The following is a 57,671-nucleotide window of genomic DNA, read 5'->3' as shown; positions in this document are numbered from 1 at the left end:
CCACCAAGCTATAGAACTTTTCTATAACAAAACAGCACTCCGGAAACCTTCTGTCAGTGCATCTGCAAAATCTGAGGTTACTGCACAGTCTTCTTTGGTCGCAATTATGCTAATCTGCATCGACACCCTAGCTATCTCTGGAACATGGATACGGAACAGTTTCTGATCTTTTACTTCACGGTTCACACAGACATCTGGCAAGAAGGCAATACCCGCTTCTTCCAATACCAGCTTTTTGGCCGTGACCACATTGTCTACCTGAAAAGCAATGTCTGGTGGCTGCTCCAGTGATTCAAAAGCGCGATGAATTCTCATCCAATCTAGTGATCCGCATTCAAAAAACACCAGTGTTTCACGTTGAATATCCTGTATGCTGGCCTTTCCTGTCTTCATAAACGGATGGCCGTCGTATACATACAGGGAAATCGGATCTTCATAAAAAGCAAGCGTACGGATAGCCGGATGCATCACTTTACGGACAAAACTAATGTCTACCTCACGGTTCAACAGTTTATGTACCAGTTGATCCGTCGTTGCCGTCACAATTTTGTAGTTAACCTCTGGATAACGGGCACGAAGCTGCTTTAATATCTCTGGAATAATGTAGTTCGACACCGATATCGTGCAGCCAATTCGAATTTGTTGAGGGGCTTTCTTACGCTGTTGGAGCTTTTGCTTCCCTTTTTGCAGCACCTGAAGCATCTGCTCCGCATAAGGAAGAAACTTTCGTCCATACTCCGTCAGAACCGTTTGCTTGCTTTGACGGTCGAACAGCTTACATTCTAGCTCGCGCTCTAGCGTCTGAATCCGGGCTGTAACAGAGGGCTGGGACAAGAACAAGGCTTCTGCCGCCTTATTAAAGCTCCCATAATGATTCACGTATACAAAGGCTTCCATATTCTCGATATTCATACGCAAGTCCCCCAGTAAGTTTTATATACATTTATCAAATAAGTTAACTTGGTTTTTTGTATCATAAAACTCACTGAACGACCTGTCAATGGAAATATTGAAAATATCTATAATTTTAATAGCTCATTTAGTTCTTTAACAGAACGTTCCAACCGTGCAACCAATTCTTCGGACAACCCGTATGCTCCATCTGGCAGACGCTCGACCCACTGATCCACTGCATACACCCCGCCAAGAATATGTCTTCCGCCCAGTGCATTAATAACCGGCTTCAACGCATAGTCAATGACCAGCAGGTGAGCCAGTGTACCTCCGATAAATAAAGGCAAGACAGGTTTCCCTCTTAGCCCCTCCTGCGGAACCAAATCCAGGAATATTTTCAATAGTCCTGAATAGGACGCCTTATAGACTGGAGAAGCCACAATAACGGCATCCGCTGCTGCAATCAGCGCAAGTGATGCTGTGATGTCGGGGCTGTTAAAGTTAGCTGTGACTAGATCCTCCGCTGGCAAGTCGACCACATTCAGTAATGTGACCTCCGCTCCAGCCTGCTGCAACTGCTCCGTTGTATAGTGAATCAAGCCGTATAAACGGGATTGTGTAGACGGACTGCCTGATAGGATGACAACCTTGGACATATTTTTTCCTCCTTCTGTTATGCGTCAACCTTCACTTTGGATCTGGCCGCTGTGTAGCGGTTCTCAGGTATAGGCACGCCCAAGTTTTCACGCAGTGTGCTAAATTCATAATCCTGACGGTACACACCGCGTTCCTGCAAAATAGGCACAACCAGATTTATGAAGTCATGCAGACCCGATGGTACATCAGAACCAATAATGAATCCGTCTGCTCCTTTTCTATCAAACCACTCCTGCACTCGATCCGCCACCTGCTCAGCGGTTCCGATAAAAGAGGTTCTCGGTGTAGCTGAACGCAACGCAACCTCGCGTAAGGTCAAGTTTTGTTCCTTGGCTACTCGTTTGATTTTATCTGTACCGCTGCGGAACGCATTGCTGCCAATACCATCAAGCTCAGGGAATGGCTCATCCAGCAGATATTGTGAGAAATCATGATGATCGAAGAAACGTCCCAAATATTTTAGCGCAGCCTCAATCGTCACCAGATTAGTGATCTCTTCATACTTACGTTCCGCTTCCTCCGTTGTATTGCCAATAATCGGCGATATGCCCGGCAAAATGACAATATCCTCTTCGGATCTACCATAGCGTACCGCACGTTCTTTCACATCACGATAAAACTGCTGCGCTTCCTCTAACGTTTCATGTCCTGTAAATACAGCATCCGCTTCCTTAGCGGCCAGGTTTTTGCCATCCTCGGAGGAACCTGCCTGGAAAATAACCGGCTGTCCCTGCTTGGATCGTCCAATGTTCAGCGGACCCTGCACAGAGAAAAACTCACCTTTATGGTTCAATGTATGCAGCTTTTCAGGATCAAAAAATACTCCAGCTTCCTTATCACGAACGAACGCATCCGCTTCCCACGAGTCCCACAGTCCTTTCGTAACCTGTAAATATTCCTCTGCAATTTTATAGCGCTGCGGATGCGACGGGTGCTCGCCTTTGCTAAAGTTAAGGGCAGAGCCTTCCAGCGGGGAAGTCACCACATTCCAGCCTGCACGACCTCCGCTAATATGATCAATGGAAGAAAACTGGCGTGCTACCGTGAACGGTTCGCTATAGGAAGTCGACAATGTGCCAACCAGTCCGATATGCTTCGTCACTCCAGCCAAAGCAGACAAAATCGTAATTGGCTCAAAACGGTTCAGAAAGTGAGGAATGGATTTTTCGTTAATGAACAGGCCATCTGCGATAAATACGAGGTCGAACTTTCCTTCCTCTGCCTTTTGCGCCTGCGTTTTATAAAATTCAAAGTTAACACTCGCGTCCGCAGGTACTTCAGGGTGACGCCAAGTCGTCATGCTTCCCCCAACGCCGTGAATAATCGCACCAAATTTAATTTGTTTATTCTTAGCCATAACTCTTCCACCTCTCTTGAACATGATTGTTATACCACTTGATTGTAACTTTCCAGCACTTTACCCAACTCTTCCAGATCCGGGTTGAGCAGGGCTTCATATTTGTTATCCCCGCCTACTTCGACGACAGGAACATAACGAACACCATATTTGGTTTCCAGCACGTCACGCAGCGCATCATTTCCGTCCACTTGGATATTTTCATACGGCTGATTTTGGGATTCCAGGTACGATTTGATCTCTCCACAAAAATGACAGCCGGTTTTGCTCCACAATACAACTTTAGGTTTGGACGACATATACATACCTCCGTGAGCTTAATGTTTATAATTCCGATGAATTAAATAAGGATTATATTTATAATGTATCCTGCCGACCCTTTTCCGTCAATCGCTTGTGTAATAGACATTGCTAATTCAACGATAGAAAATTTTAATCTTATATCGTATTTAATCGGTTTATTGGTAGCTCAGTTATTTAAATTTAGGGGAATTGGAGTTTAAATGTGCCTTGACGCGGATATCCTTGGAATAGTAGCGCCCTTGTGGCGAAATGAAATGGGGTTGAGTAAATGCAGGATTGGGCCGAGGTTGCTATACGCACATTAATGGCTGTCGCTATATTATTTTTAATCACCAAAATTCTTGGAAAACGTCAGGTATCCCAGCTTTCCTTGTTCGAATATATAACAGGAATCACGATAGGTAACCTGGCTGCTACCATTCCTATGGAGCGTGAATCCACCTGGTATCTAGGCCTCATAGCCTTGTCAGTATGGGTACTGACAACACTTGGCATTGAATATTTGCAAATTAAAAGCAAGAAAATCAGAGATATAACAGATGGAAGGACAACAATCCTGATCAAAGACGGCAAAATTTTAGAGGATAATCTGAGAAAGGAACGGCTCACCCTGGATGAACTCATGGAGCAGCTACGAAGCAAGAATGTATTCAAAGTATCTGATGTAGAATTTGCTCTCATGGAAACCAGTGGCGAAGTCAATGTGCTGTTAACCAAAGACAAGCAGCCTGTGACGCTTAAAGATTTGAATATGTTTCAGCTACCGGAGAAGGAACCCACAGCAGTCATTATGGATGGACAACTTATGGAGCAACAAATGGCATATATGGGGATTACTCAACAATGGCTGGATGCCAAGCTAAAGGAAAAGAGCCTGACGGTCAAAGATGTGTTTTTCGCGCAGGTGGACACGCAAGGGGAGCTATATATTGACCCATACAGTGATAATGTACAGATGTCCAAGGCACAGGATTCGAATCAAGCTGTGCTGACGCTGCTGCAGCAATGTACAACCGAGCTGCAAAAACTGGCTACGAATTCCAGCGAACAGCAAAGGAAACAGTTGTATGAGCTATGCTCACACAACTTGAAGGAAGCTATCCAGGAAATGCAGCCGGTAAATTCATCTAAGTCCTGAGCACATACGCATATGCCATAAGAGTATAAGCATGGGAGTTAAAAAGGAGCGTCCTTCAGCCGCTTATGGCTTTGAAGACGCTCCTTTTTATATTACTGTGCCGGTGTACATTTCACAGTTGTTGCTGCCTTTCATTCCTTGCCGGCGCAGCGGCAGCATAACCGTAAATACCGTTCCTTCTCCCACCTTGCTGGATACAGAGATAGAGCCGGTATGCATCTCTGTTATTTTATAAGCAATGGACAGTCCCAAGCCGCTGCCTCCTGCAGTTCGGGCCCGTGACTGGTCTGCTTTATAAAACCGTTCAAAAATGCGTTGCTGATCCTGTTCGTTGATGCCCTGTCCCGTGTCCGCAATGCGGATAACCGCCTGTTCACCGTTACTTGAAAGAGAAACAGATATGCTTCCACCCTGTGGTGTAAATTTAATGGCGTTGTGAAGGAGATTTACCCAAACCTGGCCCATCAGATCCTCGTCCGCGTTGATCTCAACGATATCCACCTCAACAGTCATCTCGATTTTTTTAGCCTCCCATTGCGGTTCGCAGGCGAGAATAAGCGAAATCAGCTGCTTGTCCAGCCGATAAAGGGACGGACGAAACGGATGCCGCTCCGAATCCAGAATCGCCAGCTTCATGAGATTATCGCTTAGCTTGGATAGACGAATACACTCCGTCTCGATGATCGTCAAATACCGGTCTCGCTGCTCACGATCCAGATTCTCGTCCTTGAGCGCCTTGGCGAATCCGATTATCGAGGTCAGCGGTGAGCCGATTTCATGGGATACGTTTGAAATAAACTCCTCCCGCAGCTTTTCCATAGCCTTCAGATTTGCAGCCATATCATTGATACTGTCCACCAACTGTACATAAGGATGCGGCCTCCGATGTTTTCCGTTCCTCCCGCCGAGATCCCAATCCAGATTAATGTGAAAGTCTCCTTGCGAAATACGTTTTAAAGCATCGATCATTTCGGTAAAAGCGTGCTGTTCTCTAGGCTGGAAGAAGCGCCTTACCGTCATACTGATAATACCGAAGAAGAAAAAGCCTAGCGTCGTATTCATAAGAAAGACGAACAAACCATGGGGAGCCCATGACATGTGCGAATAGATCGCCTCCATAATAAAGAACGCGGCAGTCCAGCTGAGATACAGCACCAATAACACCAGCATGAGTCTCGCAAGGATATGGAGGAATCCCGGTTCTCGTTTCATTGCCTTACCTCCAGCCGATAACCCAATCCTCGGATCGTACTGATCCGGAAGGAGTGGCTTGCCTCCAGAAACCGTTCCCGAAGGCGTTTGATATGGACATCAACCGTTCTTTCGTCTCCCTCATAATCATAACCCCAGATCTGTTCGATCAACTGGTCGCGGGTAAAGGTTTTGCCAGGATAGCTGGCCAGCTTGAAGAGCAGCTCAAATTCCTTGCGCGGCAGGGTAAACTCCTCTTGCCCAGCCCGGCATTCAAATGTATCACTGCGCAGGACAAGATCTCCGACAGTCACTGATTTGGAAGCCATGATACGATAGCGTTTTAATAAAGCCTTCACGCGTGCAACAAGCACCATGGGGTCGAATGGCTTGACAAGATAGTCGTCCGTTCCGAGCGCGAAACCTTTCACGATCTGTGACGTCTCGCCTTTAGCTGTAAGCATAAGCAGCGGCAGGTCGGTTTGCTCTCTCAGCTTACGACACAACTCCCAACCATCCATTCCCGGCATCATGATATCAAGAACAAGTAAATCGACCTTGATTTGATCAAAAATGCGCATCGCGTCCAATCCATCCACCGCCTCGACTACCTCCAGACCTTCCATCCTCAAAAAGTGTCCGACCAGTTCGCGAATATGCGGATCATCATCAACGACCAATACACGCGCCATTTCAATCCCCCCTAACTAGTTCTGCCTTAAATCTCTCATCCTCGTCAAGAAGACTGCCATCTTATGCTTTACGCATATATGCACGCACCGTAAGCGGCGCGAAGATCGCCACAATGACTGTAGCGCCAAGCAGGGAGATCGCCAGTTCCCCGCCAATCGTTCCCGTATTCGCAAGCTCCCTGACTGCGTTCACAAGATGTGAAATCGGGTTAACGTTCACAAACCACTGTAGCCAACCAGGCATTGTGTCCACAGGCACAAATGCGTTGGAAACAAAAGTGAGCGGAAACAGAACAATCATGGAGATGCCCTGTACACTGGAAGCAGTGCGGGCAATCACGCCAAAGAAGGCGAAAATCCAGCTGACTGCCCAGGAACACACGATGACCAAAAGCGCGGCGATAGCAACACTCAGCAGCCCTCCCTCTGGCCGATACCCCAAAATATACCCCATGGCGAAGGTAAGTACAGTCGCAATAGTATACCGGATACTGTCAGCCAGCAGAGCTCCAGCCAAAGGCGCAATACGTGCGATTGGGAGTGACTTGAACCTGTCGAACACTCCTTTGTCCATATCCTCACGTAGTTGGACGCCGGTAACGACGGAGGTCGAGATCACAGTCTGCACGAGGATGCCTGGAATAATAACCGGCAAATAATGCTGCACGTCTCCTGAGATGGCGCCACCAAAGATATAGGTAAACATAAGTGTGAAAATGATCGGCTGGAGCGTGACATCAAACAATTGCTCGGGAGTATGCCGGATCTTCAGAATGCCCCGGTAGGCCATCGTCATGGAATTGAAGAACGCCTGTCTGAAACTCACAGACTTCTTCAAAGTGCGATCAAAACCTGTCATAACCGTAGTGCTCTTCATGCTCTCGCCCCCTCCCCAGCATGCGCTCCTTGGGACGTCTGCTGCTCGTTTACTTGTGCCCCATGACCAGTGATGGACAAAAACACCTCGTCAAGCGTCGGCTTTTGCACACTCATTTCTGCTAGACGAATCTCTCCAGTACGGAGGGCAATCAGCAGGTCCGTTACCCGATCTGCATTGGCCATCGGAGAAACAATCTTTCCAACTTCCACTGACACGCTGGACTTGACTGAAAGCACCTGTTCAACGATCTGAACAGCTCTCTCAATGTCCTGTTGATTTTGCACTTTGAGTTGCAGAGTCGACGCCCCCACTGCCGCTTTCAGTTCATCCACCGTACCCTCAGCGACTACCCGGCCATGATCGATCACCGCGATTCGGTCAGCAAGTTGATCCGCCTCGTCGAGGTACTGGGTAGTGAGCAGTACGGTGGAACCGGTCTTGACCAGACGCCGGATCGTGTCCCACATCTGGACACGCGTGCGCGGGTCTAGTCCGGTAGTCGGCTCATCCAGGAAGATCAGCGGCGGCTTAGCGATGAGACTGGCGGCCAAGTCCAGTCGGCGGCGCATGCCTCCCGAAAAATTTTTTAACGATCGCTTGGCTGCTTCGGCCAAGCCAAATTCCTCCAACAGCTCCGCTGCCTTATGACGCGCCTCGGCACGTCCCAGTCCAAGCAGTCTAGAGAAGATGATCAAGTTCTCAGTAGCGCTAAGCGACTCATCGACCGATGCGTATTGGCCTGTTACCCCGATCAATTGACGCACAACCTGCGGCTCCTTTACTACATCGTGCCCGAAGATACGCGCTGATCCACCATCAGGTCGCAATAACGTTGACAGCATTCGGATGGTAGTCGTCTTACCTGCTCCATTAGGGCCGAGCACACCGTAGATCGTGCCAGCATGGACATTCAAATCGACACCGTCAACCGCATGCTTATCACCAAAAGTTTTAACGAGTCCCCTTGCTTCAATGGCCAAGGTCTCTTTTTTGTCTGTATAATCCACATTCATATCCTCCCTATACGGTTTCTATAGCGAGGATAACCCACGTTTATGAACTGAATATGAATAGAAAGATATTGAACCTATTTACACTGTAAAAAAATAATCTCGTTCTACCTTGCTCACTCTTAAACCAAATGTTTTATACCACTCGGATTTCCCTTTTTCCTGCGCTACCTTGTGCAGCTCGTTATGTTTCCAATTTTTTATAGCGTCTAGAGACTCCCAATAGGAAACTGTGATGCCTACTCCATTGTGATCACGAACACTTTCCACACCTAGAAAACCAGGCTGCTCGGCAGCCAGTTCCACCATTTTGTCTCCCATCACTCCGTATCCGCCATCTCCTTCCGTACGTTCAGAAGTAAAGATAGCCGCATAATAGGGTGGCCGAGGAGTTTTAGCAATTGAGTTCATATGTTCCTCCTAAAACAAAAATATATAACCTTTCTTTCATTTGATTATAATCATAAATATTAAATAAAAAAAATGAATATATCTGATATGATACATGAATATATTTCATTAAAAAAATAGGAGTGAACAGGAATTTGTTTAAATATAAGATTTTTCTTTGCGTAGTTGAAATGGGAAGTTTCACAAAGGCCGGGGAAGTTTTAAATCTTACACAATCGGCAATCAGCCATGCGATCTCTGGATTGGAACATGAATTAGGGTTGACTCTTCTGATCCGAGGTCGTTCAGGCATCAGATTGACCAATAACGGAGAAAGATTGATGAAGCAATTTAGAGAGATCGTACAAATGGACGAAAAGCTCTACCAAGAGGTAGCTCTAATTAAAGGATTGGAAATCGGAACCGTAAAGATCGGCACATTTTCAAGCGTCTCTATTCATTGGCTGCCCCGTATTCTAAAAAAATTCAATGAGCAGTTTCCTCTTATTGAAATAAAACTGCTCGATGGGAACTACCATGAAATTGAGAGCTGGATAATCAGTGGGGAGGCTGATTTCGGCTTTGTGAACCTCCCCACGCTAGACACATTAGAGGCGTTGCCCTTAAAAGAAGAAAGCATGCTTTGTCTACTTCCTTCCGATCATATTCTGGGAAAGCAAGCCTCCATTCGAGTAGAACAGCTCAGAGATGAGCCTTTTATTATGCCTGTTGCAGGCTGTGACACCGATGTAAGGAATATTTTTTCACAGCATAATATGTCACCTAAAATCAAATATGAATTAGAAGATAACCATGCGATTATGGCTATGGTGCAGAATGGACTAGGCGTGAGTATTCTTCCTGAAATGATCCTGTCTCACATTCCTTACGACATCTCTATTCGTCCATTGGATGAGAGGCATTCCCGTACTATCGGTATCGCTACCGCTTCCTTAAAAAATGTTTCTCCAGCAGCTAAAAAATGTATGGACTTTATTAATGAATGGATCAACTAGCTTCATCATGTCGGCCAAGGAAGCGGATTTTCAAAACTGGACCAGTCCATATCCATTTCATTATCGTTCAGCAGACATTCATCTAGCTCTTCTTCCAAGTCCGGTCGATTCATTCCGATACCGATCATGACGATTTCGTTCATGCGATCGCCCCATTGTTCATCCCATTGGTCCAGAGCCTCAGGGTCAGCTGCAACGATCTCCTGCCGTTCTTCTTCGGATAATGCAGCAAGCCAGCTTCCCGCAGGGCCAAATTGAATAGATGGTCCTGCCTGACTAATACTCGCTGCCCAATCCTGCGGGGTTGCAATCCAGGCCAAACCTTTGGCGCGAACGATCTCCTCCGGCCAATAGTTCATAAATTCAGCCAATCTTGCAGGATGAAATGGTCTTCTACGACGATATACAAAGGAATTTATCCCATATTCGTCCGTTTCCGGTGTATGGCTTTCAAGCTCCAGCTCCCGAATCCATCCAGCGGATTGACTAGCCTTGTCAAAATTGAACAGCCCTGTATTCAAAATGTCCGAAGGAGCGACCTTTCCCTTGGAAGTACGAATGATTCGGGCTTCAGGCTGTAATCTCCGCAGCACATCCTCCAGCTTATCCAGCTCAGCAGACTGAACCAGATCGCACTTATTCAGAATCAATACATCACAGGTTTCAATCTGGTCTATGAGCAAGTCCGAGATATCACGCGTGTCGTCTTCACCAGTAGCCTGCCTGCGATCCAGTAACGTTTCTCCTGATTCAAAATCATGCCAGAAACGGTTCGCATCGACTACGGTCACCATGCAATCCAGTTTTGCCAGCGATGCCAAATCAATGCCAGTTCCTTCATCGGCGTACGTAAAGGTTTGAGCGATTGGCACAGGTTCACTGATGCCTGTAGATTCGATTAAAATATAATCAAACTCGCCTTGTTCCGTCAGTTTCTTGACCTCCACCAATAAATCTTCACGCAATGTACAGCAAATACAACCATTAGACAACTGGACCAGTTTTTCTTCTGTTCTGGACAAGCCGCCCTCTTTTTTAACCAGCTCAGCATCTATATTCACTTCACTCATGTCATTGACGATGACTGCCACTTTCATTCCGTCCCGATTGTTTAATACATGATTCAAAATCGTTGTTTTTCCTGCACCCAAATATCCGCTCAACACTGTTACTGGTATTGCTTTCTTATTCATCGCTGGTACGCTCCCTTGAATATCGGCTTTTCATTTTCATTTTCATTTTTTAAATCGTAATAATTACTATTAACACCAACTTTCAGTAATATACAGCATCCCTTTTGCCTTGTCAACCGTAAAAAAACTCTTGAAATGAATGACCTAAGTTATTATTAATATGAGAAATAACGATATTTAAAGAGTTTTATTTTTTAAAGCTATAGATCAGGTTCGTGGAAATATGCAAAAACTGGCGACCGTAGAAGCAACACAATCTCTGGAAGTTCTTTTTGCATTAATGGGAGAATTAATCTTTTTGTTTTAGCGCATATATATTTTTTCCATGGTCGTTCAAATGTGGATCAGGCACCAGAAAAAAGCAGCAGATCAAAGAGAGGCTCCTGATCTGCTGCTTTTTGCCGATGATTTCTAACAAAGAATGATGCTTTATGACGAGTACAAAGTATTATTACCAAGCGTAGGCTTCTGGCGCAGGTTTTCCTGGACCTGGAAAAATCTCATTCAGCTTGGCAAGCACTTCCTCGCTCAATTTGACCTCAGGTACCCGTAGAGCATCCTCTAACTGTTCTAAGGTCCGTGGTCCGATAATTGGAGCCGTTACGGCCGGATGGGACAGTACCCAAGCCAGTGCAATCACGTCTTCCTTTTCACCCAGATCGCGGGACAATGCTGCAAATTGCTCCAGCTTCGCACGATTCTGCTCCACCTTTTCTTTGGCGCGTGCGCTGCGAGAACCCGTACCTGCTAACGCATTCCGTCCCAGCAGTCCGCCCGCCAGCGGGCTCCATGGAATCACACCCAGACCCAGCTCCTGAGCTGCCGGTAACACTTCAAGCTCAGCGGAACGTTCATTCAGATTGTACAAATGCTGCTCGGATACAAGCCCCAGAAAACGTCGTGCCTTCGCTTCGGCTTGCGCCACCGCAATATGCCAGCCTGCAAAATTACTAGAACCGATATAATCAACCTGTCCGCGATCCACCACGGACTCGAATACGCCCCATAGTTCATCCCATGACACATTACGGTCAATGTGATGCATTTGATATAGCTCTACATGGTCGGTTTGAAGACGTTTCAGCGACGCGTCCAAATGACGGCGAATTTTATAAGCAGACAAGCCTGATCCTGCATTGGGTCCGTCATGTTCATTTTTCATATCTCCGTATACCTTCGTTGCCAACACGACTTTCTCGCGTCTTCCGCCGCCCTGCTGGAACCAACGTCCGATAATTTCCTCTGTCCAACCTTTACGATCATGGCCATATACATTAGCTGTATCAAAAAAGTTAATGCCTGCATCCAGTGCGGCATCCATAATTTTAAACGCATCCTTTTCTTCGGTTTCCGGTCCGAAATTCATCGTGCCCAGACATAACCGACTAACCTTCAAGCCTGACTTTCCTAAGTATGAATACTCCATACTATCTCCCGCCTTTGCCTAAGGATTTTAAAATTCCGCAAAATGACATGCCAAAAAAGACCATACTCAGTTTATTCACCAGAACAAACCACATTGAAACAACCCCGAATGCAATTTAAAGGTTGGATAACGCATGCAAAAAAGCCCCACGCACCGCAAAAGCAGCAAGCGCGAGGCCATCTCCCCTTATACTACCCCCAAATATTAAAAGAAGTGACTTTACGGTGGTTACCAGCGGAGCGGAGAATTTGAATCTGGAGAAGCGAAGCGTTCGCCTTTGCCACGGGATTCTTACCTTTTCATGTCTATCTAATCCAAAGAATCCCGTGGCAACAGCGATCGTAAGATCAAATCCTTCGCGGAGCGGCTCACTTCAACCACCGTAACTCACTTTTTTTTACAATCAAGGAATCAATTTCGTTTCTTTTGCTCGCTCGGCCATTTTTTTCGTATGCTTGCTGAGCGGCTTCTTAAACACCAATCCAAACAGGAAGCAAACACCGATAAATACAAACAGCATCACCACATCCCGTGTCACCGTTGAAGGCAACATCCCTCCTACTGTCTCTCGTAACAGACTAACCGCATAGGTGAATGGTACAAACGGATTCAGCGCCTGAAAGAACGGTGTACTCGTCGCAATCGGGAATGTCCCTCCTGAACTGGAGAATTGAAGCACCAGTAGGATGACTGCCAGTCCCTTGCCGATATTACCGAACACTGAAACTAGTGTATAGGTCATCGCCGTAAACACCAGACTGATCAGCATAGAGGACAGTACAAAAGCTACTTTGGCATCCACATACGCCCCGAGCAGGAACAAGTCACCGAGAGATACGCTCAGCGCCTGAAAAATACCAATCGTGGAGAATGTCATAAGCCGTCCGAAATACACTTGGTAGCTTTTAAATTGTCCTTCCGGGTCATCCACATCTACCCTGAACATCGAGACCAGTAGCATCGCACCCACCCAAATCGACAATGTAGTGTAAAAAGGTGACATCGCCGAACCATAGTTGGGGATTGGGTATATCCGTTCCTGCTTCAACGATACCGGACTGCCGAGAAAATCACTTTCCTTTTTCACATCTCCCTTGAGCAATGCAATAGCGCGTCCGAGTGCATTTTCGCCCTTAAGCTTGCGAATTGTGTCTGCAGCCTGGCGTATGGAATCCTCGGCAGCTGGAAGATCGGTCCTTACAAAATTGGCTACTTGGTGTACCGCTTTTTCAGCTTCAGGAAATTTATTTTCAATTAAATCAGCCATTTTGACAAACTGTTGTTCCGCTTTGGGCAAATCATTACGCACAAAATCTGCTGCCTGATGAATTTTATTTTTAACCGCCGGCAAATCGTTATTTACGAAGTCTGCCGCTTTGTTCACAGCATTCGTAAACTCGCCCATACGTCCCTGAATCGTCGTCGCCGCTTCATGCAGTTTTTGACGGTATTGTGGCAGATCCTGCTGGAGACGTGTTAGCTCTTGCTGACCGAATTCTGCTGCAGCCTGTGCGTCATTTAATAGCTTTTCAATATTCGGTAGCTGCTCTTGAGCTGTAGTCAGCACATTGGCAGAATTGCGGGCAACGGATTTGATCTGATCCAGCGCCTTTTGAATGGCGGGTGCATACTCCGTATCATAATTGCCCAAAATGCTGTCAATTCCGCTACTGATTTCTCCTGCAAGGCGATCAGTGTCATCCAGCAGATTTTGCGCAGGCTTTTCACCGCGCTGGATGGCATCCCCGATACTAGTTACTGTGCTATTCAGACGACGGAAACGATCCTCCACCCCGCTCACACGGGAAATAAGTGAATCCAGAGGTTTACTTGGCAAGTATCCGTTCACACGGTTCAGCAATTGAGAAATATGATCCAGCACCCCCACGGCAGTTGTCAGCCTACCACTGACACGATTCACCGCAGCTTGTGCTGCTTTAGGATCAAAATCCACACCACGAATGATGTCTGTAATCTGAGAAACTTCATTCGCGATTTGTTGTACCAGCTGTAAGTCTTCTTTAACTACTGTACCAATCGAATCAAGCGCACCTTCGTTTTTGTCCAGAAATTCAAGTAAACCGGTTGTAAAGTCTTTACCTGTGTCCGCTATTTTCTGTACTTCTGGCAGTGCCTTCTGGGCCGCATTAATGACTTTAAGAGCCGTTTGTGTGTCCTCTAGGGCGGTGGCCAGTGCGCTTTCTACCTTGCTGAAATTTTGATCCAGTTCAACAATTCGATCACCGGCCTTTTGAATATCAGGTATTCTTTTTTGTATATCCAAAATAACAGTGGCTACCTTGTCCAGCTCAGGCATGTTTTTGTCAATTTTGAGCACCAGGTCACCGGCACGGTTAATTTCAGGAATTTTCTCCTTCAATGCAATGATCTTTTGTCCCTGTGCCTTTATCTTCGGCAAATTTTGCTCCAGTTCCAATGCCTGTTTGCCCAACCTTTCGATATCCGGCAATCGATTATTCAGCTCCAACACCCGGTTCTCAATGTTACGAATCGTCGGGAGCTCCTCCTCCAACTTGACTCCGGCTTCCTTCAACTTTGTCAATACGGCCTGGCTGGCAGTTTCAATAAAGTTTTGGCTAATCTGGTTCGTCAGAGAGGTTGCCCCCGAAGATGTAATTTTCGGAGCTACTGCATTAATTTTTTCATTTACGGCGTAATCAATTTCCGGCTTTTGCGGATTTTCCGTCAGCACACTCGTAATTTTCTCTGAAAAATCTTTCGGGATCAGAAGGCTGGCATAATAATCACCATTCAACACACCTTTTCGTGCTTCCGCTTCATTGACAAAAGTCCAACCCAGCTTCTTGTTATTTTGAAGGTTATGCAAAACCTCATCACCGATATTAATCTTTTTACCATTCACTTCTGCACCCTGATCTTGGCTGGTTACTGCAATTTTAATCCCAGATGTATTCGCATACGGATCCCACATCGCTTTCAAATTCACCCATGCATAGACGGAAGGCAAAAGAATGATGCCAATGACTAATAAAGTCCCGGTCGATACTTTGAATACATTTCTCCAGTCTGTTAAGTAGATTTGCCATATCTTCCGCAACTTCATCACTCCTCGTATGTACATTAACCTGTCGTCCATTGTTGTATGCACACGTATTGTAAACGATTCGAGCGAATGAAGCCAATCCTGTTACAAAATATGTAAAAAGCGCATGACTCTTATAGAGATCATACGCTTTTCAATAAAATCAATCTGCTTAATTTCGAACTCCATTCGCGGGCATAGCCTCTAGGGAATAAAATGCTCCTTTTTTATTGATTTTTCCCACCACAGTAACCGCGCCTTTTTGGGAGAACGTATACTCGTTATCCTTAATTTTTACGGTATATCCTTTTAGGTTAATTCCAAAAAGGGATTGCACTTTCGACTTCGCGGCTGAAAGCGCCTGAGTTTGGCTGAGCTTTGGTCTAGCGAATGCTTTGACAAAATCCTTATCCCCCGTCCAATCCATACCAAGTTCGTTTTTTACGGCCCACACTTTACCTGTTTTCACGCCAATCAGCACGTTATTTAACTCATTATCGTCCCGGAAATTCCAAACGGTATCATTGCCTTCCTGCTGACGAAGCACATATTCAAACGGCTTGATTGTAGTCATACCAAGTGTTTTAAGCGAACGGTTCGCTTTGTTGGTCAGGGCAGCTTTAACATCTTTGAGCGAATACATAAAGCTGGCTGTTATTTGATTTCCATGATCAAGATCAATATAAATGCTTTGATCATTCCCCCACAGCACCCAATAATTTTGGAGTCCTACTTCGTCTACCGGGGAATATACGCGCCAGATGGCCTCCGTTTTAAAAACTTTATCGGTATCGAACGATTTCAGGAAAGATGCAACCTTGCTGCGCAGGTTATGATCCATAACTTTGTTCATATCAGCGGAATCATAGATGATGCTGGTGGACTGCACGATTCCTTTTTTGGAATCATAATTTTGGATAAAATCAGCATTAGCTGTGCCGCGCAAAGTTCCGTTTATAGTCCATAAGCCAAAAGCATTGTCGACACTTGTAAACTCTATCGTTTGTTTCCCGGCTAATGTATTCAGTACATCCGTTAAACGTTTAGTGACAGTCTGATCCAGTTTAACAGAGGTTTGTACGTTTTGAACTGTGGCAGCAGCGGGCTGCTGTGCCAATGCCAATGGCGCCGATCCTAAAAGTATTGATATTGCCGCCGCAGTTACTGTGACAGAACTCCATTTTTTCATTCAGTCCATTCCTCCTGTTGTCTACAAAAAATTCTTTAATGATTAAAGCACACATATCCCTTAGACGTGTCACAAAAGTAAAAAGTTGCTACCTACTCTAATCGCTCTTCAAGCCTCATCCAGAAATCCCAAACCAAAAGAAGCCCCTCAAGCCTAATTTTAGGCTCAAGGAGCTTCTTATTCACTACATTATCCATTTTTCAGCAGTCTGGCCGCCGAAAATGCTGCACCATGACGCAACTTCCGCTTTTCCAACCGTTTGTGCAGCGAACGGTTATACAGAACCTGAATGACAAAATACGAGATAATGCCTAGCACTACACCGAAAATTGACATGCCGATCAGGATGTGCAAGCCTCCGTGCAGCAAGTCTCTGAATACAGACCAGTTGCCGTGAAACAGCTCCATAAAAGAATGCTCGTGAAGTCGACCGCCCCTGACATGTACTGGATAATGAGATGGATAAATCCAAGCCCCCAGTTGCTTGGCGAATGGCATCAGTACAATCGGCAAAAAGGTCAGCTTACCTACAACATTACCCACTATGGCCGCAGGCAGCGAACCGCCAGACAGACGAACAATCGGATAAAAGACAAGGTATACCAGAGAAGCTGTGGAAATCACAATCATCTCCAGCGCAAAGCCAATGGCGAAGCCCAAAGAGATCTTTTTAACTCCACCAGGGGCGCGCAACAGCTTGATGAAATTCAGCCGAATCGCACGCCATATATTTTGAAACATATTATATTTCTTCTTCGATTTATGAGGTTTGAGCCTTTTTGGATTAAGCTTTATCAATAGGAGGACTCCTTCAACAGTACAATTCAAGTTCAGGAATGAGTATATAAAGTTCCCATCCTTACTTATGTCTATACTGTCATTATAACCCTCAGCGTTCGAAAAGCAATGCTATTCCGCCTGTTTCGCCGTTTTAGGACAGAATTCGCTTGTTGACATCGTTTTGGAGAGGCACAATGTCCCAAATCTCAGCCGCGTATTGCTGAATCGTACAATCACTAGAAAATTTACCAGAGTGCGCCATATTGACCATAGCACGCCGAGTCCACTCCGAGGGATTCCGATACACCTGTTCAATATGAACCTGTGTATCCACATAGGATGCAAAGTCTTTGAGCACAAAGTATTCATCATTATGATCAATCAGGGATTGATAAATGGCCTCAAATTCCCGTTCATGCCGCGTAAAAGGAGCATCGTTCACGAGTTGATCCAACACTTCACGCAGTCTTTCGTCACTATTGGCTGTTTTGCGCGCCGAATACTGGCCGTCCCGGTAATATGCCTCGATCTGATCCACCTTCAATCCAAAAATGAACATGTTGGCATCGCCTACCATTTCATGCATTTCAACATTGGCTCCGTCCAATGTACCTATTGTGAGCGCACCGTTCATCATAAATTTCATATTCCCTGTGCCTGAGGCTTCCTTGCCTGCCGTGGAAATCTGCTCACTGACATCCGCCGCAGGAATAATCAGCTCCGCCAGTGAGACCGAATAATTTTCAAGGAAAACGACTTTCAGCTTGTCCTTGACTTCCACATCTCGATTGATCGTGTCCGCCACGTTATTAATGAGCTTGATCGTCTGTTTGGCGAGAAAATAACCGGGGGCGGCTTTGGCTCCAAAAATAAATGTGCGTGGCGTCACATCCAGGCCCGGATTACTTTTAAGCTGGCTGTATAGATGCATCACATGCAAAATATTGAGCAGCTGTCGCTTATAACCATGCAACCGTTTGACCTGTACATCAAAAATGGAGGACGTATCCAATCGCACGCCCTGTTTTGCAAAAACATGCTCAGCAAGCCTGACTTTATTATTTCGCTTAATCGCCTGTATCCGTTCTTTGAACGTCTCGTCCCCACTGTAACGAAGCAGGTCGATGAGCTCCCTTGGACGGGTCCTCCAGCGTGTGCCGATCGTCTCATCGTACAAGCTTGCCAGCTCCGGGTTGGCGTGCATCAGCCAGCGGCGATGGGCAATCCCGTTTGTTTTATTGTTAAAACGGTCAGGGTACAGCTCGTGAAACGACTTCATCTCTCGTTCCTTTAATATTTGCGTATGCAGCGCAGCCACCCCATTAACGCTGTAGCTGCCGACGATTGCCAAGTGGGCCATACGGATTTGTTCACCGTGAATAATCGCCATTTCACCAATTTTGATGTCCTGGCCTGGGTAACGCTCCAGTAGCATAGCGCAATAACGTTTGTTAATTTCTTCAATGATTAAAGAAATACGAGGAAGCAGCTCCCGTACCATATTAACAGGCCATTGTTCCAACGCCTCACTTAATATCGTATGATTCGTATATGAAACGGTTCGCGTCGTAATATCCCATGCTTCGTCCCAGCCCAAGCCCTTCACGTCCATCAGAATACGCATCAGTTCCGGAATAACTAGGGTCGGATGTGTATCGTTAATGTGCAGTGCTATTTTATCGGGCAAATGGCTATAAGGTAAACGAAGCTTCTCAAACGTACGCAAAATACTTTGTAATCCGGCCGAGCACAGGAAATACTGCTGCTTCAAGCGAAGCAGCTTTCCCTCATAATTGGAGTCGTCCGGATATAGAAATGCGGAGATAGATTCCACCGATCGATTGTAGTCGAGAAAGCGGTAATAACCGCCCTCGCCTCGAATCGGTCCTCGAACGGGATCAAGCGCTGATTCCGCACTCCAAATCCGCAGCGTATTCACCTGTGTATGACCATAGCCTACCAGCGGAATATCGTAAGGGACAGCCCAGACCGTTTCAGCATCCTTTGTCTCGAATACAAGACGTCCCTCCTGTTCGTGGGTTTCCACTCTTCCCCAAAAATGAACCTCGACCTTTTTATCAGGACGACGTTCCTCCCAGACATTCCCTTTCTGTAGCCAGTAATCCGGCAGTTCAACCTGATTGCCGTCCACAATACGCTGTTCAAACAGACCATATTTATACCGGATGCCGCAGCCATGTCCTGCATAGCCAAGGGATGCCAGCGAGTCCATGAAGCAAGCCGCCAGACGGCCGAGACCCCCATTGCCTAGCCCCGCGTCCGCCTCCTGTTCTTCAATTTCCTCCAGATCCCAGCCCAGTTCACCCAATGCCTGCCGAACCATATCCAGTACGCCCAAATTCAGCAGATTACTGCCCAGTAGACGACCTATCAAAAATTCCAGGGAAAAATAATAAATCTGCTTCTCTTGTCCTTCTTTATAGGCTTGGTTCGTTTCTGCCCAATTCTTGCCGACTTGTTCACGAATCATGCCACCCAAAACCTTATATACGTCTTCCGACTGAGCCTCCTGCATCGGTTTGCCCAGCCTTCCGACCAGTTGCTCTCGAAAAGCCTGCTTAAATGCTTCTTTATTGCTGAACAAAGTTGTACCTCCTGTTATTTCCGTTTTAATGGCTAAGTATATCCTTTAAATTACGCTATTCTTGGCAATGACATAGGGAACTCTAATGTCTCCAATCAGAGTTCGATCTGGTGAAAGCTGTACATCTTTATCTAAAACCACATTCTCCACAACTGCCCCTTTACGGATGACACATTTTTGCATAATAATCGAGTTGCTTACCCGCGCGCCCTCCTCCACCCGCACTCCACGGAAAAGAATACTATTCTCGACCTTGCCTCCAATGGTGCAGCCATTGGCAACAAGTGAATGATCCACCTCGGCGCTGTGCGTATAGCGGGTCGGGGCTTCATACTTGATTTTGGTGTGTACCGGCTGATTCTGAAACAGGGCTTGATACTGCTGCTGATCCAACAGCTTCATGCTATTTTTATAGTAGCTCTCAATAGAATTAATAACCGCATGATAACCTTCATAACGATACGCATAAATACGCAGTCCACTTGGGTTTTTCTGGATGGCATCACGAAAGAAATGATTATCCTGATGGGCAATGCAATGCTTCACCTGATCCAGATACAAGTCTTTGTCCATCACAAACATTTCCAAATAAATGTTATGATGATCCTGCTCCTGATGAATACCCGTCACTCGTCCGTTCTCATCAATCTCCAGTCGTGCACAAGGATCATGCTCAGATTCTAGCTGGTCTATGGGTTTATATACAAGGGTAACATCTGCATTTTTCTCCTGATGATAACGGTATACATCCTCGATATCCACCTTATTGACATGCTGAGTTCCTGCGTGAATAATGGTTTGCCCCGATGAGCGATGAAAAAAATCCAGATTGTTGTGCACATGCTGCAAATCTCCACGCGATGCATCCGTCGGATCATTCCAGTCAGGTGGCAAAATAAACAACCCGCCCCGTCTGCGGTCTAAATCCCAAGGCCGACCTTCGCCCAGATGATCCAGCAGCGAACGGTATTTGCGGCGGATAAACAGTGCAATATCATGCACCCCTGCATGCATCATATTGGATAAGGTAAAATCAATGAGCCGATATCGACTAGCAAAGGGGACTGCGGCCCCACACCGGAAATAGGTCAACTCCTTCAACTGATCCAGTTCGTGATCCAGGTTGATAACTCCAATGAGTCGACTCATAGCAGACACCGTCCTTATCCGGGTTAAATTCGTGCATGAAGCTGGCTTTCCTGATCGAACAAAATAATCTCATCAGAACTATCTTCAGGTCCAATAAACGCGTTGTCTTCAATAACGATGTTCTCATTCACGATAGCCCGGTGAATACGTACATTGCGCCCAATTTTTACGTTCGGCATGATGACAGAATCGGTAATGACGCTCCCTTCACCTACTTCGACCCCATAAAATAGTACAGAATGCCTTACTTCTCCATCCACCATGCAACCTTCATTTACAATGCTGTTTTTGAGGATCGCCCGTTGGGTTATATACTGGGCCGGTTGATTGGGGCTGCGAGTATAGATGCGCCAGAAAGGATCGTTCAGATCCAAAGGCGGATCCTGAACCAGAAGATCCATGTTGGACTCCCACAAGCTCTGAATGGTACCTACATCCTTCCAGTACCCAGCAAACGGGTACGCATACAGCGACCGGCCATGCTGAAGCAACAATGGAATGATATCCTTGCCAAAATCATGTGAGGATTCAGAATCGCTTGCGCTTTCCAGTAAATAGCGACGCAACACCTCCCATTTGAACAAATAAATACCCATGGAGGCCAATGTACTTTTCGGCTGTTCAGGCTTCTCCTCAAAGTCATATATTTTCAGATCATCGTCAGCGTTCAGGATTCCAAATCGTTTAGCTTCCTGAATCGTGACATTGATAACAGAAATGGTGCAGTCTGCTTCCTTCTCCTTGTGATAGTGGAGCATTCGACTGTAGTCCATTTTATAAATGTGATCCCCTGACAGAATGAGTACATGCTCCGGGTCATACTGATCCAAGAAATGCAGGTTTCGATAAATTGCATCCGCCGTGCCCCTGTACCAGTTGTTTCCATCTTCTTTCTCGTGCGGAGGTAAAACGAACACTCCTCCATCCAGACGATCCAAATCCCAGTCGCTGCCTACGCCGATATAGGAATGAAGCACCAACGGCTCGTATTGGGTCAATACGCCTACGGTGTCTATACCAGAATGAGTGCAATTGCTGAGAGGGAAATCAATAATGCGGTAAGTTCCCCCAAAAAATACTGCCGGTTTGGCTAGTGTACGAGTAAGTCCTTTGAGTCTTTTGCCTTGTCCGCCGGCGAGCAGCATGGCAACCACTTCCTTCTTTCTCATAACAAAGACCTCCCTGTCATGTGCGTCTGAAGCCATTGTGGCGGGATATTTGATAATATCCATTAAACATGAAAAGACAGTCGTAATCGTTTCATTGGCGAAGGAACGGGTAAGATGTGATGGAGAAGGGTAAATCATAGTTATGCGGAACGAGTGCAAGGAATCACTAAATCGTAAAATCCCGTTCATCTTTTCACATTTTGGATGCTTTTAAGCATTTGGGTATGACAACATGATCATAAGGAGGCGTACTTTATGAAGAATAAGAAATGGGTGGTAGCAGCATTGGGAATGGGTGTGACGTATCTGATGAAAAATAAAGGGGCACGCGATAAGGTATTGAATAAGGTACAGACTATTGTCAATCGTGCGAAAACCTCTGCAAAATCGTAAAATGTTAAAGCTAGAAAAAAGCGAGCCTCTCTGAATCATGGTTCAGGGAGGCTTTTCTCTGCGTCTACAAACAAATTATTGTTCGAGGCTGTATCCGTAGACGGTCAGGCATTCTCCTTATGTTCTTCTACTTCCATGATATGTTCAACGGTAAAGGTTCGATGCGTCCATTCGGAAGAACGGTAAGCCTCTAGGAGACCGAAGGTACGAATTTTCTCCTTGTCCACCTTTTTAAAGGTATGAGTAATCCCTACCTTGCCCTTGAAAGGAAAAAAGGAGAGACCTACAGTCTGATCCGATAGCCACTCGGCCCAAACTCGCCCGCTTTCATGACGAACAGCCGGGAAGCTCAAACCTTCAGCAAACCATTCATATTCTACTGTAGGCGTACCCGGCTCTCGACTGCACAAAAACAGACTCAATTCGTCGCAAAACAACATTCTCCGTACATCCGTCCGCACTTGATGGTCGAAGGTTACGCCACATGCCAGCTCCTGTTTGAGCCTCAGACGACGCTGTTCCTCCGCTTCCTGATAAGCATGCGTAATCTGCTTGTCCTGAGCATTTTGATGCTCGGTCCGCCCGACTAGCTCCTTGTACATCAAGCTACACAGCAACGCAGCATACGTGTTTCCTTGTTCGACTTCATCAATCCCAAGACGATAGAAAACAAAACGTGGACTGAGTGGAAAATCAATAAATGTATAAGGTGCTGACATATGATCATTCCAGAAAGGAGCAGCGTCTAACTGTATCCAACCCCGATCATGCTCCCTTGCTGCATATACAAAATCCTGCTTATGACGTCTATTCTTGAAGGCACTCTCTTCCCATTGTAAAGCCAACTCACCTGAAATATGGGCATGGTCATGCTGCGTCGTCATGATATAAGCTTGGTCCGTTTCATAAATAACCATATGCTCTCCCCTTCCGTTCGGCGATTCGTGTGATTGTGTACAAACTCTCTGATTGAAGGTCATGGTTATGCATACGTTTATTATATCAGGATAAGGGTAAAAAGGCAGTGGAGTTTTCCCCCTCTTTATATCTAATTACCCCTTTGATTCTGCACTCGAAACTGCTGCGGGCTCATCCCCTCCAGCTCACGAAACACTTTGTTAAAGTGCTTTGCATTGTCAAAGCCCACGTTAGCCGCAATTTCATAGATCCTGCCCCCTTGACACTCCAGCAGCTTTTTGGCTTCTGTAATGCGCAGCCTTTTTACATATTGAACAAAGCTGAGGCCTGTATAGGCTTTGAACGCCTGACTAAAATACGTATAATTCAAGGATACTGAGTTGGATACTACTGCCATATTCAAATCCTCGCTGTAATGAGCGTGGATATATTGGATAGCACGTGTCATACTACCACTTCTATCGACGTTGGCACTCGCGCCAGCTAGTCTATCTTTCTCTACGCCGACAACACTATCGTATGTGAGGGGGTTCCTCTGCTTCAATTCCTCATTCAAAACTGCCAGTGCACCGAACAGTTCCTCCCTTACAATCGGCTTGAGTAAATACTCCCGTGCCCCACAGCGAATCGCTTCGCGCGCATACTGGAACTCGTCATATCCACTGAGAATGATCACCGAAGGCCTGCGTTCCGGCTCCAGCTCACGAATATGCTGCATCAGCATAATGCCATCCATAATAGGCATACGGATATCCGTTATCACCAACTCGGGCAAAAACTGCTTCACATGCTGCCAGGCTTCCCTTCCGTCCTTGACCAGTACACATTCATAGAGACCGGAAAATTCCCGTTCGATCATAGCTTGAAGTCCCATTCGAATATTTTTCTCGTCATCCGCAATCAACAGCTTGGTCGTCATGGTCCGTCCCCCTCATCATGTAACGTCTAGGCAAAATCAGGGTCACTGTCGTCGATTGTCCGTGGATGCTGTCCAGTCTTATGCCATACTCTGCGCCATACTGCATACTTAAACGGCGATGCACATTATACAAACCGATTCCCCCATTCATCCCGGGCTCGTGGAAATCCATATTCGTTCGCGCTAGACCAGCCATGATGGCGTTTCTTCTTTCTTCAGATATCCCCACTCCGTTATCCTGTATACGCAATTCTATGATATCCTGCTTAGAGCAGGCCTCAATCGTGATGCTGAATGGGCTTTGCAATGTACTCCACCCGTGCTTGATAGCATTTTCGACTACAGGCTGCAGCGACATTTTCAGCATCTCCAGTTCCATAAACGCCGACGATAGATGAATTTCCAATCCAATTTGGTTATCGTGGCGAATGTTCATGATGGCCACGTAATGCTGGATATGTCGGATTTCATCCCGCAACGCAACACACGACCCGGACCATTGGAGATTATAACGCATCATCGAGCCAAGGGAGGTAAGGGCATCCGACAGCGGATACTGCCGTTCTATCTCCGCCATCATTTTTAAATTTTCCAATGTATTATAGAGAAAGTGGGAATCAATCTGATGCTTGAGCGCTAGCAGTTCAGCTTCTTGAGCAGTGGCCTGCTTGTGTACTGCCTCGGCAATGAGCCCGTTAATTCGACTCAGCAGACTGCGAAAATATAAAGCCAGCTCAGCAACTTCTCCCCGTCCATATACTGGAATCTTAAGCTGAAAGTCACCCTCCTGCTCTACTTTTTTCATGGATTCACGCAGGGTATGTAGCTGCTTGAGAATGAAGGCATGCAAGGTATAGGAAATGACGGACATAAACAAAATCAGCATACTAATAATGAGCAGCATGGCATTGCGTTTCTGACGGAGATCACCTAGCGGACCGTCCAGCGCCACCACATTTAGCAGGTAGGCGTCCAACCCTTCTATATAACGGTACAAACCAAGATAAGGCTTATTCCCATAGGTAAAGTCAAAAACACCACCCTGTCCCTGAACGCGGGACTGTAACAGATGGTGCACATGGGACAGAGGGATCGAAATTGAATCTGATAGAGAGGAAGCTGTAGCTATTTCGGTAGAATACATTGGTTTGTCAGCGTTCCTTGAGCTGTAATCGTCGCCGTCCAGAATGAACATTTGCCATGCGCGATTACGTTGCGGGATTCCAAATACCCTAGGTGAAAATAGCTCCAGCCTCATATTTGTTTCTACCAACCCCGCGTGTCTTCCTCCAGTAGACTGAATTTCACGTAGCAGTGCCATATACTGCACTGTCTCACTTTCCTGGCGGGATTGTCCCCCAAGTAAGCTTTTCGGCCCCTTGTACATATCCCACCATATTTTCCCTTGTCGGAGTTGAGCCGCTTTCAGCCAGGAAGCCTTAGGCAATCGTGATTCTTTGAAAATCATCGGCCATATTTCATGCGTCTGGGGATTATTGGTATACAGTCGAATGTTCTCTACATTGGGATTACTGTACAGCAAGTGCTGTAAATTTGGAAACACATTCAAGTTGAATTGGACTAGCTCATCGCTGCTTATTTCACGTTCCTCGGTTAGATAATGAAGCACGTTGCGATCTGAGATCGCAAGCTGTGCGGTTCGCTCCATAATTTCCATATTGCTATGAATATGGGCCAGCTCTGTATCCAACACATACTGATTTTGTACGGTAATGTCTTTCATTGTATTCTCGTACAGTTGGTGAAAGGTATATAGCGAGAACAATACCACCGGGATTAAAATGACGCCGATATACGCGACAATGAGCTTAACTTGAAGGGAACAACCGCCAAGCCGATCGGTCGTTCCCGTCATCCACTGCCATATCGTGCGGCGCAGCAGGCTCTTCATCTGTGAACGTGCACGGCCTGGCATGTAATCACATCCTTAGGGGTTCAATAGATTAAGTTATTGAATTAAATCATTTGGTGAACTGTTCAATTTTCTTAAGGTTTTCCTCATAGGCTTTTTGCTGATAAGCCAATACCTTGTCATAGCCTGCTTTTCTGCGGTCTTCCAAAAAGCGGGCAAACAGCCGATCGAACTCCTCATCCGAGGAAGCCAGCAACAGTTTCGGTAATGCCTTGCCCCAAATTTTATCTATCTGGCCTGACGCAATGCCTTCTGCCGAGGTTCCGGTCGGTTTGATATTCTCATATTGAGAGAAGCTGTGGGTCTTGCCTTTCGTCCAATCTTCAGGCTGCTTATACGGCTCGACACTGGGCGGCGCCCACTGCAAATTCATATTTGTATCCATCAGCATCCAGAAAGTGAAGGAGGCGCCATACTTTTTGTCAAATGCAGACCGATCCTTGTTCAGCAGCTCCAGTACCTCCGGCTTGAAGGCTGGCTTACCGTTAACTGTGTCCCACAGCTTTCCCTGCTCCCCTAGATACAGATCACGATTCCCTTCCTCGCTAATCAGATAAGTCAGAAATTCAATAGCCCGCTCCTTGTCTTTGACATCCTTCGAAATAAGCGTCACCGTCCACCCGGAAATGCCCGGCCCGGCCAGCGTCGGCGGGTCCAGCTTACTGTTGGAAGGTCCATCCACCGCAATGTAGACGGAGTTGGGATCTTTCGCATGCAACGTCACCTGTTGTGTAGCAAAATCAGAGCGCTGATATAGCATGGCAAAATACCGTCCCTGTGCCACCTTCTCCTCCATTTGCGGACGTTTGTCGATAAATACGTCCTTGGCGATCAGACCCTGCTCATTGGCTTGACGGAATGTTTTGAGCCAGCGAATGTACTCTTCGTCCGATCGACGGTCGTACAGCTTTCCGTCCTTCTCATGTGGAACGGCTAAAAAATTAAGTAAATAGTCTTCAAAAGAATAATTTCCGTTATCCGTAAATTCGTGGAACCCTATCGGGATCAGCGGTTGACCGTTTATCTCCGGGAATTTCTCCTTTGCTTTTTGAAGCGCTTTCAGGAATCCCTCTGGTGTTCTCATATCCGGCTTGCCAATCGCCTCGTACATATCCTTCCGAACCATAAACGTTTGATTGGAGACAAAATTTTGGCCGTATTTTTGGTAATCCTGTGGTGAAGAGGACGCGTTAGGATACCCATATACATTCCCGTCCGTTTGACGATACCATGACATTTTAGCTGGGTCTGCCACTTTAATCAGATATGGATCATATTTCTCAGCCAACTTGTTAAGTGGGAGCACCATCTTGCCCTCGATCATTTTTTTGATCGCATCTTCCCCCCAACTGAGCGTGACAAAATCAGGCAGTTTGCCCGAGGCGAGCATGGTATTCAGTTTTTCATTTTCATTCCCTGCGGGTACGATAAAATTAACGCTGACCCCAGTCTTTTGCGTCACATACTTCGAGGTCATATCCGTTCCCCACTTGTTCGGGAACCAGGAAAAATTCAAATACCAGTCAAACGTAATCGGCTCTGTATCCGCCTTCCAGCCTGGCGTATCTGCCGAAGCCTTAGTTTTCTCGTCCTTCAATTCCGTGACAGCGCCACTTCCACCGGACGTACACCCCGCGAGCGGTCCTATCAGCAGCACGACGGCCAACAGCCCTTTCTGCCATTTGCGAATGTTCATCATAAATCTCCCCCTTGGATGATGTGCTAACCCTTGATCGATCCGATCATCAGACCCTTGACAAAATACTTCTGCAGAAAAGGATATACCAGTACAATGGGCAGTGTCGTCACGACCATCGTCGCCAGCTTGATCGATTGCGAAGTGACGGACTGGGCAACGCCCCCCGGTGCAGCAGCCATCATTTGATTAGAGCTGGATTGGGCAACAACCCGGTACAAATACGTCTGAATCGGCTGAAGATCCGTATTATTAATATAGATCATTCCAGTAAAATAATCGTTCCACTGGTATACCCCATGAAACAACGCAATCGTCGCTACTACCGGCATGGATACAGGGAGCACGATTCGGCAGAAGATACCGAAATCATTCGCACCGTCTATTTTCGCCGCCTCTTCCAGTGCATCCGGCAGTTCTCGGAAAAAAGCCATAAAAATAATAAGATCAAAAAAGCTGAACATCGCAGGAATGATGTACACCCAAAAGCTGTCCAGCAGTCCGAGATCACGAATCAGCAAATACGTTGGAATCAATCCCCCACCGAAAAACAGGGTAATGGTACCAATCAGCATATACAGTTTGCGCCCGATCAGCTCCTTACGGGAATATGCATATGCAATCATAGCGGTAAAAAACACATGAACAATCGTGCCGATAAGCGTCTTGGCAATAGTCACTCCCATCGCAGTCATAATACCGTTGTTAGCAAATACGGCCTGATAGCTGCCCAGACTGAAGACTCTCGGCCACCAGTAAATGCCACCCCGCATAGCGTCTGCTCCTTCGTTAAAGGAGTTCACCAGCACATACCACACGGGATACAATGTCACAAAACAAATAATCAGCATGAAGACGTTGTTCATGAAATCGAATATCGCTTCGCCTGCTGTTCTACGTTGCAATAGCTGCATGCACCCGTCCTCCTTCAAAATAGGGATGTATTATTCACCCGTTTGGTCACCGAATTGGCAATTAGCAGCAAAATGAGAGCAAGAACCGATTTCAGCAAACCCACCGCGGTAGAATACGAGAAACGGCCCTGCTGAATGCCCACCTGATATACATAAATATCAACTACATTACTTGCACTTTCATTCAGCGAGTTACGCAGGACGAGAATTTGATCGAAGTTGGAGTTCAATATGCCGCTGACCGCCAAAATAAACAAAATGGATATGGTCCCCTTGATAGCGGGAAGTGTGACGTACCACATTTTCTGAAACCGTCCGGCCCCGTCAATGGTGGCCGCTTCGTACATGTCCGTAGATACCCCCGCCATGGCTGCCAAATAGATAATAGCTGACCATCCAAGCTCTTTCCAGATATCCGAGCTAACGACGATAGCCCAAAAATAGCTCGGCTCTGCCAAATAACTGATCGGCTGGTCAATCCACCCCCAGGCTAGCAACAGTTGATTGATCATCCCGGTATCTGCCAGCCACGTCGTTAAGATCCCGCCAAGAATGACCCAAGATAAAAAGTGCGGAAGGTACGAAATGGTCTGTATAGATTTTTTGAACCGTGTAGACCGAATCTCATTCAGAAACAGAGCAAATACAATAGGTAACGGAAACCCGATCGCCAGCTTGAGCAGGCTAATACCCAGTGTGTTTTTGACAATGTACCAAAAGTTATCATCCTCCAAAAAGGCCCGAAAATGCTCTAATCCCGCCCAAGGTGCGCTTGATATGGTTCCAATGATGTCAAAATGTTTGAACGCAATTAAAATACCGTACATCGGAATGTAATGGAAAATAATCATCCATACCACCCCAAGCAGCGCCATAGTCTGCAAATGTCTTTGTTGAACCCATTTGCGCGCTAGTGATGCTCCTCTTCCCGATCGAACCGGCGGCTGTGGCTGCGGATTCTTCCCTCCTGTACTCATACGAAGACCTCCTTTCTTTGTAATGTAAGCACTTACATTTATTATTTTAAAGGCTTCTGCTTCGTATGAGTAGTACTGGATTTTTTGATTTTGGTATCTAAAGTTCAGGTGGGGATCTGACTATAGGCGAGAATTTTCTTCCATACTTTGGATTTTCATATCTATTAATTTACGAAAAAGACTATCAGATGGTACGATAAGACTATATGTGATTCCAATCATTACCTATATACCTAGATCAGGAGGATTAAGAATGGAAGAATTGGTTCGTTCGATTCAGAAACAGGTTCGAATTAAAAAGTTTGCTTGCTGGGCGGGGCTCATCATGTTTGGTCTGTGTACTTTAGTTGGCATTGCAGCTCAGGAATGGCTTATGACGCTCCTGTCACTCGGAATGACAGTCTTATCAATCTATGGGTTAACCATGATGCGTGGTATGACGAAGTTTACTAAAGAGTATCAACCGGGAAAGGGCTACGGTTATTATCGCCGTACGGTACAACAAAAGCTGCGCTATCTAACTTGGGGACAGTGGTTAGTAGGCGGCCTTATTGTCCTGATGTTCTTTATATTTAACGTCCGACTTAGTGCTTTTCTCATTGCTATCTTGGGTATCCTGACTATTCAGTTCAGTATCAAAAAACGAATTAAAAATCATCAGGAACCCGATGTCACTGAGCTGGAGGAGTTTGTACGGATGGGGATTGTTTCTCCGCATGAGCAGACTATTGGTGTATATAAAGATTTTCTACACCTGAGTCATACATTTCGGGGTAACCAAATTGTTATCGTTACAGACAAACGCCTGATTTCTGTATTTGTGGAGGAACAGGGGCGTGCGGTGAAGACGGAAATGTTACTCTCGGGTATAAACAAAATACGCGCCATCGGTACGGGTTTTCAAGGTCAAGGTATATTGCTGTCCGTAAGCAACCGTGACCATAACGAGCTTCACATTCATATGGTCGGAAAAAGCATTTTCTTTTCTCCAGAGCAATTTATAGGTTCCTTGCTACGGGCACTGGATGCAGCGTTAAAAAGCAGATCATACAGTACGGAAGAACCATTCCCGGTTTACCAACAGACAAGGATTTCATTGCATCCATCAGAACAGGGTTTACTACATAAACCTACGACAGCTTAAATATTGTTGGGACATGTACCGCGTTATATATACGGTATGATCGGTCTTCATCATACGCCAAATAGCAAGTAAGCCCTGACCTTAATGAGCTTACTTGCTATTGGGTGTACTTCCACATCATATTTTCCAATCAACTACCTACCTGTTAAAACAACTAATTTTCTACTGTACTTCTGCCTTCTTAATGATTGGCTCCATGATAAAACACCGTGATGAGATCATGACTTGTAACAAACACTAGCAAACTAAACAGACTGAGCGACAGAGGGCGTGAAATCAATTTTTTCATCCTTTAACACTCCTTTTAAAATAGTTATATATTGGTCTTGCTGTGTTGCTGTAGCTTGGGATCTGAAAATTTCAAATACAGCGGTACATTTCCTAAACTCATGTTCATGTTCCATACCCAGGGTATCGGACAGCATGAGAGATTGCAGGATATAGCCCAACGCAACCGTAAACTGTTGTTGCTTGATATAGTAAAGAGCCAGTTGATAGCAGAAGCGAAAATAATAAGATACATTCACAGGCTCTTCAAAATATTTAAAACCTTCAATTTGTTCGGCAAATGATTCCAGCACAGCCTCTAAAGAATAGTCGTATCTCGACGCTCCCTCAACGATGGAAAGAAGCCCCGGTAACAGCTCTTCCGGATTGTTACGAAGAAATTGGATATATTCCTGCAACACTTCGGCATGGCCTGACAAAATATCAAGGGCATACAAATTAGCTCTGGCAGCATAGCGGTAATATTCCACCTCTGCTTCCCCATATTGATCAAGACCATTAAACCAGCCCAATTCTGCATATTTTTCGATGCAATCGCGAGCGGCCTCATACTTGCCCTGTTTTTGGAAAGCCATGCCTTTCATGAGATGACTGTAGCCGTAGTAGTAGACTAGCGGCCGTTTGGTATGTATGGGTTGTATAGGTTTCTTGCGCGCTTTGTAGAGCTGCAATTCCTGATACTTTTGGTTGACATGGCTATACAGCCGGTCGCATAAAGCAATCATATTGGCACCGTCCGCAAATGAAAAAGACAGCTTAATCATGTTGACAAGTGTGTCTAGATCTGTGATGTCGGAGTGAACAAGATCATCCACTATTCCCGCCTCCTTGTCTGACTTTTTATATTCACCAAACAAAAGCAAGCTCTAAACCTTAACTAAAAATAACTTAATTACGTATTTATTACGTAATTAAGTTATACCATGAATTCAAACATATGACAAGTGCATTATGATAATATATTCCATTTTTAAAATACCAACGAAAGTAGATCGTTCACTTGTTCAATTCCATGTGAAGCAAAGGAAATGCCCTACCTGATCCATCCAGTGCAGAACGCGCCGTTTGTACAAAGCCGTAATGTCTGTAGAAAGCATACGCTTTCTCGTTCTGCTCATTCACGTCCACTTTTAGGTGTTTCCCTTTTATTTTTTCAGCATGCTGGATGAGTCGGCTGCCTATGCCCTGCCCATGGTGTTCAGGGTCCACAAACAGCATCTCTATTTTTAATCCGTCCAGCCCGATAAAACCTGTTGGTTCTTGACTTGTATTCCATTCCATCCAAACTTCAAGTTCTCTTAAAACACCATTGCGTACGATATGATGATAAAATTGAATGTCCTCTTCCGCCAAAAATGTGTGCGTCCGGCGTACAGCCCGCTGCCAAATATCAACGAGTTGATCATGATTTTCTTCCCGATAAGCAACAATTTCATTTTGCACGGTACTTCCCCCTTATTTAAATATCGATATTGCATGTTTTGCAGTAAGTCTAACATGCCTATTTAGAAGCATACAAACACAAAAAAGGAAGCGGAGTAATTCCGCCTCCCTTAGACTACAGCCTTTTACAACGTAACACCGTTTTTAAAAATAGCGAGCTCCCTGAAATTGTTTTTCTCATTGTTCACCCATGTTCCGCTGGCTACATCGACGATGTAATCGACAAAGTTGCGGAGCGCATCTTCCATACTGACATCCTCCACCAATGAACCGGCGTTATAGTCGATCCAATGAGGTTTAGCCTTATATAACGGCGAGTTGGTTGATACCTTCATCGTCGGAACAAAGGAGCCAAACGGCGTACCGCGTCCAGTTGTGAAAATGACGAGTTGGCAGCCCGCTGCGGCGAGAGCTGAAGATGCCACTAGATCATTGCCCGGCGCGCTGAGCAGGTTGAGTCCCTTGGTCTTGAGACGTTCCCCGTACTGAATGACATCAGTGACCGTGGAAGACCCGGATTTTTGCGTACAGCCCAGTGATTTATCCTCCAGCGTCGTAATGCCCCCTGCTTTATTGCCCGGTGACGGATTTTCGTATACTGGCTGCTTGTAATCCAGAAAATATTGTTTGAAATCGTTAATCAGATGTACGATCTTACCAAATACTTGCTCATCGGCAGCGCGCTCCATTAAAATCGTTTCCGCGCCGAACATTTCAGGTACTTCTGTCAATACCGTTGTTCCACCTTGCGCTGCCATATAATCCGACAATCGTCCGAGTAGTGGGTTGGCAGTAATACCCGATAAGCCATCAGATCCACCGCATTTCAAGCCGATGTTCAGCTCAGACAATGGTACAGGTTCCCGCCGATCTTCTTGCACGGCCGCAAAAATTTCATGAAGCAACCTTACCCCTTCCTCTACTTCATCCGACACATCTTGGGAAAGCAAAAACTTTACCCGCTCCGAATCATATTCCCCGATGGCTTCCTTAAATTCTTTCATTTCATTGTTTTCACAGCCCAAACCCAGTACAAGTACGCCACCTGCGTTCGCATGTTTCACGGCATCGATCAAAATCGTGCGCGTATGTGCATGATCGTCACCCAACTGAGAACAACCATAGTTATGCTTGAGCACAAGTGCATTTTCAAAAGGTGAAATATCTCCCACTTCCTGCTTGAAACGGTTTAAAATAAGTTCAGCGATTCCGTTCACACAGCCGACCGTCGGCACAATCCACAACTCATTGCGAATCCCCACACGACCGTCCTTTCGCCGAAAACCTTGAAACGTACGACTCTCCTGTTCATATAAATGAGGAGCTGGCTTAGGCTTATAAGTGTACTCTTCTACGCCTGTCAGGTTCGTCTTCGTATTATGCGTATGCACATGCTGACCTGCCTGAATGGGCTGAATGGCATGACCGATGGGATATCCGTATTTCAGAACATGCCCACCTACAGGTATATCCTGCAAGGCGATTTTATGCCCACGTGCTACATCCTCGGCTAGCTCCACCCGTTGTTCTTCTTGTGCTCCCCATGCCAGTGTTTCTCCCTGCTTGTAATCACGCAAGGCGACAGCCACGTTATCTTGATTATGAATTTGAATGAATTCCAGCATTCCGGTTTCCTCCTTGCTTATGCTCTGGGCACGCTGTTCCCGGTTAGAGAATCGAGCGTCTCCTTCATTCCTCTGCTTGTAATTTCATACACGTGCTGTGCCGTTTGTTCAGCCAGCCCTTCGATCTGGTTCAAATCTTGACCCCACCATGTTTGCTTGCCGAGTACCCGCTCAGTCAATTGCTTCGCCCCGGCGAGAGTACCGTCATATTTACTCCACAGTTCACCAAACGTGCTCAACACTTCAGCTTCGTCTGCCAACGCAATCGACTCGCCATTTCTATCACCCCGGTAAAATACGAGTAAGGACGCCAGTGAAAACACGATTTTGGCAGGCAGCTCCTTACGTTGTTCTACATACTGGAGCAAGGATGGCAAGTTCCGTGTCTTGAACTTTGACACCGAATTCAACGCAATACTCATAACATAATGACTTACATATGGATTACGGAACCGCTCAATAACATCGTCGGCATATACATTCAATTCCGCTTCTGGTGAGTCCAGCGTCGGAATAATTTCTTCTCGAATCAGCGACTGGATAAAACTGCCCATAATATCATGCTCAACCGCCTGCCCCACTGTGTCCAGGTCATATAAATAAGCTACAGCTGTAAGCGCCGTATGTGCTCCATTCAAAATACGCACTTTCCGTGTACGATATGGCGCCATATCGTCGACAATCAGGACATTCAATCCGGCCAAATGAGCAGGTAATTCCTCTTTAAGCCACTGTGGCCCTTCAATAACCCATAAATGATACTGTTCGCCCACAACAACCAAATCGTCCTTGTAACCCAATTCCGCTTGGATTTCATGAATTCGGTCTTTGGGATAACCAGGTACAATTCGATCCACCAAACTGTTGCAGAACGTATTTGCTTCCTCTATCCATGCAATAAACTCAGCTCCAAGCTTCCATTGGTCCGCATATTTCAGTACGATTTCCTTGAGAGCGTCTCCATTACGGTCGATGAGCTCGCATGGAATGATGACCAATCCCTTGCTCTGATCGCCCCCAAAAAATTGAAAGCGCTTATACAGAAAGGCAGCCAGTTTGCCCGGGAAGCTCTTTTGCGGACGATCTTCTAGCTGATCGTCTGGGGCATAAGCGATCCCCGCTTCCGTCGTATTCGACACAACAAAACGCAGCTCCGGCTTTTGGGATAGTGCTTCATACTCCAAAAAGTCCGAGCCGTACGGATTAATCCCACGAGAGACGCACTCCACAACGGTATGCTCCTTCATGGCCTTCCCATCCTTAATCCCTTCAAGAATAACCGTATACAGGTCATCCTGCTCGTTAAGCTTCTCCACGAGGCCTCCTGGCTGCGGTTGTACAATCACAACTCCCGTATTCCATTCTGCCAGCTTATTCATTTTGTCAAATTGCCAGTCTACAAAAGCACGCAGAAAGTTCCCTTCCCCGAATTGCATCACCCTCACAGGATGCGGGTCTGTAACGATAAAGCTTTTTCTGTTTAATTGATCTAATGCATCTACTTTTTTCATCCGGAGTATCCTCCCACTATTACCATAATGATTTCAACGTTATTTTAGCATAATGCACACGTTAACAAAATAGTTTTCTCAACATTTTTACTTTATAAAAATAATAATGACAATAATATGAACACGTTAACATAAGAGTTTTGCATAACAACCGGCAAGTATATGGACCTCTTTCTGTTGTTTCGCTGCTGAGCCAAGACGGTTAAGGCTAACTATCACCCTATCCGAGACCTTGTCCTTATATACTTTTCAGGAGAATAGACGCAAGAAAGCACGGGCAGGATAACACTACTTACTAGGCAGGAGGAACATCTATGAAGACAATTGCAGATACTATTGTACAAGTTTTGGTCAATGCAGGGGTCAAGCGGATTTATGGCATTGTTGGAGATTCTCTAAATAATATGGTGGATTCCATTCGCAGCAATGGTCAAATCGAATGGATTCATGTAAGGCACGAAGAAGTGGCTGCCTTTGCAGCCGGAGCGGATGCTGACCTTAGTGGCAGCATTGCTGTATGTGCCGGAAGCAGCGGTCCCGGAAATTTGCATCTGATTAATGGTTTATATGATTGTCACCGCAATCGTGTGCCTGTACTGGCTATTGCCGCTCACATTCCAAGCGACGAAATCGGAAGTGAATATTTTCAAGCGACGCATCCTGAACATCTTTTCGGAGAATGCAGTCACTTCTGTGAAGTTATTACGACACCGCGTCAAATTCCCAGAACGGTGACCATGGCCATTCAACAGGCAGTTTCACGTTCAGGTGTCTCCGTCATTGTTCTTCCCGGTGATGTAGCAGCATTGGGGGCGGAAAAGGTACCCGTCCCTGAACATGTCTACCATCCCACTACACCTGTAGTGCATCCGTCAGCTTCCGAAATTTCCCGACTGGCCGAATATTTGAATCAAGGCAAACGAATTACGCTACTATGCGGCGCCGGCTGTTCACAATCTCATGAATTGCTCATGCAGCTATGTGACAAGTTAAAATCCCCCATGGTATCCGCTCTGCGAGGCAAGGAATATCTGGAGTATGACAACCCTTATTATGCTGGATTAACGGGACTGATCGGGTATTCTTCCGGGTACCATGCGATGATGGATTGTGACGTCCTACTTATGCTCGGAACAGACTTCCCTTACAGACAATTTTACCCTGAAGATGCGATTGTCCTACAGGTAGATATAGAGCCAGCCCATCTTGGCAGACGTACTCCGTTAACGTATGGTTTATGTGGGGATGTAAAAGCCACGTTGGAAATGCTGCTACCGCATTTAACATCAGAGCATGATTCCAAGCATCTAGAGAAAACCGTCTCCCACTATACCAAGGTACGCCAGGAGTTGGATGACCTTGCTGTCGGTAAACCAGGTCATACGCCGATCCATCCGCAATATCTCGCCAAGGTCATCAGTGACGCCGCGCAGGAAAATGCTATTTTCACCTGTGATGTCGGTACTCCCACTGTATGGGCGGCGCGTTATTTGCAGATGAACGGTCAGCGCCGGCTTCTCGGATCGTTCAACCATGGTACGATGGCAAATGCGTTACCACAAGCGATTGGAGCACAGGCCACTGAGCCTGACCGACAAGTGATTGCCCTCTCAGGCGATGGCGGACTCACGATGCTGATGGGCGACCTGCTCACCCTGAAGCAGCATCATCTGCCTATCAAAGTCATTGTTTTCAATAATGGCGCTCTCGGTTTTGTCGAGCTGGAAATGAAAGCGGCCGGATTTCTGGAAAACGGTACTGAACTGGTGAATCCTGATTTTGGTGCTGTAGCGCAAGCCATGGGACTCAAGGGCATCCGGGTTGAAGATCCGACCATGCTGGAAGATGCCATTCAGCAAGCATTGGCTCATGATGGCCCTGTTGTGGTAGACGTGATGGTGAACCGTCAGGAGCTATCCATGCCACCCAAAATTAATCTTAAACAAGCCGAAGGATTTACACTATGGATGATGAAAGCGATGCTGAACGGACGTGGTGACGAGATTATAGAACTGGCTAAAACCAATCTCTTTCGTTAAATATAAACGAGGCAGAACGCATTTCAGCCTAAAAGGGGCAGAAACCATATATCTAGCATGGTTTCTGCCCCTTTGGCCTGCCTGTTAATCAAACGAAACTTAGTGTGGTTTGCCTGCCGTTGATTTCCGCTTCATGAGCGCGGTCTCCATAAATATAAGCTCGCCCTCATTGGACGGTGACTGAATTCGTTCCAGAATGCAGGCGGCTCCGCGCTCGCTAATCTGCTCAATCGGTCTTTTGACTGTTGTTAACGGTGGAGTCGTATACATTGAGAACCCGATATCGTCAAAACCAATGACAGAGATATCCTCTGGTACCTTCAAGCCGTTTTCGAATACCGCATTCATTGCCCCAATAGCCATATCATCGTTAGAGCAAAATACCGCTGTCGGCGGCTCCTGCAAGGAAAGCAATTGCTTCATTGCCTGGCTACCACTTTCAGTATCATAATGACCTTGCACGATATATTCATGTCGAATGGGCTTACCACTATCAATCAACGCATTCATAAAACCCTCGCGGCGTTGCTGGGTAGACTTGAAGCCTTCTACCCCTTCGATGATCGCAATGCGTTCATGCCCACTTTCAACGAGAAAGGAGACCGCTTCATAGGACCCTTCTTTATCATTAGAAATCACGTTTACAATCCCCGCCCCGGACACCTGCCGATTCAGAACAACAAGCGGAATGCCTTGACCGAGCACATGATAAATAAAAGGGTTGTCCGCCTCGCTCTGGCTCATCAGAATGATACCATCAAAACGCTTGCGGTGTATGGCCGAAAAATCAGCGTAATCGTCAATTCCTCGCACAAACAGATTGTAATCTACCCCAATGACATGATTAACACCCCGGATGGTATCGGCAAAAAAACTGGAGCTTGTGCCTTCTGAAATACTGGTGAAAAACAGGCCAATCGTATGCGAGCGCTGGAGAACTAGGCTTTTGGCATTAAAATTTGGAATGTAATTGAGTTGCTCTGCCAACTCCATAATTTTGCGTTTCGTATCTTCTTTAATAAGCGGGCTGTTATTGAGCGCCCGGGAGACGGTTGTATGGGAAACATTAGCCAATTTGGCAATGTCTTTAATGGTAGCTGCCATATACGTATCCTTTCCTTAGTGAGGCTCTAAAAAAATTATATACCCACCATACCACAGGAGCCGCCCGGAAAAGAAGACTTTCACAAATTATACGCGGTTGTCCGCATGTCGACGCTGTAATTCTTGAACCATTTCTGCATGTCTGCTGTCCGTCAGCTTGTACATTTTACCGATGACCAGCATGGCCAAAGCCAGGGCAACAGCCGGATAGAGACAAAGTAATGCTTTGATCCCAAGCAGGGTTCCAGAGGACTGAACCACATTCGGAACATACCCGATGAGCGCTAGTCCAATACCCGATAGAAAGCCAGACAAGGATTGAGCCAACTTACGTGAAAAGTTAAATAACGAGTAAGTAATCCCTTCCTTACGCTCCCCGGATGACCATTCGCCATAATCAATAATATCGGACACGAATGCCCAGGTCACCCCGTTAGGAATACTAATACCAATGAACGAAATACTGGCCAGGATTGTGAAAATGTATACATTTGAAGGCATAAAAAAGTTAATGGAGTCGGCAATGACACTAACCAGCATCCCCAGTATGGCTGTTTTTCGTTTACCGAAACGCCGTACCAGCTTGGGCAGGAACAATACACCCAGTAGCGACGAACCGATAATAATAAAATTCATATAAGCCATTAACTCTACATGCCCCAAGTTATATTCGGCAAAATAGATCAGCAGAGCGGACTTAATATTGTACGCGGATATAGTGAAAATCGTCATCAAAACGAGCACCAGCAAAGGCTTGTTATTCGTAAAAGTATGCACAATAACGCCTATAGATAGCTTCTCTTTTGGCCCGGACTGGCTAATAATACGTTCTTTCGTTCCTCGGTAACATATGATGAAAGCGATCACACCAATGAGTGACATAATCCCCATCACAACCGGATAGCCAACATGGTGGTTAGGAAATAGTAAAATAAGCGGCATGACAACGACACTGGTGACGAATAATGCGCCCAGCGATCCCGCCTGACGGAAAGATGACAATGAAGCACGCTGATGAGTATCCTGTGTAATAGCGGCACCTAGCGAGCCGTATGGAATGTTTACAATAGAGTAGCCGATCCCCCAGATCATATAGGACGCATAGGCGTAAATGAGTTTTCCTGTGGGTGAAATATTCGGCGATATAAAGGTTAGAACCGTAAGAATTGCAAGGATAACGCTTCCAACAATAAGAAAAGGTCTAAATTTTCCACGTGTACCGATATGTTTGCGATAATCAACAAAGGACCCGACAATGGGATCACAGACGGCGGCAAATAGCTTGCTGACCAAGAAAATGCCTGCGGCGGCTCCTGCAGAAACCCCTGCTACATCTGTAAAAAATTTCAGCAAATACAACTGCCCCAAATCAAACATGAATCCGTTTCCAAAGTCACCCATACCATACGAAATCTTTTCTTTCAGGCTAATATGCTCGCCTGTCTTGTTGTCAGTTTGGACGTTCTCCTGCACGATAGGCACTCCCATACCTACACACTCCCCTATGTTTGTAATTAATTTCACAAAATTAGTTCTGGATTTTGCAAAATCCCCAGTTGATAACTATTTTATTTTTAATTGCTCTTGCCGGGAGTTTTGAAACAAGCTCCCGGCAAGAGCCCTTTCTTATGAAGTTAGTGAGTCCTCGCCTTAGGGCGTAGTTTCACTTACTATGAACAACCGTTGGGAAATTAAAATATTGCTCGGCGTTGTTGTAGCAAATGTTTTGTACCATGGCTCCGAGCAGCTCCAGATCCTCAGGCGCCTTACCCTCCTGAACCCACGTTCCAATTAAGTCACAGAGTATACGGCGGAAATATTCATGGCGTGTGTAGGAGAGGAAGCTGCGGGAATCCGTCAGCATACCAATAAAGCGGGACAGCACCCCGTAGTTAGCCAGCAACTTCATCTGCTCCTGCATACCTTCGATATGGTCGTTATACCACCATGCCGTGCCAAACTGGATTTTCCCCACATTTCCACCGGATTGGAAACAACCCGCGAGACTTGCCAGTACTGGATAATCAACCGAATTAAGCGAATACAAAATGGTTCTCGGTAATCCTCCTGCCAGCTCCTGTGCGTCCAGCAATGCCGCCAATGGACGAGCGATAGAGCCATCATTTACGGCATCGTAGCCTGTATCCGGTCCCAATTGACGGAACATAGTAGTGTTGTTATTACGCAGTGCGTGGATATGGTATTGCATAGCCCAGCCATGTTCTGCATACTGTTTGCCAAGGAAAACCAGAACGTACGATTTATATTTCGCCTCCTCTAAAGGAGTCACATGGCCTTCCTCCAGCGCCTTATTGAATATGGCTGCAGCTTCCTCCCGTGTCGTTTCTTCATAGACTACAGTATCCAGCGCATGATCAGATACTCGGCCTCCGGCAGCATGGAAATGGCGCACCCGGCTCGCCAGCGCATTCAAAAATCCTTCCAGGCCAGAAACATCCAGTCCGCTGACTTCACCCAACCGAGCCACCCAAGGCCGGAAAGTTTCGCGATTTATCTCCAAAGCCTTGTCGGGACGAAAGCTTGGCAACACTGCGACTGGGAAATCGGTCAGCTTGCTGATTTGTTTGTGGTATTCGAGATGGTCTGTCGGATCATCCGTGGTGCACACCACAGTTACCTTCGAGTTCACAATCAGATCACGTGCGCCAAAGCCTTTTCCCTGCAGCTTTTGGTTTACCTTTTCCCAGATCACTGGTGCGTTCTGTTCATTCAGCAGCTCAAAGACACCAAAAAAGCGTTGAAGCTCCAAATGCGTCCAATGGTACAGCGGATTGCCGATTAGTGTAGGTACGGTTTTGGCCCAAGCCATAAACTTGTCATAATCTTCGCCATCCCCCGTAATCAGGCGTTCCTCAACCCCATTGGCCCGCATAAGTCTCCACTTGTAATGGTCTCCGTACAACCAAGCTTCCGTAATATTCTTGAACGCTTTATTTTCATAAATTTCTTGTGGACTTAAATGACAATGATAGTCAATAATCGGCATATCCTTGGCGTACTGATGATACAAGATTTCAGCCGTTGGATTGCTCAACAAAAAGTTTTCGTCTAAAAACGCTTTAGTCATTACTTTCTCATCCCTTCTATAATCGTGTTTCTCAACAAATTGTTAACGTTAACAAAAATGCTTGTACTGTACTCGTTTTCAATAATAGCATTCTCCACCACATAGCAGATCTCGTGATTAGGCAAGATGATATAGCTGTAATACGATACCTGCACATCATTTCAAGCCAGATTACTTCACTTTAAATTTAATGTTTACGTTAACAACAATTACATTGTAACCGCTATCCTTTGTAGACGAAAGTGATTTTTATCATGTGAGCGAATAAAAAAAATGGCCTACTGCCATTTGGAGCAGATCTGTTCTATATTTTCCCGATAGCTGATACCAAAAGAAAATTCTACAATTTTTAATTTTCCCCGATAAATCAAACTTTGAAAACGTTTTATGTGTTTTTCTCTTTTTTTCAGAAAATTTCTTTCTTGAAAATACCAGTTATTGCATTATAATTGTAATATACATCCATTGTTTTACATTGAAAGTATTTCATTGGTTTATTTCAAAGATGAAAAGAAGAGGTGGTAGCATTGAGTACCAAAGTTCAAGCTGTTCAAACTAAAACTAAAACCAAATCCGATACAAAAGGAGCCGACCTTGTTGTCGATTGTTTGATCAAGCAAGGGGTTACGCATATTTTTGGCATTCCAGGTGCCAAGATCGATTCTGTTTTTGATGTTCTTCAAGATCGGGGTCCAGAATTGATCATATGCCGTCATGAACAAAATGCCGCCTTTATGGCAGCAGCGGTCGGTCGTTTAACAGGTAAACCGGGCGTATGCATTGTTACTTCCGGTCCAGGCGCGTCTAACTTGGCGACAGGACTTGTCACCGCTAATGCAGAGAGTGATCCTGTCGTCGCCATTGCTGGTGCAGTCCCAAGATCAGAACGCCTGAAACGCACGCATCAATCTATGGATAACGCCGGACTTTTCGAACCCATCACCAAGTACAGTGTAGAAGTAGAACATCCTGATAGTGTACCGGAAGCAATTACTAATGCATTTCGGATTGCGACCTCAGCCCAGCCTGGAGCCACATTTGTCAGTCTGCCGCAGGACGTGTTGACTTCGTCATCCGAAGTAACCGCCATTGAGAAGGTTTCCCTTCCCCAGCTTGGAACCGCACCCGCCGAGCTCATCAAACAAGTTGCAGGCCAAATCAAAAAAGCCAAGCTGCCCGTACTCCTTCTCGGTATGAAAGCCAGCACACCCGAAGCTACAGCAGCCATCCGTGCACTGATTCGAAACACGGATTTGCCTGTGGTTGAAACCTTTCAGGCCGCTGGAGCCATTTCCCGGGAGCTGGAAAGCCACTATTTTGGGAGAGTCGGTCTGTTCCATAATCAGCCGGGTGACATGCTTCTTGGAGCGGCAGATCTGGTACTGACGATTGGCTATGATCCTATTGAATATGATCCAAAAAACTGGAATATTCCTGCGAACCGAACCCTTATTCATCTGGATGATCATCAAGCAGATATTGATCATGATTATCAACCTGATCACGAGCTTATCGGGAATATAGCCCTGATTGTGAGTGGCCTTGCAGAAGAATTGCCTACCTTAAAGCTACCTAAAGCCTCCTGCGACCAATTAAATCGTCTTCGTCATGATCTAAACGAGCAAGAAGCTGTTCCTGTACACAGTCACGATTATCTGATTCATCCATTACAATTTATTCGTACACTGCGCAGCCTGATCGACGATAATGTCACTGTCACCTGTGATGTTGGTTCACACTACATTTGGATGGCACGATATTTCCGTTCGTATGAACCGCGGCGCCTTCTATTCAGCAACGGAATGCAGACGTTGGGCGTAGCACTGCCTTGGGGGATTGCTGCCACACTCGTCAACCCCGGTCAAAAAGTCGTTTCTATTTCTGGAGACGGAGGATTTCTGTTTTCATCCATGGAGCTCGAAACCGCTGTACGTCTTAACTCTCCGCTAGTGCATATCGTATGGAGAGATGGTACCTATGACATGGTCGCATTTCAACAACAGATTAAATATGGCAGAACTTCCGGTGTAAAATTTGGAGATGTTGATGTAGTGAAATATGCTGAAAGCTTCGGGGCCACCGGATTACGCGTGCACTCTCCTGAAGAACTGGAAAGTGTATTGCAGCAGGCACTTCATACGGATGGTCCTGTGGTTGTTGATATCCCGATTAATTATCAAGATAATATCCAGTTGGGACGTAAACTGCTGCCAAATCAATTAAACTAACCTTTACCAAGACTTACTCGTGACGTTTTCGTGACAATTATGGAGCAAAACGTTATTTTTTATGATTTTTTTGAGTTATTCTCGTTATTTACTGAAAATTTACGTTTATTATTGAAAAAGAAAGAAAATAAATGCATACAATTACAAAAGGAAGTGTATTACCATGACCGTTGCAGGACTGGAAACCAAGCAAGAAACTGACCATGATATTTACCAAACGTCCACTATGCTCGCTCTATTAGATGGTCTTTATGACGGAGTTGTTGCCTTTGAGGAGTTGCAAAAGCACGGGGATTTTGGGATTGGTACCTTTGATCAACTGAATGGCGAGATGATCGCGTTCGATGGTGAATTCTATCACTTGCTTCCAGACGGTACGGCCCATCGCGTAAAACCGGAAGAAACCACACCTTTTTCCACCGTCACCTTTTTCCATGAAGATTTCACATATACTATTGACCGCCCCATGCATCGTGAAGAGCTGGAAGCTCTGCTGTTAAAGTTGTTTCCAAGCCGTAATCTGTTCTATGCCTTCCGTATGGATGGCACTTTTCGTGAAGTAAAGACACGTACCGTCCCTCACCAGGTGAAGCCTTACAAACCTTTTATCGAAGCGACCAAATCTCAGCCTACGTTCTCTTTTAACGACGCTTCTGGGGTGATTACAGGTTTTTGGACACCTGCCTATGCTCAAGGTATTGGGGTAGCCGGATTTCATCTGCATTTTATTAACGATGAACGCACTGGGGGTGGGCATGTCTTTGATTTTATCGTCGAAAAGTGCACCATCCGCATTTGTCAAAAATCCAATCTGCACCTGGTCCTGCCCGATACCCCGGATTACTTGAAGGCCAACCTGTCCAGAGAAAACCTGGAGAAGGAAATCGCCGTTACTGAAGGTGCGCAGTAATCGCAGCTATTTAACTCATCAATTTACAGACCCTATAGCCAAACAATAAACAGCAAAAGATCACAGTCAGGAAAGAGAATTACTGCTCTCTGACTGTGATCTTTTTATGTACGAGCGTATATATACGTTACTGCTTATGCTCTCACTCCGGTCCACCTATGTCTCGATCTGATCCAGTTTATCTGCATAATATTGAATGGCACGTGAGTACTCTTGTGTAGATAAATCCGAGGTCGTCTCAGCCACCTCCATTAGCAGCTCCTGCATGGCTTTCCCGAATTCCCCCAGATTATATAATACCATCACGTAAAATACCCGAAACGGTCTGTAATCCGGAAATTCGTCCATTCCTGTGTCCAAGCGGTCTGATACCACAATTCTGCATCATTTTGCTGCTGTTCTAATGCCTTCAAAAGAAGCTTTCGTGCTTCCTCTGCTTGCCCTGTTCGTCTAAGCTCGCCAGCTTGCGCCATGATATCGTTCATATTAATCCTCCACTTCTGACTCATGCCTATCTTTGAGATATATGTTACCCGACATTTGAATGCAATGTAAATGGAGTTTTTCCTAAGATTTAAAATCCAAAAAAACGACTCTCCTTACAGGAGAGCCGCTATATATCCGAAGTTACGGTTTATTTAACCTTCAATGATCCTGCAGTTAGTATTCCTGCTACACGCTGTGCGTCGAAAATACGCGAGAGCTCCTCTACTGCCGTCAAGTACAATAGACCGTTGCCTTCCAGCTTAGGAGAATTGCCAAGTGGAATCGTGCGTTTGATGAGTTGTGCATATAATTCCGGTTCGGTGAGATCACGCTCAAAGCTCGCACTTACCAGCTGCTTAATCAACGCCAATGCACCTGCTACGTGCGGAGTAGCCATCGAAGTTCCGCTAAAAGTCGCATATTTGCCGCCCGGAACGGTGGACAAAATATCTTCTCCGGGTGCAACCAAATCCACCTCATTATTAGAATTACTGAATTCTGAGGCGTGCCTGTCAAAATTGATAGCGCCTACGCTAATCACTTCATTATAGCAGCCGGGGTAGCCGAGCTCGTCCGTTCTGTCGTCACCGTCTCCCTCATTTCCAGCTGCACAGATGACCAAGATTTGGCTAGCTACAGCCTTTTTTACTGCTTCATGCAGCTCTGGCACATCTTCAGGACCGCCAAGTGACATCGATATGATATCTGCCTTTTGCTCAATCGCATAATAGATGCCTTGAATAATCCAGTCATATTGACCGGAGCCCTGCTTGTTTAGCACTTTGATGATGAGCAGGTCTGCCTCTGGAGCAACACCCACGACACCATCCGCATTTTCTGCTGCCGCAATGGTTCCTGCCACATGCGTGCCATGACCGTTATAATCCTTGAAAATTTCCGGATCACCTTGATCATCATCCGTGAAATTCCGTCCGCCAATAATGCGCGCCTTCAAATCAGGATGGTCCGAATCACAGCCCGTGTCCAGCACCGCCACCTTCACGCCTTGGCCTCGAGTCTGGTTCCATACCGCAGGAGCCTGAATCAGCTCTACACCTCGCGGTATTTCATTCACTTGTTGCTCCTGCTTGATCACTTGGTAAGGAATGATATGCACTTTACGTTCCATCCTATTCCCTCCTTCATGGATTCAATCGGAAACCACCCGTCTTTGAAACTATGAAACTTTGAAAACCTCTACTACATTCGAGGTTACTATATTCTAGCAATTTTTGAAAACTTTGAACATCCCCATTTTGCTTATTTTTGTAAAAAAACAGACATCCCCCAATTCACTTGGAGAATGTCTGTTGTAGGTTCTCTATCAGCCTTAGACGGATTCCGCCTGAAGTTCAGCCTTGGATAACAGCGATTTGTGCTGCCATTTCCGGCCCTTCCAGCGTAAATAGTGGAAAATGCCTCGTACCCACTCATCGCAGGCATGTGCAATCCACACACCCAGCACTCCATATCCCATATGAATGCCCAGCACATATGCTAACGGGATTTTAATCCCCCACATTGAAATTATGGCCATCATTAACGGGAACTGAACATCTCCCGCTGCTCGCAAGGAGTTAATGACAACATGATTAAACACTCGGCCCGGCTCCAGCAATATACAGAAAAGCAAAATCGCTGCCCCTAATTGAATGATCGCCGGCTCATCTGTAAAGATCGCCATCACTTCATATCGGAAAAAGGATACTACCACGATTACAGCAATCGTAATGATCAAAGACCATTTCAGGCTCCGTAAAAGTTGATGATAGGCCTTTTCCTTGTCTCCTGCTCCAATCAGGCGGGCAACAATAATTTCCGTCCCCTCCCCTACAGCCATTCCAAATACCATAAAAAAGTACACAATTGTATTCGAATAAAAATGGGTTGCGATTGCCGTTGTACCCATAAAGCTGACAAACCGGGTCACCATCATTTGGCTAAGCTGATAAGACAACCATTCCAGCCCGGCAGGAATACCAATCTTCAGAATGGCTACCAGCTTACTCCATTGTAGCTGTACATAATACCGGATGCGAATCGGCGCACTTACACGCTTGTACAGCAGTAGAAAAATCCAGACACATGCTACAACACGGCTAATAACCGTTGAAATCGCTGCTCCCGCCACTCCCATCTGCGGCAGACCAAACCAGCCATAAATGAGCAATGCATTTCCTGCAATATGTAAAATATTCATACCAATGCCCACGATCATCGTATCTTTAGTAAAACCATGCGATCGAATAACCGGACCTGCGGTTAGCATGAGCGCTTCCAGAAACAGCGAACCCCCTGCCAGCATCATATAAATCTCTGCATTTTCCTTAATCGTCGGAGTAATATGGTAAAAGGATAGCAAAAAATCCCGACTGACAATAAACATCAAGCTCAATGCCAGACCAAACACCAGATTAAAGGTTAGTGCCGAAGCCGTAACACGGCTTGCATCCACATGCTTTTGCGCCCCCAATAGCTGAGCAATGATCACACCTACACCAAGACCAAGCAGATTGAAAAGTATAATCGTAAATTCAATCAACTGTCTGGACACACCCACAGCCGATACAACCTCATCAGAAACATGGCTTAGCATGAACGTATCCACGCTACCCATCAAAATGTGAAACAACATCTCTATAAAGATCGGCCAAGTGATTGCAAAAACCGTCATCGTTTTAATGACTTGCGCTTGCTTGGAAGCGTTTTCCTGAGACAGTGACATCCTTTCGTATTCCTCCTAAATGCGAACCCAATCATTACTTACTTATTACTTATATCATTTATATCGATAACAATTACTCATTCAAAAAAAGTCATATGCTTTTTCATTTTATAATATTCCAGGCGGTCCCGCAATTGTCCTGTGTGGAATTCATACTTATGTCCGTCTGGATCTGTAAAATAGACTGGCCTTTTGTCCTGTTCATTCCGTTCTCGTCCGGACAAAATGATGACATTAAAAGTTCTCAGCTTGATAAGCGTGGTATTCAACATGATTCGATTGTCCATTGCAGAACGTCCTTCTTGTGGTTTTCGTTCAGGTAGACCTCGTTAAAATAATAATTTCTTATCAAAAAAAGACTATAACATCATCAAGATTGATGTTATAGTCCTTTTTTTAAAACTGGTCAAGAAAAAAACATCTTGGTTTTCATAGTTAAATTCTAGACTACCGCTCTTTAATTCAGCTAACGTTTCCTAAGCCTAAAGTATGGGCTTCTCAGACAATGAGCTTCATAAACTTAGTTGACCTACCTTGTAGTTCTGATAAATATGAGATTCAAAGAATAGAAACTGAAAAGGAAGCAAAGAATTCAGGAAAAATTTTAGTGGATAATGGTTTGAATACGGCTTCTTTCCACCATTTCTTCTCCATTTGCTTTCCTCTCCTTATTTAGCGTTTTTTAAGAATTCAAGCTCTTTGACAATACCGGGAAATAATTTATCTAGGTTGTAAAATGCCAGCAATACAATTTGCAGGGCAGCCAAGATAATTGGAACGTAGATAAACATGAAATGAATAGACGCTAGCGCTGTGGCACTGATTGTAGCTTGTCCACCAGCATATCCTCCCAATGCCAGTCCCCAACCGATGAGTGCCGCTCCGAAACCGCCTCCCGCTTTTGTGCCGAAACTACCCGCACTGTACACCAGTCCTTCGGTGCGCATCCCTGTCTTCCATTCGCCATACTCAATGGTATCTGACAACATGGCAAAGAAGGTTCCGAGAATAGCGGCATGTCCAAGCGCTTTAATAACGAGTCCCAGGCAGACCGCCATAAGACTTGCGGGACTGACGGCAATAACAAGCGATCCCACAATCAGGAGGATACTTCCGATAATGGATGAATTTCGTTTCCCGATCCGCTTGACGACGGGTGGCAATAACAGATAACCAAGCAGGGAAGGAAGGAGTAAGGATATGCCGAGCACCCCAATCAGATTGGCGTCTTTTAACACATAACGTGCGTAGTAAATATTCATACCTGTGCCCAGTGAGTTATTTATGAAATAGACCACAGCAAACCCAAGAATCAATTTCCAATACTTATTACGCATCAGCGCTCCAAAAGCACGTCCAAACGGAATTGGCTTCTGTACAACAGATGGAGTAACCCTTTCTTTGGTACTGAAGAAGGTAACGAGAAATAAGAAGGTTCCGAGCAAACCAAACAGAATAAAGGTGAAAATCCACCCCTTTTGACCGCCGCCGAACGACTTCACTAACGGAAGGGTGAAATAATTAATTAACAAGGCACCAATATTCGCCAGAGACATACGAAAAATATTAAGAAGAGAGCGCTGGTAAGAATCCTGCGTTATCATGGAATTAAGCACACCATAAGGGACATTAATGCTGGAATAGATAATGTTCATCAGCAGATAGGTAACGTAAATGTATAGAATAGTGATCGTCATATTTCCACTTGGAACCGTGAACAAGAGAATTCCAGACAACGCAAATGGCCCGGACATCCACAGTAACCAAGGACGGGCTTTCCCGTGTCTGCTCTTCGTTTTATCGATCAAAGCCCCAATCGCGACATCAATAAACGCATCCAGTACACGCGCAACTAGCATTAAAGTACCAATGACCCCGGCGCTGATCCCGATTACATCTGTGTAAAAGTAGGACAGAAAAGTCATTGCGGCGGCAAACAGCAACTGGCTGGCAAAATCACCGAATCCATAACCCATCTTTTCTTTCAGCGTAATATTTGAATCGGTTTGCTTTGAAGCCTCATTTCCCATTACAACAATATCGCTCGAACTTCTCATGCTCATGCTCCTTTTCCCTTGTTATTCTCTACAATCCCAAGCCATAAGGAAAACGTTTTCTTGATAATCAAAAAAACAAGCCGAAATACCTTGAATTCAGCTAGTTATTTGGTAAAAACAATCATTTATCTCCAGAAAATACTAGAAAACGTTTTCCGGGGTTGATTATACTCCCCCTATAAACCAAGGTCAAGCGCTTTCTTTGCTCTGGAATCTTTGTTAAACTCAATAAACTGATATAATAAATTCAATTGACTTTGAGAACCTTTTTCTAAATAAATACTTGCTTGAAAGTCGGTGTGTACAATGAAAATGACTATAAAAGATGTGGCTCGAATGGCCAACGTCTCCATTTCAACGGTTTCCAGAGTGATCAATAACAGCCAGACGGTGAACAGTGAAATACGCAAACGAGTTCTAGATGTCCTTGAAGCCACTCAATTCCGTCCAAATGCCATAGCGCGGACACTGGTAAAGAATAATACATCTCTGATTGGAGTACTTCTGCCCGAGATTAAAAACAATGTCTTTGATAACATGGTTGAAGGCATCAATCAAGTAGCGCATCTATACGGCTTCGATGTCATAATCGCCTTGTCAGGGGGGGACGCGGACTCTGAAATACACTATTACAATATGTTCCGTGAAATGCAGGCGAGCGGAATTATCATATCGGTAGACGGAATCCGGGATGCGCTATACGCGCTCATTGAAGCGGCGGGAATTCCCTGCATCCTTGTCGGACGGGATTTTCGAGACAAATCCATTCCTTCCGTACATGTTGACAACATAACGGCTGCTTTTGAAGCGGTAACTTATCTAATTCAGCAGGGACATCAGGATATCGCGATGCTGCGGGGAGCTGCGGGAGATATTTCAGTGGGCAGTCAGCGTTTTTTGGGCTATGAACAGGCATTGAAGGCCGCTCACCTGCCAGTACGTCCTGAACGTGTGTTGGAAAGCGGCTTTTCAGTTGAAGACGGCGTAACCTCTATGAGAAAACTTTATCATTCAGGCCCATTGCCCAGTGCGGTGTTCTGCGCGACGGACCGAATTGCCATAGGCGCTATGAACTTTCTGACCGAGAATGGGGTGAAAATACCTGAACAGGTCTCTTTCTTGGGATTTGACGACATTGATATGGCTACAATAATCCGGCCTAAATTGTCAACTGTCCGATATTCAGCATCCGAACTGGGCATGGTCGCCGCCCGCAATCTCATTAAGCTTATTAAAGGAGAGGAATTGGCGGCTGTCCACTGGTCCATATCGCATCAGTTAGAAATTCGGGACAGCAGTGTAAAACATGGGGTATCCTAATCTTTGCATGTTCCTACGCGGTTGCTGGAAGTGCTTCACCGGCTAGGATGGATTTTGTCAGCTCCGACGCTGAATAATGGAAACGTTCTCTTGCAAAGTTTTTCCCAAAAGAGCTTACTACATTCCCATGATTATAATAATAATTATATGGGGGGCTTTTTTTACCGGCGGCCTGATTGTAAGTCAAACTTGGTTAACTTCGGAGGCCTCAGAAGCACCTGAATTTGCTAATAGCTTGTTTGTCTCCTTTGCAAATTTAGGTGTCACGATTGGCACCACCTTAGGCGGATGGTTTCTATCACAGATGGGAACACACCTGATTACCTGGAGTGGAGTATTATTTCTGTGCTTGCATCTATCTGCATTGGGTTAAAAATCAAGTTTTTTGATGTACCGAAAAGAAAATATGATCCTTCCTTGTATGCTTTTATCCCTCTTCCTTACAGCGAATCCTGTTCAGCCAATAGGCCCACGCTTCTGTATATTGATCGAGATCTTCCGGATGATGACGAATGCAGGTGGCTATACGAAAATATAGTCCCAGTAACACTTCCCTGTTTAGCTCGTATTCCCCTGTCATCTCCGGCTCAAGCTTCTCTAAGGAAGGCAAAATGGTATCGATGGTCAGCCTATCCGGTGAAGAACAAAAGGCGTATATCAGATCATATAGGGGTTCTCCCACCACGGGATCAGGATCAATAATACCCGTCAATGTGCCATTTTCGTTAAACACAAAATTATGTACTCCACAGTCGCCATGAAGCAAATATTTAATATTCCGTTGCGGCGATCCAGCCACAAGGGTATGAACGAAACGATGATCCTCACGGGGTAAAATGTCTTGTATGATCTTTCCAGATTCCTTCGTTCTGTGCAGCAGAAAATCTTTCCATTCCACAAACGGGTGGTCCGGATAACCATAATGACGTTCCTCACCAAAAGGCTTATAGTACGAGATCACCTCCGTCGCCAGATGAAGCAACAAATTGCTTTTGTTTCGTCCATGATACTGTGTGAGCCCTGACCTGAACGTGTATACCAAATAACGGTGCAACGGATCTACATAAACCAAACGCGATAGTTTCTCAATCTGTACATAGGTATGTAAAAACTCCGCCTCGGCTTTTACAATCGCATGATCATTTTGCTTAATCACATATCGAGGCCTGGTACCATCCATGACAACAACCACTTCGCTCGAAGTACCGCCGGTCAGCGGTTTGAGATTTTGCATATGGCCTTCAAGCACGCCTGCTGCATAAAGCTCATTCAGGATTAGTTGAACGTCCATTTCACGCCTCCCTCCGTGCGTCTGATCCACAATGCGGCTGGCGATTTTTTGGATAATTTCATTAAGATAATCCCACACGTTCGCCAGCCGCTCTTCTTTTAAAAATAAATCTTTTCATGCTCCGTATAGATTTCAAGCGCCCGCTCCATCTTACGCACATAGGCCTCATCCTGACTAGAACATAGAAATGTAATGTGTCCCGCCTGCGATGGACTGGATTTTGGCGAAGGTTCCAGCAAATTACGCTCAGACAACACCTGTTTCAACCGTCTAACTGTTCCCTGGCTCCCGTCAATTAACTGAATATGAGAAGGCAGTAGTTCCCTTAGAATTTCCTTATAAAAAGGATAATGAGTACATCCCAATACCACCGTACCATATATGTCGAGATTGAACGAAGACAACTCACGGTTAAAATATGCGGACATTTCTGCCCGGTCAAAATTCAACTGTTCGCAATAATGTACTAGCTCCGGCAGAGGTAGTGAGTCCACGCTCCCATGATCGTCAACTCTAGATACGAGTGCTGCATAACAAGATTGTTTCAACGTCAATGGTGTGGCTAACACCAGAACTCTTTTACCATTAGCCCGGTTCATCTCGACCGCTGGCTTCACAGCTGGCTCCATACCAATAATCGGAATAGGATATTCCTTCCTTAGCTCCGCAACCGCGATACTTGTAGCCGTATTGCAGGCAATCACCAGTGCCTTAACATCTTCGTTTAGAATCGTTTGCACTGAAGCCTTGACATAACCAAGCACCTCTTGGGGAGTTTTCGTCCCGTAAGGCACATGAAGGGTATCCGCCATGTATACAAAATTTTCGTTTGGCAAACGTCTTAGTGCCTCGGACAATACTGTAATTCCACCCAATCCTGAATCAAAAAAACCTATCTTCAAGCTACTCACCTTTTTTCATTCAACTATGGTGCCAAATCTTGCTGGCACCATGTTCATTTCCTTCTTCGCCTACTTAAACTATTCTCTTCATTAGACTTTACATTTAAATTTTACCGCAAAACTGATATTTTGCAAAAGAAACACTTGAATTTTACAGTGTAAAAAATAAAGTAGCTTTTCAAAGTAAATTTAATATAAAAGCGTTGACAGATATTATCTTTATATTGTAATATTACATGGTAACTTACTAACTTAACTTACTTATTCAACTTACTTAGGGGGAAATAAATTATGTCTAAAGTATTATTTGTCAAAGCTAATGATCGTACAGCTGAAGAATCTGCAACAGTTAAATTGTATAACGCATTCGTGGAAAGCTACAAATCTTCCCACCCATCTGATGAAATCACTGAGCTGGACCTGTTCTCCGTCGAGCTTCCTTATTTGAACGCTAACATGATCAACGGCACGTTCAAATCCGCTAGAGGCATGGAGCTGAACGCAGAAGAAGCTCGCCTGGCAAACATCGCTAATGGCTACCTGGATCAATTCCTGGCAGCAGACAAAGTCGTATTTGCTTTCCCGCTCTGGAACATGACGATTCCAGCTGTACTGCATACGTACATTGACTACCTGAACCAAGCTGGTAAAACATTCAAATACACTGCTGAGGGTCCTGTGGGTCTTGTAACTGAAACTAAAGTAGCCCTGTTGAATGCAAGAGGCGGCGTTTATTCCGAAGGACCAGCTGCTGCAGCTGAAATGTCCTTGAACTTCATGAGTAACATTTTAACCTTCTTCGGCGTGAAAGACATCGTGAAGGTTGTACTGGAAGGACATAACCAAGCTCCAGATCAAGCACAAGAAATCGTTGCTTCTGCTGTACAACGTGCAGTAGACACAGCAAAATCGTTCTAATCATATATTATGAAGGGAAGAGGATATCCGCGCCCTATATGGGCTGGATATCCTCTTTTTTGTTATAAAATATAAAAACACGTGCTCCCCTGATCTGTAATCAAGTGAAGCACGTGTTTGTGATATGAGATTACGATTACTTCTATTTTAAGGAATGAATTGCTGCACGATTTTTACAACTTTACCGTCACGAAGCGTAACATGGTATGGAAATTGACTGAGGTCCAGAACGTCCTTTTTTGCAAAATCCTTCTCAAACTGTGTCAGCGGAATCGATTCGTTCCATTGTACGTCTGTATCTTCTATGTTACCCGTGTGATCATAAATCTGCACCTCTACCGAAGCATCTGGTGCAACCTGATACACGTCATTTTGCACGGAATTGTTTACGATGTAGTAGCCATCCGGCGCTCCATCCAATCCTGTATTTCCTTCATGCTCCACAAATGCTTTGTCTGCCGCCGCGCCTTCATACCATTCAATCGGGTCTGCCGACAAATAAATTTGTCCGTCACGAATCTCCATTTGGTTTATATATACGGTCTCCTGATTTTCAGCAGCTGCGACAGGCGTGTAGCCTTGCGCTGTTGCTCCTGCCGTCGTAATCAGCATCATCATTAAAGCCAATACGGTCCATTTCGAAGCTAGTTTCATCATGTCTGATCTCTCCTTGCCGTTTGGGTATGTACACGGTGTCTGTAAGCTTCATTACCCTTGTGTACTTATCATAAACGTTGCACGGTTAAAAAGTGTATCAGATACATAAAAAAGAAGTTACGATTTTTTAAGACTTGGTCTTAAAACTTGATAACATGTCCTATTTATCTTTGCTATCTTAATAACCCGACCTGACGTGCCTGTTCTTCGGTGAGAATAAACTCCTCATTTTGCCATACTTCGTCCTCTTTGGTTACAGCAAACATCCCCATGATCTCTGTCCATATTCCTTTGTCGACGGCTTCCTTTTGTGTAATGATAATTTTCATGAGAATTCCTCCTCCTGTAGAAATACATGCAATCCAACGCTGTCGATTTGTGTGGCCCACTACGCGAACAGATGGTAGGTCAAATATAATACTTTTATTTAAAGCCTCTACCTCTTATATGGAACTCGCAATGCTTGTCCTAGATTTACATTATCGGAGTGCTTGAGGGCTTCTTGTCCCGCTTATAACATATGTACCCTTTTCCTACCGATATTATTCGTATCTTATTTGTAACCTTAAAATTTTAGTTTATTTTCGTAGTTAGTGACTTCTTTAGAAATGACTAAGCCCTAAAATAAAAACGGCTGTAGGTTATCCTACGAGCCGTTTTCACTAACAATTTTACTATGCTTGGTTAATCTATTAGTACCATCAACATATACATATTCAATGGCTGTCAAAGCATTAAAGCAGCGGAGCGTTCGCCTTTGCCCCTGGATTTCTACCCTTGAACATACAAACAAGAAATCTGGGGGCATTTCCTAATTTTTATACAGAAAAGTAAAAAGGCTGTACGCATACTGGCTTGGACACGGTTACTTGTTGCCCGGTGTAGGTCAAGCGTCCACTTGCCTTGTCCACTTTGAACGTAACGATGTTATTGGTGTCGCGGTTGGCCACGAGCATATGGTTACCATTTGGAGTCAATGCAAAATGGCGTGGATGCTCTCCTTCGGCAGATACATGCTCCACCAAGCTCAGCTTGCCAGTTGCTCCGTCTACAGCGTATACCACAATGCTGTCATGCCCACGGTTGGAACCGTACAGATAAGCTCCATCCTCCGAAATTGCAACTTCAGCAGTTGTGTTTTCACCTGTAAAGTCAGACGGCAATGTCGGTACGCTCTCAAGCTCAGTGAGCTTACCAGCCTCTGCATCATATGCAAAAGAAGTAATGGAAGAATCCACTTCGTTAATGACAAAAGCAAATTTACCATTTGGGTGGAACGTCAAATGACGTGGACCTGCACCTGCATGGGTTTTCGTTTCACCATGAAGCACCAGTTGTCCTTTGCTGTCATCAATGGTATAAACACGGATCAGATCCAGACCGAGATCTTGTACGAACAGGAAGCGACCATCTGGACTAAAGAAACTGGAATGTGGATGTGGACGATCCTGACGTTCAGGGTGCGCTCCTTTGCCCTCGTGCTGTTTAACATCCAGCAACTCACCAATACGTCCGTCCTCAGTCAGAGACACCAGTCCCACCATACCTCCGTGGTAGCTGACTACAATAAGGTAACGATCAGATGGATCACGCTGAATGTGGCAAGTTGTTGCACCCACGTTTTCCGCACGATTCAGCAATGTAAATGTTCCTTTAACTGGATCAATTTCGAAAGCAGAAGCTTCGCCTACTTTTGCTCCTGCAGCAGAAGTCGTCTCCCCAATGGAATACAGCTTCCGATTTTTGACGTCCACATTCAGGAATGTAGGATTTTTCAAGCCGGAGAACTCATCCTGTAGTGTAAGTGCTCCTGTCTGTTCATTAAAAGTATACGAATAAACTCCGTTACCTTCCAATTCGGCGTAAGAGCCTGCGAATACGAGCAATTTTTGTTGCGCTGTCATGGTTGTGTCCTCCTTGGATTAAAAAAATGATGGGCAATTAGAATGATTGCTCCTGTTACAGATATCGCTTTAAGAGGCGCGCTCCACCACGGGCTCTGTGGACAACGTCACATTTCCCGCTACAGCACGCGAGATCATGCATGAGGTTTCTGCCTGCTCTGCCAGTCGCAATGCTTGT

General features: G+C 45.4%; 50 protein-coding genes and 3 pseudogenes (1 of these 53 only partly in view). 11 read left to right on the top strand and 42 right to left on the bottom strand.

The window, feature by feature from the left end:
- Positions 1-21 precede the first annotated feature (21 nt).
- The 4 genes from JOD82_RS07830 to JOD82_RS07815 all read right to left on the bottom strand — a co-directional run bounded on the left by JOD82_RS07830 (position 22) and on the right by JOD82_RS07815 (position 3,207).
- Entirely contained in the window at positions 22-912 is an 891-nt protein-coding gene (locus JOD82_RS07830) for a LysR family transcriptional regulator (protein WP_029519117.1), read from the bottom strand.
- Positions 913-1,019: 107 nt separating this feature from the next.
- Positions 1,020-1,550 (bottom strand): NADPH-dependent FMN reductase, encoded by a 531-nt coding sequence (gene ssuE / locus JOD82_RS07825; RefSeq protein WP_069010215.1) that lies wholly within the window; start codon positions 1,548-1,550, stop codon positions 1,020-1,022.
- Between the two features lie 17 nt (positions 1,551-1,567).
- Positions 1,568-2,908, bottom strand: a complete 1,341-nt coding sequence (locus tag JOD82_RS07820) for an LLM class flavin-dependent oxidoreductase (RefSeq protein WP_069010216.1) — start codon at positions 2,906-2,908, stop codon at positions 1,568-1,570.
- 29 nt (positions 2,909-2,937) lie between these two features.
- On the bottom strand, positions 2,938-3,207 hold the full coding sequence (locus JOD82_RS07815; protein WP_029519113.1) for a glutaredoxin family protein: 270 nt from the start codon (positions 3,205-3,207) through the stop codon (positions 2,938-2,940).
- Positions 3,208-3,479: 272 nt separating this feature from the next.
- On the opposite strand from JOD82_RS07815, the gene JOD82_RS07810 reads away from it, so the two are divergent.
- Entirely contained in the window at positions 3,480-4,349 is an 870-nt protein-coding gene (locus JOD82_RS07810) for a DUF421 domain-containing protein (RefSeq protein ID WP_069010217.1), read from the top strand.
- An 87-nt stretch (positions 4,350-4,436) separates the two neighbouring features.
- On the opposite strand, the gene JOD82_RS07805 is transcribed toward JOD82_RS07810, so the two are convergent.
- The 5 genes from JOD82_RS07805 to JOD82_RS07785 all read right to left on the bottom strand — a co-directional run bounded on the left by JOD82_RS07805 (position 4,437) and on the right by JOD82_RS07785 (position 8,533).
- Complete coding sequence (locus JOD82_RS07805) at positions 4,437-5,561, bottom strand: sensor histidine kinase (protein WP_029519110.1); 1,125 nt, start codon at positions 5,559-5,561, stop codon at positions 4,437-4,439.
- Complete coding sequence (locus tag JOD82_RS07800; RefSeq protein ID WP_029519109.1) at positions 5,558-6,232, bottom strand: response regulator transcription factor; 675 nt, start codon at positions 6,230-6,232, stop codon at positions 5,558-5,560. The genes JOD82_RS07805 and JOD82_RS07800 overlap by 4 nt, the downstream gene beginning before the upstream one ends.
- A gap of 61 nt (positions 6,233-6,293) precedes the next feature.
- Entirely contained in the window at positions 6,294-7,109 is an 816-nt protein-coding gene (locus JOD82_RS07795; RefSeq protein ID WP_029519108.1) for an ABC transporter permease, read from the bottom strand.
- Positions 7,106-8,125 carry an ATP-binding cassette domain-containing protein gene (locus JOD82_RS07790; RefSeq protein ID WP_209948086.1) on the bottom strand — a complete coding sequence of 340 codons (1,020 nt, stop codon included), beginning with the start codon at positions 8,123-8,125 and terminating at the stop codon, positions 7,106-7,108. Before JOD82_RS07790 ends, JOD82_RS07795 begins: the two co-directional genes overlap by 4 nt.
- Before the next feature lie 78 nt (positions 8,126-8,203).
- Positions 8,204-8,533: an antibiotic biosynthesis monooxygenase family protein gene (locus tag JOD82_RS07785; protein ID WP_013310063.1), complete on the bottom strand. Its 330-nt coding sequence runs from the start codon at positions 8,531-8,533 to the stop codon at positions 8,204-8,206.
- A 134-nt stretch (positions 8,534-8,667) separates the two neighbouring features.
- Here JOD82_RS07785 and JOD82_RS07780 point away from each other — a divergent pair, with 134 nt between their 5' ends.
- Positions 8,668-9,528 carry a LysR family transcriptional regulator gene (locus JOD82_RS07780; RefSeq protein ID WP_209948084.1) on the top strand — a complete coding sequence of 287 codons (861 nt, stop codon included), beginning with the start codon at positions 8,668-8,670 and terminating at the stop codon, positions 9,526-9,528.
- 5 nt (positions 9,529-9,533) lie between these two features.
- Here JOD82_RS07780 and JOD82_RS07775 read toward each other — a convergent pair whose 3' ends face one another.
- Positions 9,534-10,721 carry a GTP-binding protein gene (locus JOD82_RS07775; RefSeq protein ID WP_209948082.1) on the bottom strand — a complete coding sequence of 396 codons (1,188 nt, stop codon included), beginning with the start codon at positions 10,719-10,721 and terminating at the stop codon, positions 9,534-9,536.
- Positions 10,722-10,905: 184 nt separating this feature from the next.
- Here JOD82_RS07775 and JOD82_RS29050 point away from each other — a divergent pair.
- Positions 10,906-11,022: pseudogene (locus JOD82_RS29050) on the top strand (multidrug resistance efflux transporter family protein); the annotation flags it as partial.
- A gap of 150 nt (positions 11,023-11,172) precedes the next feature.
- Here JOD82_RS29050 and JOD82_RS07765 read toward each other — a convergent pair.
- From JOD82_RS07765 to JOD82_RS07735, 7 genes are all read right to left on the bottom strand, one after another.
- Entirely contained in the window at positions 11,173-12,147 is a 975-nt protein-coding gene (locus tag JOD82_RS07765; protein ID WP_209948081.1) for an aldo/keto reductase, read from the bottom strand.
- A gap of 403 nt (positions 12,148-12,550) precedes the next feature.
- Complete coding sequence (locus JOD82_RS07760) at positions 12,551-15,226, bottom strand: YhgE/Pip domain-containing protein (RefSeq protein ID WP_209948079.1); 2,676 nt, start codon at positions 15,224-15,226, stop codon at positions 12,551-12,553.
- 157 nt (positions 15,227-15,383) lie between these two features.
- Positions 15,384-16,400, bottom strand: coding sequence for a hypothetical protein (locus JOD82_RS07755; protein ID WP_209948077.1), 1,017 nt, complete (start codon positions 16,398-16,400; stop codon positions 15,384-15,386).
- Between the two features lie 189 nt (positions 16,401-16,589).
- Positions 16,590-17,141: a DUF2062 domain-containing protein gene (locus JOD82_RS07750; protein WP_014281275.1), complete on the bottom strand. Its 552-nt coding sequence runs from the start codon at positions 17,139-17,141 to the stop codon at positions 16,590-16,592.
- A gap of 190 nt (positions 17,142-17,331) precedes the next feature.
- On the bottom strand, positions 17,332-19,785 hold the full coding sequence (locus tag JOD82_RS07745; RefSeq protein ID WP_209948076.1) for a glycogen/starch/alpha-glucan phosphorylase: 2,454 nt from the start codon (positions 19,783-19,785) through the stop codon (positions 17,332-17,334).
- Between the two features lie 45 nt (positions 19,786-19,830).
- Complete coding sequence (glgD, locus tag JOD82_RS07740) at positions 19,831-20,934, bottom strand: glucose-1-phosphate adenylyltransferase subunit GlgD (protein ID WP_029519097.1); 1,104 nt, start codon at positions 20,932-20,934, stop codon at positions 19,831-19,833.
- Between the two features lie 23 nt (positions 20,935-20,957).
- Positions 20,958-22,103: a glucose-1-phosphate adenylyltransferase gene (locus JOD82_RS07735; RefSeq protein ID WP_029519096.1), complete on the bottom strand. Its 1,146-nt coding sequence runs from the start codon at positions 22,101-22,103 to the stop codon at positions 20,958-20,960.
- A gap of 255 nt (positions 22,104-22,358) precedes the next feature.
- Between JOD82_RS07735 and JOD82_RS07730 the strand changes: the two genes are divergently transcribed.
- Positions 22,359-22,496, top strand: a complete 138-nt coding sequence (locus tag JOD82_RS07730) for a hypothetical protein (RefSeq protein WP_023988334.1) — start codon at positions 22,359-22,361, stop codon at positions 22,494-22,496.
- A 104-nt stretch (positions 22,497-22,600) separates the two neighbouring features.
- On the opposite strand, the gene JOD82_RS07725 is transcribed toward JOD82_RS07730, so the two are convergent.
- The 6 genes from JOD82_RS07725 to JOD82_RS07700 form a co-directional block, all read right to left on the bottom strand.
- Complete coding sequence (locus JOD82_RS07725; protein ID WP_069010222.1) at positions 22,601-23,413, bottom strand: DUF3891 family protein; 813 nt, start codon at positions 23,411-23,413, stop codon at positions 22,601-22,603.
- Between the two features lie 131 nt (positions 23,414-23,544).
- Complete coding sequence (locus JOD82_RS07720; RefSeq protein WP_069010223.1) at positions 23,545-24,333, bottom strand: response regulator transcription factor; 789 nt, start codon at positions 24,331-24,333, stop codon at positions 23,545-23,547.
- Positions 24,305-26,269, bottom strand: coding sequence for a sensor histidine kinase (locus tag JOD82_RS07715; protein ID WP_209948074.1), 1,965 nt, complete (start codon positions 26,267-26,269; stop codon positions 24,305-24,307). Before JOD82_RS07715 ends, JOD82_RS07720 begins: the two co-directional genes overlap by 29 nt.
- 46 nt (positions 26,270-26,315) lie before the next feature.
- The gene (locus JOD82_RS07710; protein WP_029519090.1) at positions 26,316-27,962 is read right to left on the bottom strand and encodes an extracellular solute-binding protein; all 1,647 of its coding nucleotides are present in this window, start codon (positions 27,960-27,962) and stop codon (positions 26,316-26,318) included.
- A gap of 26 nt (positions 27,963-27,988) precedes the next feature.
- A complete protein-coding gene (locus tag JOD82_RS07705) occupies positions 27,989-28,876 on the bottom strand; it encodes a carbohydrate ABC transporter permease (protein WP_029519089.1) in 888 nt (295 codons plus the stop codon).
- A 14-nt stretch (positions 28,877-28,890) separates the two neighbouring features.
- Positions 28,891-29,853: an ABC transporter permease gene (locus JOD82_RS07700; protein ID WP_029519088.1), complete on the bottom strand. Its 963-nt coding sequence runs from the start codon at positions 29,851-29,853 to the stop codon at positions 28,891-28,893.
- A gap of 253 nt (positions 29,854-30,106) precedes the next feature.
- Here JOD82_RS07700 and JOD82_RS07695 point away from each other — a divergent pair, with 253 nt between their 5' ends.
- Positions 30,107-30,997: a hypothetical protein gene (locus tag JOD82_RS07695; protein WP_029519087.1), complete on the top strand. Its 891-nt coding sequence runs from the start codon at positions 30,107-30,109 to the stop codon at positions 30,995-30,997.
- 245 nt (positions 30,998-31,242) lie between these two features.
- On the opposite strand, the gene JOD82_RS07690 is transcribed toward JOD82_RS07695, so the two are convergent.
- From JOD82_RS07690 to JOD82_RS07675, 4 genes are all read right to left on the bottom strand, one after another.
- Complete coding sequence (locus JOD82_RS07690) at positions 31,243-32,100, bottom strand: DNA-binding protein (RefSeq protein ID WP_165147354.1); 858 nt, start codon at positions 32,098-32,100, stop codon at positions 31,243-31,245.
- Positions 32,101-32,281: 181 nt separating this feature from the next.
- Entirely contained in the window at positions 32,282-32,728 is a 447-nt protein-coding gene (locus tag JOD82_RS07685; protein WP_029519084.1) for an acetyltransferase, read from the bottom strand.
- A gap of 125 nt (positions 32,729-32,853) precedes the next feature.
- Entirely contained in the window at positions 32,854-34,353 is a 1,500-nt protein-coding gene (locus JOD82_RS07680; protein WP_069010226.1) for a UxaA family hydrolase, read from the bottom strand.
- A gap of 17 nt (positions 34,354-34,370) precedes the next feature.
- A complete protein-coding gene (locus tag JOD82_RS07675) occupies positions 34,371-35,864 on the bottom strand; it encodes a tagaturonate reductase (protein WP_209948071.1) in 1,494 nt (497 codons plus the stop codon).
- Between the two features lie 314 nt (positions 35,865-36,178).
- Between JOD82_RS07675 and poxB the strand changes: the two genes are divergently transcribed.
- Positions 36,179-37,903 (top strand): ubiquinone-dependent pyruvate dehydrogenase, encoded by a 1,725-nt coding sequence (gene poxB / locus JOD82_RS07670; RefSeq protein WP_209948070.1) that lies wholly within the window; start codon positions 36,179-36,181, stop codon positions 37,901-37,903.
- Positions 37,904-38,002: 99 nt separating this feature from the next.
- On the opposite strand, the gene JOD82_RS07665 is transcribed toward poxB, so the two are convergent.
- From JOD82_RS07665 to uxaC, 3 genes are all read right to left on the bottom strand, one after another.
- Positions 38,003-39,007, bottom strand: a complete 1,005-nt coding sequence (locus tag JOD82_RS07665; protein ID WP_069010228.1) for a LacI family DNA-binding transcriptional regulator — start codon at positions 39,005-39,007, stop codon at positions 38,003-38,005.
- Between the two features lie 87 nt (positions 39,008-39,094).
- The gene (locus tag JOD82_RS07660) at positions 39,095-40,495 is read right to left on the bottom strand and encodes an MFS transporter (protein WP_029519077.1); all 1,401 of its coding nucleotides are present in this window, start codon (positions 40,493-40,495) and stop codon (positions 39,095-39,097) included.
- Between the two features lie 175 nt (positions 40,496-40,670).
- A complete protein-coding gene (gene uxaC, locus JOD82_RS07655) occupies positions 40,671-42,095 on the bottom strand; it encodes a glucuronate isomerase (RefSeq protein WP_029519075.1) in 1,425 nt (474 codons plus the stop codon).
- Positions 42,096-42,613: 518 nt separating this feature from the next.
- Between uxaC and alsS the strand changes: the two genes are divergently transcribed.
- Positions 42,614-44,323, top strand: coding sequence for an acetolactate synthase AlsS (alsS, locus tag JOD82_RS07650; RefSeq protein WP_029519073.1), 1,710 nt, complete (start codon positions 42,614-42,616; stop codon positions 44,321-44,323).
- A 163-nt stretch (positions 44,324-44,486) separates the two neighbouring features.
- Positions 44,487-45,233, top strand: coding sequence for an acetolactate decarboxylase (gene budA, locus JOD82_RS07645; protein WP_029519072.1), 747 nt, complete (start codon positions 44,487-44,489; stop codon positions 45,231-45,233).
- A gap of 156 nt (positions 45,234-45,389) precedes the next feature.
- Here budA and JOD82_RS29045 read toward each other — a convergent pair whose 3' ends face one another.
- The 6 genes and pseudogenes from JOD82_RS29045 to JOD82_RS07620 form a co-directional block, all read right to left on the bottom strand.
- Positions 45,390-45,539 carry a hypothetical protein gene (locus JOD82_RS29045; protein WP_239645263.1) on the bottom strand — a complete coding sequence of 50 codons (150 nt, stop codon included), beginning with the start codon at positions 45,537-45,539 and terminating at the stop codon, positions 45,390-45,392.
- Positions 45,536-45,718 carry a tetratricopeptide repeat protein gene (locus JOD82_RS29040; RefSeq protein WP_029519070.1) on the bottom strand — a complete coding sequence of 61 codons (183 nt, stop codon included), beginning with the start codon at positions 45,716-45,718 and terminating at the stop codon, positions 45,536-45,538. Before JOD82_RS29040 ends, JOD82_RS29045 begins: the two co-directional genes overlap by 4 nt.
- Positions 45,719-45,867: 149 nt before the next feature.
- Positions 45,868-46,848: a S8 family peptidase gene (locus JOD82_RS07635; RefSeq protein WP_029519069.1), complete on the bottom strand. Its 981-nt coding sequence runs from the start codon at positions 46,846-46,848 to the stop codon at positions 45,868-45,870.
- A gap of 201 nt (positions 46,849-47,049) precedes the next feature.
- Positions 47,050-48,444 carry an MATE family efflux transporter gene (locus JOD82_RS07630; RefSeq protein WP_029519068.1) on the bottom strand — a complete coding sequence of 465 codons (1,395 nt, stop codon included), beginning with the start codon at positions 48,442-48,444 and terminating at the stop codon, positions 47,050-47,052.
- 77 nt (positions 48,445-48,521) lie between these two features.
- A pseudogene (locus JOD82_RS07625) lies at positions 48,522-48,680 on the bottom strand (VOC family protein); the annotation flags it as partial.
- A 432-nt stretch (positions 48,681-49,112) separates the two neighbouring features.
- Positions 49,113-50,501, bottom strand: coding sequence for an MFS transporter (locus tag JOD82_RS07620; RefSeq protein WP_039273459.1), 1,389 nt, complete (start codon positions 50,499-50,501; stop codon positions 49,113-49,115).
- A gap of 306 nt (positions 50,502-50,807) precedes the next feature.
- On the opposite strand from JOD82_RS07620, the gene JOD82_RS07615 reads away from it, so the two are divergent.
- Together JOD82_RS07615 and JOD82_RS29035 are read left to right on the top strand one after the other, a co-directional pair.
- Entirely contained in the window at positions 50,808-51,821 is a 1,014-nt protein-coding gene (locus tag JOD82_RS07615; RefSeq protein ID WP_165147398.1) for a LacI family DNA-binding transcriptional regulator, read from the top strand.
- A 112-nt stretch (positions 51,822-51,933) separates the two neighbouring features.
- Positions 51,934-52,211, top strand: a pseudogene (locus JOD82_RS29035) (MFS transporter); the annotation flags it as partial.
- Between the two features lie 37 nt (positions 52,212-52,248).
- Here the strand turns inward: JOD82_RS29035 and JOD82_RS07610 are convergent.
- Together JOD82_RS07610 and murI are read right to left on the bottom strand one after the other, a co-directional pair.
- A complete protein-coding gene (locus JOD82_RS07610; protein WP_209948068.1) occupies positions 52,249-53,112 on the bottom strand; it encodes an aminoglycoside phosphotransferase family protein in 864 nt (287 codons plus the stop codon).
- A gap of 98 nt (positions 53,113-53,210) precedes the next feature.
- Positions 53,211-54,014 (bottom strand): glutamate racemase, encoded by an 804-nt coding sequence (gene murI / locus JOD82_RS07605; RefSeq protein ID WP_209948066.1) that lies wholly within the window; start codon positions 54,012-54,014, stop codon positions 53,211-53,213.
- A gap of 291 nt (positions 54,015-54,305) precedes the next feature.
- Between murI and JOD82_RS07600 the strand changes: the two genes are divergently transcribed.
- The gene (locus JOD82_RS07600; protein ID WP_029519056.1) at positions 54,306-54,932 is read left to right on the top strand and encodes an FMN-dependent NADH-azoreductase; all 627 of its coding nucleotides are present in this window, start codon (positions 54,306-54,308) and stop codon (positions 54,930-54,932) included.
- 147 nt (positions 54,933-55,079) lie between these two features.
- On the opposite strand, the gene JOD82_RS07595 is transcribed toward JOD82_RS07600, so the two are convergent.
- The 4 genes from JOD82_RS07595 to JOD82_RS07580 all read right to left on the bottom strand — a co-directional run.
- On the bottom strand, positions 55,080-55,589 hold the full coding sequence (locus tag JOD82_RS07595) for a hypothetical protein (protein ID WP_029519055.1): 510 nt from the start codon (positions 55,587-55,589) through the stop codon (positions 55,080-55,082).
- Positions 55,590-55,762: 173 nt separating this feature from the next.
- Positions 55,763-55,918 carry a hypothetical protein gene (locus JOD82_RS07590; protein WP_023988309.1) on the bottom strand — a complete coding sequence of 52 codons (156 nt, stop codon included), beginning with the start codon at positions 55,916-55,918 and terminating at the stop codon, positions 55,763-55,765.
- 489 nt (positions 55,919-56,407) lie between these two features.
- Positions 56,408-57,493 carry a lactonase family protein gene (locus tag JOD82_RS07585; protein ID WP_039273468.1) on the bottom strand — a complete coding sequence of 362 codons (1,086 nt, stop codon included), beginning with the start codon at positions 57,491-57,493 and terminating at the stop codon, positions 56,408-56,410.
- A gap of 69 nt (positions 57,494-57,562) precedes the next feature.
- A protein-coding gene (locus JOD82_RS07580) for an OsmC family protein (protein WP_069010234.1) crosses the window boundary here: on the bottom strand, positions 57,563-57,671 show its end. The gene runs 338 nt beyond the window's last position; the window shows 109 of its 447 coding nt (coding positions 339-447); its start codon lies off the right edge, out of view — the gene reads right to left on this strand; it ends in the stop codon at positions 57,563-57,565.

It is taken from the genome of Paenibacillus sp. 1182 (genome assembly GCF_017833915.1).
Classification (GTDB): domain Bacteria; phylum Bacillota; class Bacilli; order Paenibacillales; family Paenibacillaceae; genus Paenibacillus; species Paenibacillus polymyxa_D.
This window is presented reverse-complemented; position numbering and strand designations above follow the sequence as displayed.

Bases quoted from the DNA above. Each gene is read 5' to 3' on its own strand.
- JOD82_RS07830 (WP_029519117.1), bottom strand. From the start codon at position 912: ATGAATATCGAGAATATGGAAGCCTTTGTATACGTGAATCATTATGGG.
- JOD82_RS07610 (WP_209948068.1), bottom strand. From the start codon at position 53,112: ATGGACGTTCAACTAATCCTGAATGAGCTTTATGCAGCAGGCGTGCTT.
- ssuE (WP_069010215.1), bottom strand. From the start codon at position 1,550: ATGTCCAAGGTTGTCATCCTATCAGGCAGTCCGTCTACACAATCCCGT.
- JOD82_RS07660 (WP_029519077.1), bottom strand. From the start codon at position 40,495: ATGGGAGTGCCTATCGTGCAGGAGAACGTCCAAACTGACAACAAGACA.
- JOD82_RS07775 (WP_209948082.1), bottom strand. From the start codon at position 10,721: ATGAATAAGAAAGCAATACCAGTAACAGTGTTGAGCGGATATTTGGGT.
- JOD82_RS07710 (WP_029519090.1), bottom strand. From the start codon at position 27,962: ATGAACATTCGCAAATGGCAGAAAGGGCTGTTGGCCGTCGTGCTGCTG.
- JOD82_RS07715 (WP_209948074.1), bottom strand. From the start codon at position 26,269: ATGCCAGGCCGTGCACGTTCACAGATGAAGAGCCTGCTGCGCCGCACG.
- JOD82_RS07815 (WP_029519113.1), bottom strand. From the start codon at position 3,207: ATGTCGTCCAAACCTAAAGTTGTATTGTGGAGCAAAACCGGCTGTCAT.
- JOD82_RS07730 (WP_023988334.1), top strand. From the start codon at position 22,359: ATGAAGAATAAGAAATGGGTGGTAGCAGCATTGGGAATGGGTGTGACG.
- JOD82_RS07800 (WP_029519109.1), bottom strand. From the start codon at position 6,232: ATGGCGCGTGTATTGGTCGTTGATGATGATCCGCATATTCGCGAACTG.
- JOD82_RS07765 (WP_209948081.1), bottom strand. From the start codon at position 12,147: ATGGAGTATTCATACTTAGGAAAGTCAGGCTTGAAGGTTAGTCGGTTA.
- uxaC (WP_029519075.1), bottom strand. From the start codon at position 42,095: ATGACTAAAGCGTTTTTAGACGAAAACTTTTTGTTGAGCAATCCAACG.
- budA (WP_029519072.1), top strand. From the start codon at position 44,487: ATGACCGTTGCAGGACTGGAAACCAAGCAAGAAACTGACCATGATATT.
- JOD82_RS07720 (WP_069010223.1), bottom strand. From the start codon at position 24,333: ATGACGACCAAGCTGTTGATTGCGGATGACGAGAAAAATATTCGAATG.
- JOD82_RS07695 (WP_029519087.1), top strand. From the start codon at position 30,107: ATGGAAGAATTGGTTCGTTCGATTCAGAAACAGGTTCGAATTAAAAAG.
- JOD82_RS07665 (WP_069010228.1), bottom strand. From the start codon at position 39,007: ATGGCAGCTACCATTAAAGACATTGCCAAATTGGCTAATGTTTCCCAT.
- JOD82_RS07700 (WP_029519088.1), bottom strand. From the start codon at position 29,853: ATGAGTACAGGAGGGAAGAATCCGCAGCCACAGCCGCCGGTTCGATCG.
- JOD82_RS07675 (WP_209948071.1), bottom strand. From the start codon at position 35,864: ATGAAAAAAGTAGATGCATTAGATCAATTAAACAGAAAAAGCTTTATC.
- JOD82_RS07725 (WP_069010222.1), bottom strand. From the start codon at position 23,413: ATGGTTATTTATGAAACGGACCAAGCTTATATCATGACGACGCAGCAT.
- JOD82_RS07680 (WP_069010226.1), bottom strand. From the start codon at position 34,353: ATGCTGGAATTCATTCAAATTCATAATCAAGATAACGTGGCTGTCGCC.
- JOD82_RS07750 (WP_014281275.1), bottom strand. From the start codon at position 17,141: ATGTTTCAAAATATATGGCGTGCGATTCGGCTGAATTTCATCAAGCTG.
- JOD82_RS07630 (WP_029519068.1), bottom strand. From the start codon at position 48,444: ATGTCACTGTCTCAGGAAAACGCTTCCAAGCAAGCGCAAGTCATTAAA.
- poxB (WP_209948070.1), top strand. From the start codon at position 36,179: ATGAAGACAATTGCAGATACTATTGTACAAGTTTTGGTCAATGCAGGG.
- glgD (WP_029519097.1), bottom strand. From the start codon at position 20,934: ATGAGTCGACTCATTGGAGTTATCAACCTGGATCACGAACTGGATCAG.
- JOD82_RS07620 (WP_039273459.1), bottom strand. From the start codon at position 50,501: ATGAGAAGTTCGAGCGATATTGTTGTAATGGGAAATGAGGCTTCAAAG.
- JOD82_RS07785 (WP_013310063.1), bottom strand. From the start codon at position 8,533: ATGAACTCAATTGCTAAAACTCCTCGGCCACCCTATTATGCGGCTATC.
- JOD82_RS07755 (WP_209948077.1), bottom strand. From the start codon at position 16,400: ATGAAAAAATGGAGTTCTGTCACAGTAACTGCGGCGGCAATATCAATA.
- JOD82_RS07615 (WP_165147398.1), top strand. From the start codon at position 50,808: ATGAAAATGACTATAAAAGATGTGGCTCGAATGGCCAACGTCTCCATT.
- JOD82_RS07600 (WP_029519056.1), top strand. From the start codon at position 54,306: ATGTCTAAAGTATTATTTGTCAAAGCTAATGATCGTACAGCTGAAGAA.
- JOD82_RS07795 (WP_029519108.1), bottom strand. From the start codon at position 7,109: ATGAAGAGCACTACGGTTATGACAGGTTTTGATCGCACTTTGAAGAAG.
- JOD82_RS07810 (WP_069010217.1), top strand. From the start codon at position 3,480: ATGCAGGATTGGGCCGAGGTTGCTATACGCACATTAATGGCTGTCGCT.
- JOD82_RS07635 (WP_029519069.1), bottom strand. From the start codon at position 46,848: ATGGAACGTAAAGTGCATATCATTCCTTACCAAGTGATCAAGCAGGAG.
- JOD82_RS07790 (WP_209948086.1), bottom strand. From the start codon at position 8,125: ATGAATGTGGATTATACAGACAAAAAAGAGACCTTGGCCATTGAAGCA.
- JOD82_RS07705 (WP_029519089.1), bottom strand. From the start codon at position 28,876: ATGCAGCTATTGCAACGTAGAACAGCAGGCGAAGCGATATTCGATTTC.
- JOD82_RS07595 (WP_029519055.1), bottom strand. From the start codon at position 55,589: ATGATGAAACTAGCTTCGAAATGGACCGTATTGGCTTTAATGATGATG.
- JOD82_RS07820 (WP_069010216.1), bottom strand. From the start codon at position 2,908: ATGGCTAAGAATAAACAAATTAAATTTGGTGCGATTATTCACGGCGTT.
- JOD82_RS07805 (WP_029519110.1), bottom strand. From the start codon at position 5,561: ATGAAACGAGAACCGGGATTCCTCCATATCCTTGCGAGACTCATGCTG.
- JOD82_RS07590 (WP_023988309.1), bottom strand. From the start codon at position 55,918: ATGAAAATTATCATTACACAAAAGGAAGCCGTCGACAAAGGAATATGG.
- JOD82_RS29040 (WP_029519070.1), bottom strand. From the start codon at position 45,718: ATGAACGATATCATGGCGCAAGCTGGCGAGCTTAGACGAACAGGGCAA.
- JOD82_RS07585 (WP_039273468.1), bottom strand. From the start codon at position 57,493: ATGACAGCGCAACAAAAATTGCTCGTATTCGCAGGCTCTTACGCCGAA.
- JOD82_RS07735 (WP_029519096.1), bottom strand. From the start codon at position 22,103: ATGAGAAAGAAGGAAGTGGTTGCCATGCTGCTCGCCGGCGGACAAGGC.